The sequence below is a fragment of the Polyangium sorediatum genome, assembly GCF_029946465.1.
Classification (GTDB): domain Bacteria; phylum Myxococcota_A; class Polyangia; order Polyangiales; family Polyangiaceae; genus Polyangium; species Polyangium fumosum.
Genome location: NZ_JARZHI010000009.1, coordinates 1 through 57,671, shown reverse-complemented (window position 1 = coordinate 57,671; position 57,671 = coordinate 1). Strand labels below are relative to the sequence as shown.

The window sequence follows — 57,671 nt, the reverse complement described above, 5'->3', positions numbered from 1 at the left end:
CGATGCGTTGTACGGCAAGACGCCCCGGGATCCGGGGCTGCGGACGCTCGCGGCGTCGCTCGGGCGTCAGGCGCTGCATGCGCGGGTGCTCGGCTTCGAGCACCCGGCGACGGGCAACCGTCTGCACTTCGAAAGCCCGATCCCCGCGGACATGGCCCGCGTGATCGAGGCGCTGCGCCAGCGCTGAGCGACGGCTACCAGATCTTCGACTTCACGTGCCCCTTCGACTTCACGAGGATGTCGACGATGGCGCGATCGTAAAAATTCTTGGCGTAGAGATCGGGGGAGACGCGGCTCTTGTAGAGGGCGCGCCCCTCCTCGATCTCCTCGGCGAGGACGGTGAAGAGATCGTCGTTCTGGATCCCCTGGACGATCTTCTCTTCGTTGTAGAGCGAGAGGTCGCTCGCGATGGCGCGCGCCAAACGGCGGGCGGCCTCCTCGGTCTCGATCAGCGGCATCGGGTCGTCTCCTCCGAACCTCGAACTGGGGGCGTCTCGGTAGAGCCCACGGGCGCAAGAATGCTCGGGTTTGCCGAGCGTGTCAAAGTCGCGGTGATCCGGCCGCCGGGGGCGAACCCCGAGAGGCGACGGCGCAGCGCAGAAGCGTAGGGCATCCCACGAGGATCGGGGTCTGCACGATGCAGAGGTGCATCGAGGGTTGACGGCGGGCACCTCGGCGAGGCGCGGAGGTCCCGCCGATCGAAACGGGCCCCGCGTCCGCGCGCCGCGGAGGAAGGTTCGCGCGCGCCTGGGAGGAGGTCTGCGCGGCGCAGGAGGGGATCCCGGCGCGGCGGCGAGGGGATCTGCGGGTCGCGGAGGTGCTTTCGTGCGTGGTCGCTCACATGTCTGCACAGGCCAGAGGCGTCTCCGATCGCGCGGGGGTCCTCACCTGCGTGCGCGGGGATGGTGTGGAGACCTTGTCAGACAGACCCCTCATGGTTAAGCCCTTCTGTCCTTGGAGGCGCGTATGGCGGATCGGCACATCGACGATGGTGAGGTCAGCGAATACGGCAGGCACTTCGTGACGGAGGCGAAGAAGCTCGTGGGGGCTTCGGATCTCGTCGACGTCGAGAAGGTGCTCGCGCGGGTGCTCGGCGCGGTGGAGGGGGTGGAGACCGAGCTCGCAAAGGCGAGGAGCCAGCGGAGCGAGGTGCGCACGGAGCGCGGAGGGACAGGCGAGGCGGAAGAGGCGGTGCGCGAGGTGGTGACGCGGTTTCACGCGTATCTGCGGTCGCTCCCGAAGGGGACGAGCTTCGACTTCGAGGCATTTTTCCCGGGGAAGAAGCTCGGCGAGGTCGCGGCGCTGAAGCCGGCGGATCTGGGGGCCAAGGCGGCGGACGTGATGCGCGGGTTCGATGTCGCGCGGAACGCGGGGCTCGATGCGTTCGCGCCGTGGAAGCAGGAGATCGCCGGGGCACGCGCGGCGCTCGACGGGGCGCTGTCGGGCAAGAGCGGCGCGGCGAATCGGTCGATGACGGCGACGGCAGGGCTCAGCGCGGCGCGGGCGCACTTTCTGAAGGTGTACAACCAGGTGGCGAAGCCGATCGTGCGCGGGGTTTTGAATGAGCTCGGCCGGGGAGACGAATACAAGCTGTTCTTCAAGGATTTGACGGTGCAGGAGGGGCGGGGGCGCGGAGGGAATGGAAGCGACGCGAACGCGGAGGAGGAACAAGCGCCATGAGCCACGTCCATGTGCACGAAATCATGCGCAGCGATGAGGACGGCAGGCGGCTCGGGCTCCAGGGGGGCACGCATGAGGGGGACGGCGGGGGACTCGCGCCGTGCTACCTTTTCGGCATGTCCACGCAAGAGATGCTCGCCTACATGCTGAAGCTCCCTCGCGAAGAGCGGGTGCAGGTCACTAAGGCGCTCCTTCTCAGCTTGGAAATCCTCGATGAAGAGGAGATCGCAGCGACGTGGGCACCCGAGCTGGAGCGCCGGTCGCGCGAGGTCACAGAGGGAACGGCCCAGACGATCGAATGGGGCGGCGTGCAGACGGAACTTCTGAACGAGCTCGCGGAGCGTCGTGCGCGTCGAGCTGCATTCTGAAGCGCGCAACGATCTTCGCGCAGCGGCCCTCTGGTACGACGAGATGAACCCCGGGCTCGGGGTCGAGTTCGTCGGCGCTATCTCGCGGGTGATCGAACGGATCGGAGCCGCCCCCGCGTCCTTTCCGGTTTGGCCCGGCACGGAAGGCGGGCCCTCGATCCTTCGCAGAGCCCTCGTCGATCGCTTTCCTTACGCGGTCGGGTTCGAGGTTCACCCCGAGCACGTGCTCGTGCTCGCCATCCCCCACACACGGCGTCGCCCCCTGGAGTGGCTCAGGCACGCGTTCTGAAGCCCGCAAACACGAGCCCCGCCATCCCCGCCAGCAGCGGAAACGTCACGAGCCCATAACGGCCCGCGCCGAAAAAGACGGCGTGCGTCAAGAGCGTCGCGCCGAGGACGGTCACCGCGGCCGCAGGCAGGACGGGGCCTCGAAGCAGGGTTCGGCCGCCGAAGAGCGCCGCGACGACGAGCGCGGCGTAGGCGACCCACGCGTGCACCAGGAACAGGAAGACGAGCCCGACGCCCACGACGGCGCGGGTGGCGAGGCGGCGGGCGCGGCTCTCCGCCGCCGCGCGCGCGAGGCCGAGGAGCGCGAGCCCGAGGACGCCGCGCTCATAAACGGTCTCGACCACGCCGAGGCCGAGCTTGCAGCGGTCGCCGCAAGCCGCGCCGTTCGATTCGTGCAGGTACCAGCCGGCGGCGCCGCAGTAGTCGAAGGTCGCGGCGAGTTTTCTCGGGACGAGCGAGAGCCACGCGCCCGGGTGCTCGGTGATGTAGAGCGTGGCCGCGCGGCCGAAACAGGCGTCCTTGCCGGCCTCGTCCCAGACCTCGCGGCACGCGTCCGGGACCTTGATCGGCGACCACGCGCCGGTGGACGCGGGATCCGCGCCGATGAGCAGGTTCCAGCCGCCGTTGACGCTGACGAGCGCGCACCGGTTCATGCGCTCGCAGTTGCGAATCGTCCACGGGGCGCACACGGCGAGGGCGCAGGCCGTCGCGAGCGCGGCGAAGCCGAGCGTGACCCGACGCGCGCGGGGGCCCGCGAGGGGCGCGAGCGCGAGGAGCGCGAAGAGCGGCGCGAAGACGAGGCTCTGCGGACGAACGAGCGTGGCGAGGCCAACGACGAGGCCGAGGAGGGCCGTACGTGCCGCGATCGTACGTCGCGCGCCGAGCGGCACGGCGTCGCGCACCCACGCGGCCGCCCACGCGGCGCACGCGACGAGCGAGGCCGTGACGCCTTCGCTCATGAGCGCAGGCGTGTACGCGACGAGGCCAGGATGCAGCGCGACGAGCAGGCCCGCGGCGAGCGCCGCGCCAGGGGGAGCCGCGCGCGCGGCCAGGCGATGGACGGCGACGGCCGCGAGCGCGCCGAGCAGGGCGTTGAGCGTCATGGCGACGCCCGGATGCGCGCCGAAGATCGCGTACGCCCCGCCGAGGAGCGCGGGGTATCCGACGGGGTAATGCGCGGCGTACGTGACGACGCCGTCGGGCCAGAGCCACGTGTAGCCGAGGCCCGCAGCGACACGCTCGGCGATGCGGTGATAGAAGGTGCCGTCCGCGGTCGGCGGGAACCGCGACGCGGCCCAGGCGACGACGGCGAGGCGCGCGAGCAGCGCGGCCGCGAGCACGATCCAGGTGTCCCGGCGGCGGGGCGAGGCGCGCTCGGACGTCACGCGATCGGGGGGCGCGGGAAACGCCCGAGCAGGCCCGCGGCGCGCAAGGCGACGATCACCTCGCACGCAGGCAGTCCCACGACGTTGGAGTACGAACCTTCGATGCGCTCCACGGCAAAACTCCCGATGCCCTGGATCGCGTACGCGCCCGCCTTGTCGAGGCCCTCGCCGGTCGCGGCGTAGGCCTTGATCTCGTCCGCGTCGAGCGCGCGAAAAAAGACACGCGTGCGCACGGTCTCCGCGTGGACGGCCCGCGTGGGATCCGCGCCGGAGGCGATGGCGAAGCGGGTCCAGACCTCGTGCTCGCGCCCCGATAGGGCCGTGAGCATGGCCCGTGCTTCCGCGTCGTCCGCAGGCTTGCCGAGCGCGGTCTCGCCGAGGATCACCGACGTGTCGGCCACGAGCACCGCGCCCACGGCGACCGCGTGCGGCGTCGCGGCGGCGAGCTTGTCCGCCACGATCCGCTCGAGGTAGGGCCGCGGCCCCTCCCCCGGCCGCAGGCGCTCGTCGACGTCGAGGGAGACGACCCGCAAGGGCAGGCCAAACGTCGCCAGGATCTCGCGGCGCCGCGGCGACGCCGAGCCCAGCAGCAAGGGGTGCGTTTCGTCGATCATGGCGAGGTTCGGGGCCTTCGTTGCGTGCCTGTCCTACCACGGCTTTCTCGCCGTGACAGGCCCGCCGCGTTTGCCGTTTTGACTCCGGACGGGAAAGGAGTAGACGTGCTGCGCGCGCCGTACGCCGGACGCGTCCGCTTTTGCGGGCACGGTAGGCGCTGGGACCGGGCCCGGATTCGACTTGCCATGACATTCCTTCCTGCCCAGAAGCCCCACCGCCTTCGCTTGTTCGGCTCGCTGCTCGCGGCCGCCTCCACGCTCTCGCTCGCGCCGGCAGATGCCCACGCGCAGTGTGATCCGAAGGCCGAGCGGAGCGGCTGCATCAACGCGGACAACCTCTGGGTGCACGCCGGCGCAGGGCCCTTCCTCTCGCTCGGCGCGCCCCTGCTCGCGCCCTCTGGAAAAGCCTCGTTCGGGCTCGCGCTGAGCTACCTGTCGCGGCCGATCGGGCTGCGCGTCGCGTCAGCGGATCCCGAGGGGACCGTCGTCCCCGTCATCGACAACGCCGTGAACGCGACCTTCCTGTGGTCGCTCGGCGTGCACGATCGGCTCGAGATCACGGCCGCGCTCCCGATCACGTTCTACCAAGACGGCACCGGCCTCGGCGTGGCGACGGCGAGCGACGAGGTGCTGCCGCGAAGCTCGATGCGCGACGTGCGCTTCGGCTTCGCCGCGTCGATCCTGCCGCGGCCGCGCGCAGGCAGCGCCGACGGCGCGAGCGTCATCGGCCGCTTCGAGCTCGCCGTGCCCGCAGGCGACGCGCAGGCGTTCGCGAGTGGCCGGACGATCACGTGGTTCCCCTCGATCCTCGCGTCCTACCGCCGCGGCCGCTTCGAGGCCGGCGTCGAGGCGAGCGCGCGCGTGCGCGGCGATGCGCGCCTGGCGAACGCGCGCATCGGCTCGCAGCTCGGCGGCTCGCTCGGCGCGTCGTTCGATGTCCTGCAAGACGGCTGGCTCACGGCGGCTGGCGAGGCGTTCGTCTTGTACAACTTCGCCGCGCAGAATCCGCCCGCGCGCACGGTCGACGAGCCGCAGAGCCCCGCGTTCGTGCCCGCCGAGTGGATCCTCTCGGCGACGACGGCGCCGCTCCTCGGCGGCGACATGTCCTTCACGATCTCCGGCGGCGGGCCGATCCCGTTCTCGTCCGAGGCCGCGGTGACGACGCCGCGCTTCCGCTTCGGGCTCGCCGCGCGGTACGCGCCCACGGGCCGCGACATGGACAGCGACGGCGTGCTCGACCGCGACGACAAGTGCGTGAAGGTCGCCGAGGACCGCGACGGCTTCGAGGACGGCGACGGCTGCCCCGATCTCGACAACGACAACGATCGCATCCCCGACACGCAGGATCGCTGCCGCGACGCAGCCGAGACCGTGGACGGCTTCAAGGACGACGACGGCTGCCCCGATCCCGACGACGACGAGGACGGCGTGCTCGACGAGGCCGACGCGTGCCGCAACGAGGCCGAGGACAAGGACGGCTTCGAGGACGATGACGGCTGCCCCGATCCCGACAACGACGGGGATGGGCTGCTCGACAAGGTCGATCGTTGCCCGAACGGCGCCGAGGACAAAGACGGCTTCAAGGACGACGACGGCTGCCCCGATCCCGACAACGATCTCGATCAGGTCCTCGACGCGGCCGATCAGTGCCCCGACGCGCGCGAGGATCTCGACGGCTTCCAGGACGACGACGGTTGCCCCGAGATCGACAACGACGAGGACGGCATCGCCGACAAGGCGGACAAGTGCCCGCTCCAGGCCGAGACGATCGACGGCAAGGACGACGCGGACGGCTGCCCCGAGGCGGGCGCGAAGTCGCTCGTGCGCTGGTCGGGAGATCGCATCGTCGCGGAGGCGCCGGCGCGGTTCGCCCCGGGCAAGGCGGACGTGGCCAAGCCGATGGAGGAGATGCTGCGGCAGATGGCGCAGCTCGCCGCGGGCCGCGCTCCGATCGCCACGATCGTCATCGAGGGGTATGCCGACCGAGCCGGCGACGAGTCACCGAGGGCCATGGAGCTCGCCGAGAAGCGCGCGATCGCGGTGAAGGACGCGCTCGTGGCCGCCGGTCTGCCGGCGGATCGCATCACGGCGGCGACGGGGGATGCGGGGGAAAAGCGCGCTGCGAACGTGACGCAGTTCGAGATCACGGTGCAGCGGGACAAACGAGGAAAGCGTAGATGAACGTCGTCGAATCGAGGGGGATTCGCCATCTGGTCGTCAGGGCCGAGAATGGCGAGGAAGTACCGCGCGGGCTGGCCCGCGCGCTCGAAGAGGCGTCTGCCAAGGCTGGCCGACTGTCGGGAACGGGCGTGCTCGACAGCGTCGAGCTCGCGAGCGTCGGCGCGGAAGGCGCGCGCGTGACGCGGCGGATCGAAGCGCCCGTGATGGCCGTCTCGATCACGGGCAACATCGCGCAGGAGGGCGCGGCCGTGAGCGTGCGGCTTTATGCCACGCTCGTGCAGGAGAGCCCGTTCGGCCTCCAGACGGTCGCCGGCGAGATCGTCTCGGCGCGCGCGCTCTCGCTGGAGATCTTCGCGACCGCGCTCGACGACGTCGCGCTCGTGCGGCAGGGCGACGATCGCTCCTTCACCGCTTCCGCCTCGGCGCAGCCGCAGGTGCAAGCGCAACCGCAAGCGCAAGCGCAGGCCCCTGCCCCTGCTCCGGCTCCGGCCCCCGCGCCTGCTCCGGCGCGCACCGCGGCGCCCGCACCGCGCATCACGCACCCGGAGTCGCCGCGCGCGCCCTCCCCATTCCCTGCGGCCGCGCCGGCCGCGCCGGCCGATCTCCCGACGGCACCGACGCCGCTCACGCGGCCGACGCAGCAGCGCGACGATGTCGAGATCTACCCGGACACGGGGGACCTCGTGAACCACTTCCACTTCGGCGAGTGCGAGATCATCAGCTCCGACGGCGAGCGCATCCGGCTGCGGCAGGAGAAGGACAGTCGCGTGCGCGAGGTCGCGCTCGGCATGCTCAAGATCGAAGCGCCGACGACCGATCCCGCCACGGGCAAGCGCCACTTCCGCCTGTCCCGCAAGCACTGACCCGCCACGAAAAACAGCAGCCCCCACGCCGGATAGGCCCGAACGCAGCGAAGCGGCGTGAGGGCCTTAGGGTGCGCCCCGTCGAGGGCGCACCCTCTCCAAACATCACCACACACGCTGCGGAATGTTGATCGAGTCGCCCGCCTGGAGGGGGACGTTGGGGATCGTGTTGTCGATGATGTCCTCGACGCTCACGGTGACGACACGTGTCTTCTCCCCGATCTGACGGCGGATCGTGACCCTGTCGCGGGCAGCCATCTGGTTGAAGCCGCCCGCGAGCGAGATCGCGCGGAGCAACGTCATGCCGGGCTCGAAGCGCAACGAGCCCGCGCGCTGCACCTCGCCGAGCACCTCGACGCGCTTGGAGTTGTACTCCTTCACGCTCACGCTCACGATCGGGTCGGTCAGGATCTCGCCCTCGATGAGCCGCTTGCGCACGGCCTCGGCGATCTGCTGCGGCTCGAGCCCCCCGACCTTGAGGCGCTTGATGTAGGGCAGATCGACGGTGCCGTCGGGCGCGACCGTGAACGCCGTGGGTAGGTTGTCTTCGCGCACGATGCGCATCTCGAACACGTCGCCCGCGCCCACGGTCTCGTTGCTCACGGGGGCTGGCAGATCTGCGGGGCGCGGACGCCCGCCGCAGGCGACGAACGCGGCGCCGAGCGCGAGCGTCGCGAGGAGGTCGCGCCTCCGCATCACATGAGCCAGCGGGCGCCCAGGTAGGCCTCGAACTGCTGCCACTGGAGCTTGTCCTCGCCGATGCCGGGGATGGTGAGAGAGTTGTCGCTGATGCGCGAGTTGTAGCGCAGCGTCGTGTTGATGCCGAACGCGTCCTTGAAGCGATACTCGGCGAAGCCCGAGGCGTCGATGCGGACGTCGGTCCAGGGGTTCTCCTGGATGCTCGGCGTGTTGATCGTCGGGTTGACGAGCGCGCCCACGCCGACGTCGACGATCACGACGAAACGGCCGCCGAAGAAATACGTGAGCTTCAGGTAGCCGCGATCGCGCTCGAAGTACGAGCCGATGTACGAGTCGTAGAAGTCGCGCGTGAAGCCGAGCGAGACGGACGAGAGCGTCGTGCTCGCGGCTTGCGGATCGACGCTCGGGTTCGGCGTGAGGAAGTAACGGAGCTCGGCCTGGCCGATGAGGCTGTCGAAGTCCTGCACGGTCTCGGCTGTCTCGGTGGAGCTCGGGTCGTAGAAGCTCGCGCCCCAGCCGGCCATGATCAGCGCGCCGAAGTTTTTCGTGATGAGGCCGTTGTAGCCGAGCTGCACGCGGAGCGGCGTCGAGCCCGTCTTCTCGCCTGCATCGAGGTACTGAACGATGCCGATGCGGGCGTCGTAGAGGAGCGCGGAGCGCGGCAGGAAGCGCCAGCGACCTCGCGTCTGGAAGGTGTGGTGGATGTTCGTCAGGCCGGAGAAACGGCTCGATTCGAAGACCGTGCCGGCGAAGTTGTAGCCGAGGCGCCAGTCGAGCAGGCCGCTGCCCGGGTTCCAGACGAGCTCAGCCCCCGCGGTCGGCGTGAAGCGGTTGTAGCTCTCGGAAAAATCGTCGCGGATTACGCCTTCCTGCGTGGGCTGGATGAGGCGCCCGACGCTCGCGTAGAGCGAGCCCGACCAGGGGCGCGTGGGCAGGATGTTGAGGCGCATGTCGAACAGGCCGCTGAAGTTGCGCTGCTGCCACATGCGCTCCTTGCCCTCGGCGGGGCCGGAGACCGGGAAAAACTCGTTGTAGGTGACCGAGAGACCGCCGGAGAACTCGGCCGTGGGCGGGGCCTGCGAGGCGCCGCCGGCCTTGCGTTGCGGTCCGAGGGTCGAGAACGAGAAGGACGGCGTCACGCGCAGGCGCATCGCGCCCACGGGCTCGCCCGCCGCGTCGCCCTCGCTCGCACGCAGGAAGAAGTTCGAGTCGTAGCCGAACTCGAGGGCGACGCCCGGGTGCAGCTCGTAGTCGCCGACGCGGTAGCCCGGGCCCACGGTGAAGCGGCGATCGGCGAGCCAGGGTTGGTCCTGCCCTGCCGCCGTGGCGGGCGCGAGGGTCGCGAGGGCGAGTGCTGCAGCCAGGGGCTTGGGGCGTAGGACGCCGGAGGCGATCCGTAGCCCCAAACGTTGAACGAGGCCGCGCTTCTTCATGGGATCCGGTGAAGCTCCGTTGGTCCGGACCAACGCGTCACTTGATCACGCTCGCAGAGGGCGGCGGCTCCACGATGACGACGACAGGCGGGTAAAAGGCCGGATCGTCGGGGATGCCGGGATCGATCTGCGTGACGGTCGACGTCTCGCCGAGGATGTCGGCGTCTTTCCCGATGCACTGGTTCGCCTCGGCCGTGAGCTGCTCGACGCGCTGCCGGAGGACGCCGAGGATCGTGAACTCGTGGGACGACAGATCCGCGTCGTCGCGCTTCACCGCGAGATCGAGCGCCTGCCTGCGCTCGCGCGCGCTGCGCAAGGTCACGTCGATCTGGTTGAGTTTGTCGTTCAGGCAGAGCGTCTTCACGACGTCGCGCTGCGCCCGCGCCTCTTCGAGCAGGCGCCGCACAACGCTGCGCGCGCTTTCCATGCGCCCGATGTACGTATCCGTCTCCTGGAGCTGCTGCGCAGGCGTCAGCGTGACCTGACGCTGAAGGCCCGCGTTCGTGTCAGGCGGCGCGGGCGGCGCGCCTTGCGCCTGCGCAGACGCGATGCCGGCCCCGACGAGCAGCGAAAGCGCGCAAAGCGCGCCGAAGCCGAGCATCCGTTCTCGCTGCATGGAAGTCCTCCAAGGGGGCCAGACGGGGTCACTATAGAAGCGGCCGAGCGCACCTGTCAACGCGGGCAGGTGAAGAAACCCCGGGAAATCCAGCCGTTTGCGCGGCCAGGGCGGGACGGTCTCTCGGGGGGTTCTGTTGCGGCGCGCGGGAGGAACATTCACGCGCCCCGGACGCGAGCAGGATCAAAACGCGGACGTCACTGGCTGACGAAGGAGACGGGGATGACGACGGTCGCGCCGCCGCCCTCGGGGGGCGAGAACTGCGCGCTCTGCACGCGCGCGACGACGCACGAGACGACCTCGCCCGAGAGGCCACCGCCGCCCGAGGGCGACGCGGAGAGGACCTCGCCGTTCGGGCCGATCTTCGCGGTGATGCGCACCGAGCCCTTCATCGTCGGGTCGGCCTGCAGGCCTCGGTTGTAACAACGCCGGAAGCCCGCAGCCATGCCGGCCACGACGGACGATGCGTTCGCGACGTTGCCGCCGGAGACCGCTGCGCCGCCGACGTTCGCGCTGCCCGTCGGCCCCTTGACCGTCTTCGCCGCGCCTTGCGCGCTCGACGCGGCCGCTGCCTGCGTGTCGCCGATGTTCGCGAGCCCGCCGCCGCCGGCCGCGCCGGGGCGCACGGTGCCGCCGCCGGCCGCGCCGAGGTTCAAGCCCGCGATGCCGCCGAGGCCCGCGCCCGCGCCCGAGGCCGCCGCGTTGTCGAGCAGGCCGAGCGGGACGTCGCCGCGATCGAGGACGCCGGCCGTCGCGTTGCCCGCGGCGTTCAGGGCGCCGAGCATCTGCATGTCGAGCTGGTTCAGCTCGTTGGCGATCGCCGAGGCGCGCGTGTCGCTGATCTTGCCGCCCGCGCCCTTCGCCGCGGACGCGCCCGCCGAGGGCTTGGGCGCTTCGGCTGCCGCGGTCGAAGCCTGCGTCGGCTGATCGTTCGTCTCCTTCGGCTGCTCGACAGGCGGCGGCGGGGGCAAGCTCCGCACGGTCTCGAGGATCTGCGCGACGTCGACCTCGTCGTTGACGAGCGGATCCATCCAGTCCGAGTAGATGGTGCCGACCGCGCCGAAGTGCAGGAGGAACGAGAACGCCGCGATGATCGTGGTGGTCCAGTCGATCGACTGGACGAAGCCGCCACGCACCGACGCGGGGAGCTGCGGCTTCGGCTGAGGCGGCGGCGCGGCGACGAACTGGAAGAGGAACGTCGTGTCGCCGACGACGATCTTGCCGCGGGCGTCGTCGCTGAGCGGCACCTGGAAGGCCTGCACCTGGCCGAGGCTGACCTTCTTGGCCTGCGATTTCAGCGACGCGAGGTCACTCACGCCGGTCTTCAGCGCGATGCGGCCGGCCATGCCATCGAGGAAGTTCAGCGCGTATTCGTTGCCGACGAGCTCGAAGAGCCGGAAGCTCGACGGCACGTTCTTGTTCGGCGTGACGAACATGCTCTTTTCGCTGGGGCCGATGGTGACGTGGGTGCGCTGCTTGATGATGCGCTCCTCGATCACCTTGCCGCCCTGGACGACCCCGACGCGCAGGACCTTCGGGCCCGTCGCCTGGTTCATGGCCCGCATGACTGCGGTCATCTGACCGGGCTTCGTCCCGGACCCCGTCTGCGTCGTCGTCTGCGTCATGAAAAGGGCCTCCGCCTGGGGCGATGAAGACGCCCAGCCGACACGGAAGTTTCATCGGAAGGGTACACAACGGCAGGAGATCGGTAAAGCGCGCGGCTCACGCGCCGCGTCTTCGGCCTGGACGAGGCGCTCGCGGAGGGGCGCCCGGGGCGAGCCGGTCGCGGAGGCCGAGGGTGTCGACGAGGGCGTCGATGGCCTTGCGCTGGTCGTCGGCGAGCTCGCGGGCGCGGCGACCGAGGGCGGCGCACGTGGCCGCGGCGCCGAGCCCGAGGACGAGGAGCGCGGGCGCAACGAAGGAGATCGAGCCGGGGCGGAGGAGGACGGTGATCACCGCGAGGAAGAGGCCTCCGTAGGCCGCGATGCGCGTGGCAGCGCCGGGCCAGGATGCGGTCGCGTCGAGGGCGAGCTCGATCTCGGCGAGGAGCTCGTCGACAGCGGCGCCGCGGGCGTCTTCGGAGGCGTCTTCGGAGGCCTCGATCAACGCGGCGAGGCGGCGCTCGGCGCTGCCCTCCGGCGCACGCGCGGCGAGGGCCGCAGCGCGTTCGTTCACGGGGACGCGCTTCAACGCGACGAGGAGCTCTGCGGCTTTGCCGGAGGTCGCGCGGCGGACGCGCGCGAGGTGCGCCCACGCGAGGAGCACGGAGGCGAACGTGATGAGGACGCCGAGCGCGAGAATCAAGCGTCGAGGCGAGATCGTTGGATCAGAAAGGATCCTTGAAGATGGCCTCCTCGATGCGATCGAGGAAAGGCTGCCGGAGCTCCGCGAGCGTCAGCTTCGGCTGGATGCGGCTCACGTCGACGGCGGCGATCGGCTTCTCGATGCGGCCGGTGATCGTGACCTCCGACAGCGTGATCGCGCCGCGAGGTTTTTTGTCCTTTTCCTGCGCCTCGGCGGTTCGTACCGACGAACCGAGGACCACGAGCCCGGCGAGGATCAGCATCGCTCTCCGCATGCGCGACCTCCGTTCCACAAGATGCCTCGTCTGAAGCGCGCCGTCCATGTGCCTAGATGCCCGGGGGCGGCGTGGAGAACGGGGCGACGATGGTGCTGGTCGGCGTGGGCGCAGGCGCAGGCGCGGCGGGCGGCGGCGCAGGCGTGGGCGCGGGCGCGGGCGCGTCGGGCGGCGGCGTAGGCGCCGCGGAGCTGCCCGAAGGCGAAGGCGCTGGCGCAGGCGGCGGAGCCGCGGAAGTCGCGGGCGGCGGGCCTGCGGGCGGCGGGCCCGGCGGGGGCGCAGCGGCGTCCGCGGCGCCCGCATCCTCGGCGCTCGGCGTGCTCGGGAGCGGTGCGACGGGCGCGGGCGCCTCGGCGGCGGCCGCAGCGGCGAGCTCGCTTTCCTTGAGCTTTGCGCGCTGCAAGAGCTCCTCGGAGTCGTCGCGCTCTCCCTTGCGACGGAGCTCCTGGTACTTCTTCAGCTCGACGATCGCCTCGGCGACCTGCTGCTTGGCCGACATGCCGGGGACGCTCGGCGCGAAGAGGTACAAAAGGCCGAGGTCGTAGTGGACCTGCGGCATCGATGCGTCCCGCGCGAGCACCCACTCGAACTCGCGCTTCGCGTCACCGTACCGGCCGAGCAAGCGGTACGTGTCGCCGAGCGCGAGGTGCGCGGGGAGGTTGTCGCCGTCGTAGCGGACCGCGCCTTCGAGAAGCGGGAGCGCCTCCTGGCCGTTGCCGGCTTCGAGCAGCATCGCGGCGAGCTGCACGCGCGCCTCGACGAGATCGGGCCTGCGTTGCACGGCGCGACGGAAGTTGTCCATGGCGCCCGCGCGCTGGGATTGCTCGCGCAGGATGAGGCCTCGCAGGAGGAGCGCCTCGGGGTTCTCCTTGTCGCGCGGCGGGTTGTCCGCGCCGAACCCGTCGAGGATCGCCTGCAGCGCGTAGAGCGCGAGATCGAGCCTGCGGTTGCGGTAATGATCGCGGGCGATCACGACCATCGCGGGCCGGTAATCCGGGTTGATCTTGAGCGCCTCCTGGGCGAGGCGTTGCGCCGATCCGGTGTCCTTCTGCAGGCTCTTCACCTCGGCGAGCGTGGCCGTGACGGCGGCCGATCGCGGCATGATCGCGCGTTTCTCCGTGAGGAGACGTTCGGCCTCGCCGAGGTTGCCCTTCCGCGCGAGCAGCATCGCGTAGGCGATGATCGCGGGCTCGTAGTCGGGCGTGATGGAGAGGGCCTTCTGGTAGCTCGCCGCGGCCTCGGGCTCGCGCAAGCGCTCCTGCACGGCGCCGAGCGAGTAGTGCGCGTGGGGGGCGCGCGCGTCGGCCTGGATCACCTGCTGGAAGAGGCCCTTCGCCGCCGTGAGATCCCCCGCGGCAAACGCGGCCATGCCTTGCTGGTAAGGCCCTGCCGCGGCGGGCGGGAGCGGCGCGGGCGGAGGCGTCGGCGGCGGGGTCGTGAGCGTCGGCGGCGCGCTCGGCGTGAGGCTCGGCGTGGGGCTCATGCCCACGATCGGCGCGGGCTGGCCCCACGGGTTCATCCCGTTCGGGCCATTCGGATACATGGCCGAAGGTTGCGGCGGCGTCTGCGGCTTCTGCTGCGAGGTCGTCTCCTCGCAGGAGGCCGCGAGGAGCGGCACGAGCGCGCACGCAAGAGCCGCGAAAACCAGACGAGGCGAACGCTTCATGGCAACGTCACCGGGAGCGGCGCGGGCAGGCCGTCGGGCTGCAGCGCGGGCGCCATGCCGGGCCGCGTGCGCAGGAACATGCCGTCCTGGTACTGGAACGGCTGTCCCGTCTCGGGATCGATGATCCCCTGGCTCATGTCGCGAATCTTCGCGTCGCCGAGGATGTCGGTGAAGAAGGCGAGCCTTTGAATCGCGTGGTCGACCTCGGGGTTTCGCACGTTCCACGCGCGCGCATACACCACGGCCTGCACGTAGAACTTGATCATGGCGCGGTCGGCGTCGTTGAGGAGCCGCTCACGCGCCTCGCGCCACTGCTCGCGGCGCTTCTGGCGGATGGCGTCCGCGGTCTCCTGCAGGTCCTCGCGATCGCTCGTCTCTGCGAGCTTGAGGAGCTTCTCCTCGCGGTCGGTGTAGAGCTTCAAGCCCGGCGGGCGCGTGTTGTAGAGGCCCGTGCGGCACGAGTCGTAGAGCGAGCCTTGCCGCGCGAACGACGCGACGGACAAGGCGCGTGACTCGTACGTCTTGATCACCGACTGCAGGTCGTTGAAGTACGTGTCGCCCGCCTTCTTGAGGTCGTCGGAGTACGTCTTGATGACCTTGTCGATGACGCCTGCGTAGCGGTGGTGGCCGGCGTCGTAGTCCCAGGACTGCCGGAGCTTGTCGTCGATCACGCCGTACGCGCACTCGGCGGCCATGTCGGCCTGCATCGTGCCGAGCGCCTTCTTGTTGTCCATCGCGGCGAACGCCTTGAACTTGTCGAAGGCGCTGATGGTGTTGCGGCACCACTCGAACGCCTTCGGATCCGAGGCCGCCTTGCGCATCTTCGCCGCGTGGAAGGCCGCCTGGACGAGGAACGGCGTGGCCGCCGGCGTGAGGCGGTTCATCTCGTAGTAGTTCTCCATCGCGTCCATGGCCTTGACGCGCGCGGCCCTGTTCGCGCCCTCGTCGAGGCCCTTCTCGTCCCACGCCTTGAGGTCGGCCGACGCGACGATGTAGTCGATCTCGGCCTTCTGCTCGACCGGGGCCTCGAGGTTCAGGAACGCATTGCGCGAGGCGATCATGCGATCACGCTCGCCCACGTTCGCGTAAAGGAGGACCGCGCCCCGGGCCGCCTCGCGCCGCGCGGGCTTTTCGAAGCGGCCGTTGCGCGAGATCGTGTCGTACGTCTCGGCGGCGGCGCGGTAGTTGAAGAAGAGCACGTACGCCGCGCTGAGCGCGTCGTAGGCCTGCTTCAGGTACCCCACGCGCTCGGCGTAGCGCTTCGGATCCGCGGGCTTCGGGGGCTTGCTGGCCTCGTCGCCCTTCTCCAGCTTCGAGAGGTTCGCCTCGCTCCCGTACTCCTTGATGAAGAGCGCGTACATCTCGATGGCCTGGTCGTAGTCGCCGACCTGCTTGTAGCAGTACGCGCCGTTCATCGCGGCCTCGGGCGCCTCGTCCCGCGCCGGGGCTTTCTCCAGCGCCACGCGGTAGAGCGCCGCCGCCTCGCGCCACGCCTGCACGCGCTCCGGCCCGTCGGGCATCTTCTCGGCCTTCTCGAACTTCGCCGCGGCGTCGACGTAATAGCCGCGCGAGATCGTGGGCTGGGCGATGCCCGTCTCCTTGAGCTTCTGCTCCTCGCTGATGGCGCAGCTCTTCGTCATCGAGGCCTCGGCGAGCGCGCGCGAGCGCGGCACGTCGTTCTCGAGGTTCGCCATCGTCGTGAGCTTCTCCCACGCGAGGTAGCCGAACGGCGTCTTGCCGCACTGCTCGGCGTAGATCGGCTCGAGCCTGCGGCGCGCCTCGGCGAAGTTGCCGTACAGGAAGAAGAACTCCGCGGACTGGTAGGCGTAGAGATCGCTGTTCTTCTGATCCTGGTTCGTCTGCGGATCCCGCGTCGAGAGATCACTCGCCGGAGGCACGCGCTGGATGTACTCGTCGCGCGCCGCGACCGCGTCCTTGAGGACCTTCGGCAGCTCTTCGACGGCGACCTTCTGCTTGTCGTTCTCCGTGACGATCTTGAGCCCCGTGCGCTGCTCGATCCCCTCTTGCCCGCCCGTGCGCTTGTAGAGCTTGTACTGGTCGAGCAGCGCTTGGTACGCGGTGTCGACGACCATGAACGCGGCGGGCTGCAGGTGCTTGTCGTCCTCGTTCGAGTCGCGGACGTCGACGGCGGTGCGCCGCGCGGTCTCGATCTCGTCGGCCGTCGGTGAGCGATCCATCGCCACCTGGATCACGAGCACCATGTGGTTCGCGTCCGCGAGCCAGTAGCGGCTGTCGTACGCGTCGGGCGCGTTTTCGTCTTCCTGCAGCACGCCCTGCCAGCCAAGCGCGGCCATGCGGTACTCGGAGAGCGCGCGTTCGAAGAGCTTGGTGCGCGTCTCCTGCTCCCCGCTCTGGATCGCCGCGTTCACGAGCGCGCTGCCCGCGTTCGTGTGATCGGCCGCGGCGCGACGCAGGCCGCCACGCACGAGGCGCTCGGCGGTCTGGATGGCCTCCGGATCGTCCTTGTTTGCCTCGACCCACGGCGTCTTGCCGACGTAGTTCGCGAGCTTCGTGCGCGCGTCGAGGGCCTTCGCCGCGTTCTCCGCGCGCTCGGCCGTCCCCTCGCGCGACTGCCCGGTGAGCGTGTCGTAGATGTCCGCGATCTGCGCCTGCATGACCGGCGCGTCGCGGTGCATCGGCCACTTCTTGAGGATGAGCTCCGAGACCTCGATCGTGTTCCGGTACTGGTTCAGCTCCTTGAACTCGGCCGCGAGCGCTTTGTAGACCTCGACGGTCCACTTGCGATCCTGCGGGATGAGCGCCGCGTTCTGCACGCGATCGATCGCGATGCGCATCTTCTGCTCGCGGATCCGCGGGTCCTGCTCGAGGTCGAGGATGTCGCTGCGCGGGACGAAGGGCTCATCCGCGGCGGGCCCCGTGAAGTCGAGGAACGTGAGCGCGCCGGCGATGTACGTGTACGACTCGCCGCGGAAATCCGTGCCCGGATCCCCCGTGAGTTTCTCCTGTTCGTCGGTGTACTTGAGCAGCTCGACGAACTGCCGGACGCTCGTCTCGTAGCGGAGCTGCTTGAAGTACGTCCACGCGAGCTTGTACATCGCGACGCCGTAGACGGGCGGCTTCTTGTACTGGAGCGATCGCGTGTACGCGACCTCGGCGCGGTTCAGGCTGAAGGGCCCGCCGCCCGGATCGATCTCGTTGAAGTGGTAGTCGCCGATGAGCCACCAGACCTCGGCGAGGTACCGCGGCTCCGCGCCCTCCGCGACCTTCTGCGGGATCGGCTTGCAGGCGTCGGGGTACGGATTGACGAAGACGAGCTCGTCCTCGATCGCCGGCGCTTCCGGCTCGGGCTCCGGCTCCTTCCCCTTGCCCTTGGCGTTTGTCTTCTTCTTGGGCGGCGGCTGCGCGGCCTTGCGTTTCGCGGCCTCGCCGATGGGGATCGGGTGCCGCGACTCCCAGCCGAGCCAGTAGTCGCGATCGTGATCCTGCGGGAGCTTGCCGACCGTGTCCCGCGTCGGATCCTTCGGATCCGTAGGAACGGGGTACGGGTAGCGGTCGTGGCAGACGAAGGACCGGAAGACCTGCTGCGCCTCGAAGATCCGCGCCGAGTCGTTCAACGCGTGGCCGAGGTAGTAGTAGACGCCCGCGAGCTCCTTGTACTGCGGGAACTCGCGGATGATGCGCTTGTAGAGGGCGATCGCGGGCCGGAGGCCGATCGCGAGATCGTCGGCGAGGTCGGTGTCCTCGCGGGCGCGCTCCTCGTAGAGCGCGGCGAGGCGGAACATCGCCGTGGGCGTGCTCTCGGGGTGCGCGTTCCTGCCGCTGTACGTCTCGACGAACTTTTCGAGGCGGCGGATCGCCTCCTCGCGCGCCGACTTCAGGTCCTTCTGCTCGACGTCGATCTCGCGGTCGAGGGCGGCGATGACACGACGCCTGCGCTCTTCATAGTGCTGCTGGATGATCCGCGTGATCGACGAGCGGTAGTCGCGCGCGGCCTGCTCGTACGCCGCGGCCTCTTTCTCGAGCTCCGCGAGCACCGCGACCTGCTCGGGCGTGGGAGGCGGCGGCGGAGGCGCCTGCACGCGCGGCTTGAACGCAGGCGTGGGCGGCGGGATGGGCGGCGCGCTCGCGGAGGGCGCTGGAGCCGTGGTCGGGGGCGCTGCGGTCGGGGGCGCTGCACTCGGAGGCGCCGTGGGGATCGCGCCGGGAGGCGCCGTGGGCGTTGCCGTCGGTGGTGCGGTCGGCGGCGCCGTGGGCGCTGCCGTCGGCGGAAAGGGCTGCGGTTGCGACGCGGCGCTGCCGGCGACACACGTCGCGACGAGCAGCGCGAGGATCGACGACGCGCCGCGTCCCGACCGCGACGAGGAACGACGAAGCACGCTCATTTGCCCTCCGCCCCGGGCGCGGCGCTGTCGTCGAGGACCTCGTCGAGCTCCTCCCGCAAGAGCTTCTCCTCGCGCGCCCGCTCGACGCGCAGGCTGCGCACGCGGGTCATTTGCTCCTCGCGCACCTCCCACGCCTCCTCGGTGATGCCCACGTCCGCGCGCAGGACGATGTTCCGCAGCCGGTCGCGCACGAGGCCGAAGTTCCGCATCGCCACCTCGCCCACGACGCCGCGCGCCTCCTTGTCGAGCCGCTCGAGCTCCACCTCGTACCCCACCACCGCGGCCGTCTCGCGCGCCAGGATCGCCCGCACGTCCGTCGTCCTCCGCGCGACTTCGCGCTCGAGATCGGAGAGCGCGGCGAAGACCTTCGTGTCCGTCTCGTCGCCCTTCTGCAGGAGCGGGGCGACGCGCTTCGCGTACGCGGCGAGCGACGCGCCCCCCTGCCCCGCCATCGCGAGCTGGACCTCCCGCACGATCGCCTCGCGGTACGCCTGCCGCACCTGCGCGTCCTCGATGAAGCGCTGATCGCCGAAGCCGACCTGCATCTTGCCGGCGCCCACGAGCTTGCGCAGATCTGTGATCTGCTTGCGGTAGATCACGAGATCACGCTCGTGCGCGGCGAGCTCCTGCTCGAACCGCGCGACCGCCGCCGGATCCCGCACGACGCCCGCCTGCGGCGCCTCGCGCAGCATGCGCCGGAGACCGTTCACCTGCGCCTGCAGCGAGTCCACTTCGAGCGTCATGCGCTGGACCGACTGCGACGTGCCGTTCCACTGCTTCAGCGCCTGCCCCTCGCGCTCCTGAAAATCCGAGTCGTTGACGGGGACCATCCCGAGCCGCTTCTCCAGCGAGCGGCGACGCGCGCGCACCTGCCCGATCTCGCCGGAGAGCGACGAGGACTCGACCTCGTCCATGCCCTGCCCGATCGAGAGCCGCGCGATGCCCACGCGGTTGATGAGCCCGAGCGCCTTCTCCTCGCCCGCCTTGAGCTCGGGAAATGCGCGGACGCGGTTCGTCGAGGCCACGACCGCGTTCAGCTTCTCGATGAGATCGTTCGATTGCTGGATGAGCTCGCGGCACTGCGCGATGCCCTCGATCACGGCGAACGCGGCCGGGCCGTCCTCCGCGTCGCGCGCCCACTGGATCGCCAGCGTGGGCAGGCCGGAGCTCGAGTCGAGGACGTCGAGCTGCTCCTGGCTCAGCTTGTCGTAGTAGACGGCCGGATCGCTGGTCGCGCCGAGGAACGCGTCGACACGCGCGCGCATCGGATCGTAGTTCGCGCGGACGCCCTCGTAGACCTTGAGCGATTTTTCGAACTGGCCCGCGCGCAGCATGAGGTCCGCGCGGAGCAACGAGCCGTCCGCGATGTTCTGGCTGTTCGGATCCGCGACGGAGAGGACCTCGAGGGCCCGTTGCGCGCGCTCGACGTCGCCGAGGCGTACGTACACCCAGCCGAGCTCGTAGAGCATCGTCCCGAACTCCGGCGACGATCGATCGATGTGGTTGTACGCATCCACGGCCTGCGCCCACTGATCCGACTCGTAGAAGAGCCTTCCTATCGCGAGCCACGCCATGTCGATCACCCGCTCGTGCTCCTTCGAGTCGGGCGCGAGCTGCGTGACCTTGCGGAACTGATCGATCGCCACGACGTAACGGCTGCGCGGCGCGCGCGGCGGCACCTCGCCCTCGGCGAGCGGGACCGGCGGCGGCGTCGCCTCCTTCATGGCCACGACGCCGAGCAGGTAGCCGGCCTGATGCGCGTACTCGCTCTTCGGATCGACCGACGCGAGCGCCGCCTTCGCGCCCGCCCAGTCCTTCTTCACGACGAGGCCTTTGCCGCGTGCGTACGAAATTCCGCTCGTCACGGCCGCGGGCGGGAGGCGGTTCATCGCGGAGAAGACGTCGTCGAGGTGCCGGTAGTCCTTCGTCCGCAGCGCGATGTCGACGAGCCGTTCGAGCGCCTTGCCCTGGTAGGTCAAGAAGCGCGGCTCCTGCACGCGATCGGTGATCTTGAAGTAGACGCGCCGCGCCGAGAGGTACTGCCGCGACTGGAAGTACGTCTCGCCGAGGAGCGAGAGCGCGTCGGGGTACGCGGTCGGGTGGTCGGGGTACTTCTCGAGGATCTCGTTCAGCAGCGTCGCCGCGCGATCCCAGTCCCTCGAACCCACGAGCAGCACGGCGTCGGCGATGCGCTGCGCCGGCGTGCGCTCGCGGCCCTTCGACTTCTGGATCGCGTCCTCGATCGCGCGCAGGCCGTTGCCGGCGATCGTGATCTGCTGCGTGGCGGTCGAGAGCGCCTGCTCGGCGTCGATCGCGTGCGCGAAGCTCGGCACGAGGGTGGCGCAGGCCGCGAGGAGGCCCGCGAGGAGCGCCTTCCGCGTGCGGGAACCGCGTGTGCTCTTCATGCGTGTTCCTTCGGGAGATCGCTCACTTGGCGACGCCCTGCGGCGCCGGCGCGCCCGCAGGGGCGTTCGGATCCGAGAGCCCTTGCGTGACCTTCTCGATGAACCGCACCGCCGGGCGCTCCTCGATCGGCGTGGTCACGCCGCCCTTCTCGAACGAGACGATCTGCAGCGTCATCGTCTTGCCTTCCTGCGCGCTGAACGAGTGGTTCGAGCGGACCTCGAGTCGATAGCCGCGCATGTACGAGAAGACGCCGTAGCCGTTGCCCTGCAGGTTCACGAGGACCTGCACGGTGTGATCACCGGGCGGGATCGAGCCGTTGAAGATCGGGATCTCGCCGGCCTCGGCGATCGCGCCCGTCTGATCGGTCTTGTTGTACTGGACGGCGCCGTCGAGGACGACGAGCAGGCGCGTGATCTTGAACGCGCCCGAGAGCTCGTTCGTGTACTTGAGGTTCGCGCGGGAGCCGGCGCCGCCGCTCGACAGGATCGTGTCGCTGAGCAGCGAGAGCCGCGTGTGGCTGCGACGGATCTGCTCTTTCAGCTCGTCGATGCGCTGCTCGAGATCACGCAGGCGCACGGCGTACGTCTGTCCGTCCATGCCCGGCGGCGCCGCGGGCTGCGCTCCGGGGGCCGGCTGCGCGCCGGGCATGCCCGTGGGAGGCGCGGGTTGCATGCCGGGCTGCATCGGCGGCTGCGGCTGCATGCCGGGTTGCATCGGCTGCGGCTGCATGCCGGGCTGCGTCGTGGGCGGCTGCATGCCGGGCTGCGTCGGCGCGGCGGCGGGCGGGGTTTGGCCGGGCGGAACGGCCAGCAAGCCGGGTGCGGCCGCAGGCGGAGGCGCCGTGGGGGCCTGGGCAAACGCCGGCGCCACGGTCAGCCAGGTTGCCGCAAAGGTCACGGCGAGCGTCTTCGGGAGCAATCGCATGAAGACCAACCCCATCATCAAAGGAAGGCGGAAGGACGCGCTGTCGCCCGGCCATGCTTGCCGGCCTTCACCAAGTGTACGTTCCGGGAGCGCGCTGATGCAACCGAGGACCCCGCGCGACACGGGAACGTGACGTGCCGTGAATTTGCTGGCGCTTCGTGTCCGCCCCGGCGCGAGGTCTTTCCGAGCGCCCTCGCCACCCAAACTTCGCGGCTCCGCCCGTGCCCCGATCCGGTAAGGTGGCGTCGTGCAGCGACGCCCCCATCCGATCAGAACTTCGGGCCCCGTCGCGCGTCCCATGGACCCGTTCAACGGTCGCCACGGCCCCCTTTCGCCTGCATCCGCCCCCGCGGACGCGCAGGAAACGAGGAGGTGACGGTGGCGAGCATCTCTCGCGAGGAGGTGACCGACGAGGTCCTGATGATGCGGTTCCAGGGTGGTGACCGAGCGGCGTTCGCCGGTCTCGTCCGCAGGCACAAGACGAACGTCTACAACTTCATCCTTCGCCAGGTCCGCGCGCCTCAAATCGCCGAGGATCTCGTGCAGGACGTGTTCGTCAAAATCGTGCAGAACGCGGCCGACTTCAAGCACGAGGCCCGCTTCTCCACGTGGGCCTACGCCATCGCCCGGAACGTGTGCATCGACCACCTGCGGAAGGCCGCGCTCCGGCGGCATCCGTCGCTGGATCAGGCCACCAGCACGAGCAGCGGCGAGGAAGGACCGACGCTCGCCGAGCGCACGGCCGACGCGCACCCCACGGCCTCGGTCGAGCGGGTCGCGATCGGCGCCGAGCTCGGACATCGGATCACCCACGCCGTCGAGCGGCTGCCCGCCGAACAACGCGAGGTCTTTCTCCTGCGGGAGATCGGCCACGTGCCGTTCAAGGACATCGCCGAGATCACCGGGGTACCGGAAAATACCGTCAAGAGCCGGATGCGTTACGCCCTCGAGCGCTTGCAGGAAGCGCTCGCCGAGTACGAGGACTACGCTCGAGCCCTGCGATAACGCCGGGCAAGGTGCTGCATGGATTGCCAGAAGTTCGACCAGGTCGTGATGGACGCGCTGTACGAGGAGCTCGACGAGCTCACGTACGCAGCGCTCCGCCGGCACGTGGAGTCCTGCGCGCGCTGCGGTGAAGCCTGGAACGGGCTCCGCGCGACACGCGAGGTCGCGATGCTGCCGCTCGAAGAGCCAAGCCCCGGCCTCGAAGACCGCATCCTCGCCGCCGTCACGGACGCGCAACGCACGACGCCCTGGCATCGCAAAGCGCTGCGCGCCCTGGCCTGGGCGGGCAGCCACGCGATGCGGCCGCAGCTCGCGATGGCCGCGTTGTTCTTCCTGGTGATCGGGTCGAGCCTGCTCCTGCTCCGCGCCAAACCCGGCACGGTCGGGATCACGCCGGTGCGCGTGACCGAGCGTGGCGTGCCCGCGCCGGACGAGGGCGATCTCCAGGCCCCCGCGCAGGCCCCTCCCCCGCCGATCGCCGCAGCGCCCATGGCCGCGGCCGCAGCCGACGTCGCCGAGGGCGCGAAGAAGAGCAAGGACGACGCAGCGGACAAGGGCGCGGCGAAGGAGACGGAAGGCGCGGGCAAAGCGCTCGCCGAGGCACGCGCCACGCGCGACGGCTCGGGCTGCGACGCGTCGCTCCGCCTGTACGACGACATCGGCGCCCGTTACCCGGGCACGCCACAAGCCGCCGACGCGATGTGGGAAGCGGCGCAGTGCCAGCGGAGCCTCGGCAACACGGATCGCGCGCGGGAGCTCTACTCGGCGCTCAAGCAGAGCGACGGGTACAAGGCGCGCGCCGAGGAAGCGCTGCAGGAGAGCGAAACGGCGAACCAGACGAACAACGTAGGTGGTGGCCTCGTGGCCAACCGCGCCGCGGCGCCGGCCCCTGCGCCGCCTCCAGCCGCGACGTCGACGGTCGCAGCCGCAGGCAAGCCCGCAGGCAAGCCCGCCCCCGCGACGCCGACGGCAGAGGAAGAAGCGCAAAGGGCGAAGGCCGCGCCGGGGGGTGGTTCAGGCCGGAACGTGAACGCCGCGCCGAAGCGCGCAGCAGAGCACCCCGCCCCGGCCAGCGCCGGGTACTGACGGGCCCATCAACGGCCTGCGAAACCGGGCCGTGACCCGCTAGACTCGGCCCATGCGCCGATCACGCCTTTTCTTGGGCCTCGTCCCTGCCCTGCCCGTGGCCATCGTCGTGGGCGCCTGCACCGAGGCGCCCATCAACGTAGGCCTCGTCATGCAGGCGCCCCTCGGGCTGCTCGACACGGCGACGCGCGTCACGCTGCGCGTCTTCGACAAGGGCAACGCGACCTGCACGCCCGCGACGGGCCGCGTGGAGAACGCCCCCACGGGCGACGCCGTGCAGACGTTCGATCTGCACAAGGACGGCTGCGGCGAGGGCGTCACCTGGTGCAGGGACATCGAGCTCGATCGCGACGGCGCCGAGAAGGTCTTCGCGATCATGGCCGAAGGCGGCGCGGGCGTCCTCGCCGAAGGTTGCGCCGTGGAGAAGGTCGATCAGGACCCACTCGAGGTGACGATCAAGGTGCAGCGGTACACGCCGCCCGCATGCTGCAACGACGGCGCCGTCGGCACCGGCGAGCAGTGCGATCTCGGGCCCGAGGCAGCACGCGCGTGCGACGGGAGCCCCGCCGAGACGTGCGGCGGCATCGCGCCGGACGCAGTTTGTCGGTGCGACTGCACCGCGCAGGAGATCCTGCTCTCCGTGAAGAACAACGTGCCCCCGGCGCTCGACAACGACGGCCCCGGCACGAAGACGCACCTCGCGATGGAGTTCTGCCCGGGCGTCGACGCGACGAAAAACGCGCTGCGCACCGCCTACACGAGCACCACGGGCGGCGGCGGCGGCGACATCCTGATGCGCTTCCTCGGCGCGGATCTCTACCCGATCGAGAAGCCCTACCCGCTCTCGCAGCAGATCCAGCTCCCCGCGCGCTGCACCAGTTTGCCCGGGTCAGGCCCCGCGCTCGTGCAACGTGATCCGTCCCTCGCCCCCGTCGGCCTGAACCACGTCGCGATCGTCTACGCGAGTGATCAAGAGGCGACGAACAACTACCACATCTACCTGAACGCCCAGAACGAGTGGGGCTGCGCAGACGCGCCGCCGCTGAAGGTCAGCACGCAGGTCGGCGACGTGCAGATCCGGCCCGACGTCGCAGGCGGGCCGGAGGACGCCGCACTCGTCGTATGGAACCGCGGCACCGGCGTGTTCGGTCGCATCTGGACAAAGACGGGCGCACTCGAGCCAGCGATGGGCGAGATCCCGATCGCCACGAACGGCTCCGCGCCGCGCGTCGCAGGCAACAAGGACGGCTGGGTGGTCGTCTACCAAGGCGCCGGCGACGGCGACGGCAACGGGATCGTCATGGTGACGGTCAAACCCAACGGCGAAGTCGGCACGCCCAAGCTCGTGAACGACGCGACGACAGGCCTGCAAGACGCCCCCGACGTCGCGATGCTCCCCGACGGTCGCTACATCATCGTGTGGCACGCGAGCGGCGACATCTTCTTCCAGCGCTACGACAAGGACTTCGCACGTGTCCCCGGCACCGAGGACCAGAAGACCGTAAACACGCAGACCGCCGGCCTGCAGCAGAAGCCGAAGGTGGCCGCAGGGCTCGGCTTCTTCACGGTCGTCTGGCAAGACGAGCGCGGGACGATCGGCGCGCGCTTCATCGGAGGCACCTCAGGCTTCGGCTACAACAGCGTCACCGGCCAGAACGACGCCTTCCTCGCAAACATCCCCGACCCCGAAGGCACAAACGGCTCCCGCAGCGGGCCCGCCGTAGCCATCGGCGGCGCAGGCTTCGTCGCCATCGGCTGGCAAGACGACAGCACGAACCACTTCGGCGTCTACGTACGTCGCTTCCCGCTGCCGGTCGGGCTGTAGGCGTCGTCCACCTCCACGGAGCTGGGGCGTTGCCCCAGGCCCCACCCGGGGCTGTCCGCCCCGGGACCCGGACCAGCGAGGCGCTGGACCCAGGGTCGATGAACTGCGCGATGCGCAGTTCATCGAACGGGCGAAGACAAGGCCGGCGACGCGTCTGCCCATCAAGGCAGCTGCGCTGAAGGTTCCACGGGGTACGTGCACGTCGTCGGTTTGAAAGAGGAACAGGTAGGCTCGTTCGTTCAGGCGAGGTGACGCAGGGCGTGATCACCACCCCCGCCGTCCTCGTGTTGCCCGATCACATCCTCGACAGGCGACCTCGATCCTCGTCCTCGTCGGTTCCGCGCCGCGACAAGCGACGTCCCAGCAGCAGGACATCAGGCACGAAGCGGGACAAGGTGCATCGCCGCGACAGGGAACGTGTCCTGCCGCCAGACACGCGGCGACGCGCGTTCCCCTGGGGAAGGTCGAGCCTCACACCACAGCCGGAGGCCGCCGAGGCTCCGTGTCGAGCTGCCAAACATCACGCGTCCGCCGTCGAGGGTCCATGTCGCGGAGGACGACCGGTCAGCGCCGAAGCCAAACGCACGTGGCGGGCAGCGTGCCTCGCGCCGTCGCTCAGCGAAGGGATCCGTCGCGCCGCCGAACACGCACCGTCGAGGGACGACACCACGTGTTCGGTCGGATGTCAGGCATCCTCTGCCCTCTGCACCACGTGGTCGCGCAAGCGTCTCCGCGTGGGGCGTCGCGCCGGGGCGCTGCCCCGGACCCCGCGGGGGCTGTCCGCCCCTCGACCCGGACCAGGCACGGCCTGGACCGAGGGGGGAAGAACTGCGCAACGCGCAGTTCTTCCCACGGGCCCGTGGCAAGACCATGGAGGTGGGTCTCTACCTGGCGACGGACACGCTGCCCATGGAACCCGCAGCGCCGCTGTCTTGGTTGGCAGGATCGTGGAGGGTCTTGACCCTGGCTGTTCGAGGAACTGCGCACCGCGCAGTTCCTCGACCCCGGTCCAGGCCGTGCCTGGTCCGGGTCCAGGGGTGGACAACCCCTGGTGGGGCCTGGGGCAACGCCCCAGCTCCGCGCTTCAGTTGGAAACGGGTCCTGCGTTCTCGCGCAGGTACGCGATCGTGCGGATTGTGTCGACGAGCCGTTCGCGCTCGGCGGCTGTGATCCGCACGAAGCGTACGCCCATGCCGGGGTTTGGGTTGTCGTGGAGGGGGCGGACCACGTTGACCCACTGCACCGTGCCTTCGAGCACGAAGGAATCGTTGCTGTTCGGCGGGGCGAATCGGAGCGTGAGGCTCGTGCCGATGGGCAACGGGTCTGTTGTCCGTACGAAGATGCCGAGCTCTGAGATGTTCGTGATCGCGGCGTAGAGGAACGTCTCCTCGGTCTCGCAATCGACCGACCAGGTCACGTCGTATCGCTCCGAGGAACGGCGCTCGAGCCAGCTTGGACGGCTTGCAGGTGCTGCTTCGTTCTCGCGCGTCGACGGCGGCGGTTTGTCTGCCGTCGTGGCCTCGTCGACCGTTTTGCGCTCCGGATCGCTCCCGCGACGCTCACCCATTGAACCTTCCGCGTAGCCGCTTTCCACACGGGCGCCAAGGGATCCGACAGGTGCGCATTGCTCAACGCACGTGGAGTGCTCCGCCGATGACACGGTTCTCGTGGTTCGGGCCACGCGTTACCCGGAAACGCGTGTCTCCGGAGAAGAAGCCGAAATAGACCGTGTAGTCGCCTGGCGTGAAGTTCGGCTCGAGCTCGAACACGTAATCGTCCACCACGATGTCGTTCGGCTGCCACAGGTTCATCGCATATTTGCCATCGAGGACGGCGTGATCGCCGTTGTATCGGCGCTGGTAGCCGTCGATGTGCAGGAACGCCTTCCAGGTGCCGGTGATGGGATTCACGACCCGGTAGTAGAAACGCATGTGGTACTTGCGCTGCGGGACCACGCTGTCCACGACTTGGCCGGTGCCGTCGCGGACCTCCCAGCCGAGCACCTCGATCTGATCCTCGAATGCGGCGTCGACCTCGTGGAGGCGGGGCAGCGGCGCGTCGAGCACCTGCGCGCCGAGGGGATTTTCGTTGGGCTGGCCTCCGAGATCACTCGACACGAGCAGGATCTGGCTTGAACGCGCGTCGAGCACGGGCAGGTTCGAGCCCTTGTTCTTGCGGTGGAGCGAGTTGAGGCGCGGGAGCTCTTCGGCGCGGACGATGAGCCAGCGACGATCTGTGCCCTCGGTGAGCCACTTGAACGCTTCGGCGGGATCGTTGAACTGCGCGACTTCGCCGCCGTGGTGGTAGTAGGCGATCGAGCGGGCGCGCACGCCGAGCAGGCCGAGGGGCTCGCCGGGCTTCTGGAGCCGCGCGTAGGCGTCGAAGACCTCCTTCGGTGAGAGCTGCGCGGCGAGCGCTGGGTAGTAGCCGAACGAGAGCACCGCGCCGGCGGCGAGCGCGGCGAGGAGCACGCCGGCGCCGCGGGGCAGGCGCGTGAGGCCGAGCGCTGCGCGGAAGCCGTCGCGCACGGCGGCGAAGGAGATCGGCAGGGTTGCGAGGAGGAGCGGCAACGCCCACCAGAGGTTCAGGCCGGCGTCGATGAAGTTGCGCGGCAGCCTCAGCACGGAGGCCCAGCCGAGCCGCGTGCCGAGGAAGAGCATTGCGCCGAGGCCGACGAGCGCGGCCTCGACGACGACTGCGGCGAAGAACAGGTTGCCGTTCCAGATCGTGGCGAGCTCGCGGCTCACCTTGCGGTAGTCCTCGACGAGACCGTCGGCCCACGCGGCGATCGAGCCCGGTTTGTCGGTGCGCCCTTCGAACCACGCGATCGCCACGAGCGCCGCGAATGCCGCGGCGGAGAGACGCATCAGCGTCGCCGCGTCTTGCTCGAAGCTCTTCGGGAACGAGGGCTTGTCCACCTCGAACACGCTGAACATGCGCCCTGGCTCCAGCACCATGTCGCGGTAGAGCACGAACGCGAGCAACGCGACGCCGAGCGCGAGGGCCCGTGATGGAGGCGCGCCGCGATCGAAGTCGGCCACCGCGAGCCCTGCGACGCCTGCGAGCAGCGCGACGCCGCTCCATGGGAGAAACGTGACGTGTGGCGTGAGCGCGGCGTAGACGGCGTATGCGACGGCTGCGCCGACGAGCAGCGCGACGCGCAGGCCCACCTCGCGCCTGCGGGCGGGCACGTCGAGCTCCACGGGCGCGCGGAACAACCTTCCGATCGCGAACGGCAGGAACGCGCTCCACGGGAAGAGCGCGTGGCCAAGGTGCCGGATCGTCCGATCGAACGTCGCATCCACGCTCGCCTTCTTGGTGAGTGCGACGCCGAGCGCGCGCGGCAGCGCCGCGTCGGGCGAGGTGCGGGCCAGGAGCGAGATCCCGACGCCCAGGGCCATGAGCCCGAAGAGGAGCGCGAGCGCGCCGATCGCGTGCTCGCCGAGGGTTCGCCCCGCGGAGAACCCTCCGAGCTCGAGGACGAGCCAGGCGAGACCTGCGGCGAGCGCAGGCACCGCGACGCCGATCAGGAGCCCGCGCGACATGTATCCGGCCACGAGGCCGAGGGCCCCGACGAGCAGCCAGACGCCCTTCACGAGCCACGTGCGCGCGCCCGGGACGTCGACCTCGGCGCCCTCTTTCGTGCCGCGCGCGCGATCAAAAAGCGCGCCGACGAGGCCTGCGAACGCGAGCGAGAGCGAGGACATCGTGACGATGTCGCCGAGCATCGTCCTCGCCTGCATGAAGTAGAGCGGCGTCGTGGCGAGCGCGACGGCGCCGTAGAGCGCGGCTCGTTTTCCCGAGAGACGCGCGAGGATCTCGTGCAGCGCGACGACGCCGACGAACGCCCAGATTGCGAGCGGCAGGCGTCCCGTCCAGTCCGCGAGCCCGAAGAGCCGGAAGCCGAGGGCCATCGAGGTGAACGGCAGCTCGCCCATGCGCAGATCGCTCAGCGTGGGCATCTGGTTCACGGCGTCGGGGAGCGCGAGCTTGTCCGCGTGGAAGACGTGGATCGCGATGCGGCGCGAGAGATCGGCTGCGTCGAGCTCGTACGGATCCCAGATCCCGCTCTTGCCGAGGGTCGAGAAGAGCACGAGGGCCGCGACCGCGAGCGAAAGCGGTCGGGACCACGCGGCGAAGGAAGGCGCGCGGGCGCTCGCAGGGGTTCGAGCATCCTCACGGGTCGTACCGCCTTGGGCGCTCTCGGGGACGGCTTCCATGGGGGGCTTCTACCGCTGCTCGGGCCGGCAGCCAAAGGCGTTTGGAGAGGCGGTCAGCTTGGAGAACGTTGAGAAGCCGTTTGAGGCCTCCCCCTCTGTCTGCTATCGCGCCGCGCTGTGAAGAGCCGTAGAGCCGAACCCCGCGCCGAGCGACCCGGCCGGGAGCCCGAAGCCGCGCGTGAACGACCGTCCCATGACGAACGAGCCGGCGCGTCCCCGCAAAGGGAGTCGCGCGGGCCGAGGCCCGAGCGGGGTCGCGGCGGAGGTCGGCCGGGCGAGGCGACGCGCGGCGCGAAGGGAAAACCGCGTGGGGAGGAAGGGCGAGGGCAAGGGCCCGGCCCGCGCGGGAAGGGCCCTGCGACGAAGGGGGCGCCTCCCGGGCGTGGCGAAAGGGGCGCACGACCCGACACGCGCGGCGAGAGGGGCGCACGACCCGACACACGCGGCGAGAGGGGCGCACGACCCGACACGCGCGGCGAGAGGGGCGCACGACCCGACACACGCGGCGAGAGGGGCGCACGACCGGACGCTCGCGGCGAGAGGGGTGCACGACCGGACGCTCGCGGCGAGAGGGGCGCACGACCGGACGCTCGCGGCGAGAGGGGCGCACGACCGGACACCCGCGGCGCGGCGGCGCGACCGGGAGCGCCCGCGCGTGGCGGGAGGCCCGCGACGACGGACGATCTCACGCGCGGGCCGCGGGGTGGAACGGGCGCCGGGCGCCGCACAGATGCCCCACGCCCGAGGCCCGTGCCGCGCCCCGCGCCGGAGGCCATCGGCCCCTCGCGGAGCGGCACCGTCGCGCTCATCGGCAGGCCAAACGTCGGCAAATCCACGCTGCTCAACGCGGCGCTCCAGCAGCCGCTCTCCATCGTGTCGAAGACGCCGCAGACCACGCGCGACGCGCTGCTCGGCGTGGTGCACCACGGCTCCGCGGAGCTCGCGCTGCTCGACACGCCGGGCCTGCACCGGCCACGCACGCAGCTCGGCCGCGTGATGAACGAAGCCGCGCGGGACGCCGCGCGCCGCGCCGACGTCGTCGTCTTCGTGACGGACGTCTCGCCGCGCCCCGTGAAGCACAAGGAAGACGGGACGCCCATCGCGCCACGCCCGCTCCTGCCGCACCCCGGGGATCTCGTCCTGCTCTCGGATCTCGCGCCGGATCGGCCCGTGCTCCTCGTCGTGAACAAGGTCGATGTGCTCCGGGACAAACGGCACCTTTTGCCGCTGCTCGAAGCGTACGGGAAGGTGCGGAACTTCGACGCGGTCGTGCCCGTGTCGGCGCAACGCGAGGACGGCATCACGCTCGTGCTCGACGAGATCGCGCGCTTCTTGCCCGAGGGCCCGTTCCGGTACGGCGTCGACGACGTGACCGACAAACCCGCGCGTTACTTCGCAGCGGAGTACGTGCGCGAGCAGATCCTCCGCGCCACGCAGGACGAGGTGCCGCACGCCGCGGCCGTGAGCATCGACCGGTACGCCGAGCCACGAGCGCCGGGGCAGGCGGTCCAGATCGACGCGACGATCCACGTCGAGCGGCAAGGCCAGAAGCGGATCCTGATCGGCACGGCCGGGGCGATGATGAAGCGCATCGGCATCGCCGCGCGCGAGCGCATCGAGGAGCTCGTCGGCGGCAAGGTGGTCCTGCGCCTCTGGGTGGCCGTGACGCCGGACTGGCGCGAGTCTGTGCCGCGCCTGGAGGAGCTTGGCTACGGCAGGGCGCGCGGCGGCGCGACGGACGCGGCCGAGTACATGATCGTCGCCGAGCGCGACGCCGAAGCGGACGAGGCCAACGATACGGCCGACGACGAAGGCGACGAAGGCGACGAAGACCTCGACGCCGAGGGCGAAGAGGACGAAGACCTGGACGAGGAGGACCTCGACGACGACGACGAGGGCACGCTCGACGAGGACGAGGAGGAATGACGATGCAAGAAGACCAAATCGAGCAGCCGGACGGGGGCGTAACGCCCGCGCGGGTGATGAGCGCTCCGCTGCCGATCGTCGCGATCGTCGGCCGCCCCAACGTCGGCAAGAGCACCCTGTTCAACCGCCTCGTCGGCAAGAAGACCGCGATCGTGCACGACGAGCCCGGCGTCACGCGCGACCGTCACTACAGCGACGTCACGTCCCGCGGCCGCAGGTACACGCTCGTCGATACGGGCGGCTTCGATCCGGAGAGCGACGATCCCATGCGGCAAGGGATCAAGCGCCAGATCGACGTCGCGATCACCGAGGCCGACGTCATCGTGTGCGTGCTCGACGCGAGCCTGCCGCCGACGCCGGCCGATCACGCCGAGCTCGATCTGCTCCGCCGCGCGGGCAAACCCGTCATCTACTGCGCGAACAAGGCCGACTCGCAGCGCGCCGAGCTCGAGCTCACCGAGCTCTACCGCCTCGGCGCGCGTGACCTCATCCCCTTCTCCGCCCTCCACGGCCGCCGCATCGACGAGCTCGAGGGGGCGATCGTGGCCGCGCTGCCGCCGCCTCCGCCCGAGCCGGAGGAAGGCGCGGCGCCGGACGAGGCCATCCGCGTCGCGATCGTGGGCCGCCCGAACGCGGGCAAGTCCTCGCTCATCAACCGCCTGCTCGGCGAGGAGCGCCTGCTCGTCGATTCGCGTCCCGGCACCACGCGGGACGCCATCGACACGCGCATCACCAAGGGCAAGCACTCGTTCCTGTTCATCGACACGGCCGGCATCCGGCGCAAGGCGAAGGTCACGAAGGAGGACAGCGTCGTCGAGGCGGTGAGCGTGCTCCACGCGATCCGCGCGATGGAGCGCGCCGAGGTCGTGGTCCTCCTGAGCGACGCGTTCGAAGGCGTGGCCGAGCAGGACGCGAAGATCCTGGGCCTCGCCGTCGATCGCGCCCGCGCCGTCGTCATCGGCCTCAACAAGGCCGACCTGCTCGACAAGAAGGCCTTCGGGAAGGCCGAGGAGAACGCGCGGGACAAGCTCTCGTTCGTGCCGTGGGCGCCCATCGTGCCCATGAGCGCGAAGACGGGCCGCGGCGTGGGCAACCTGCTCTCCACGATCACGCGTATCGCCAAGGCCTTCCGCACGCGTGTGCCCACCGGCGAGCTCAACCGCTTCTTCGAGCAGGTCCTCGAGCATCGCCCGCCGCCCACGTCCGGCGGCCGCGCGCCGCGCCTCTACTACATCACGCAGGCCGAGACCTCACCGCCGCTCTTCGTGGTCATGGCGAGCGCGCCCGAGCAGATCCACTTCAGCTACCAGCGCTACGTCCAGAACCAGCTCCGCAAGAACTTCGGCTTCGAGGGCGTGCCGGTCCGCGTGAAGTACAAGCCGAGGCGTCGCCGCGGCGATTGACGCGACTCACTCCCCGCGGGGGGACGGCCGCCCCACCGGGGGGCGGCCCTCGTTCACGGGGAGCTCGACGCGCGGCACCTCGTCGCGCACGTGCTCGGTCCCCGCGTCTTTCCACACCGGCACCGAGCGGCTGAACACTTCGAGCCGCTCGATCTCCTCGTCGTCGACGAGGCACCGCAAGCCGAGCACCGCCTGGTTGATCCCCGTGAAGCCGAGCGCCTTCGCCAGCGCGCGGAGCCTGTCCCGCTCGTCCTCCTGCGGCTCCGAGGGGACCGAGATCGGCTCGCCCGACCACGACTCCGTGGGCCCTCGCAACGCCGAGCTCGCGCTCCGCGACGGGCCCACGATCTCACGCGCGAGCTGCCGCGCCGCGATCGCGCCCCGCACGAGGTACTGCTCGCGCAGGAGCTGCGCGTTCGTCCGGCCGACCCGCGCGATGAGCAGCGCTTGATCCTGCCAGTCGCAGATCCGCTGCAGGCTGTAGGTCGTGTTGAAGAAGATGCGCGGCGTCGGCATGAACGCGAGCGCGTGCGCCGAGTCGATCCGCTCCTCCGCGAGGCGCGCCACGTCCTCGTCGTTCAGCCCGTCGATGAGGCCGAGATCGCTGCCCCGGATCGGCGCCGCGGTCCCCACGCCGAGCATCGTCGCGGCCCGATCCGTCACGGCGCGCAGCACCCGCTCGCCGAGCAGCGCGACGGCCACGCCCACGATCAGCGCGCCCTTGTAGCCCTGGAACAGGTAGCCCTTGTCCGTGTTGGTCGCTTCCTCCGGGCCGGAGAGCAGCGCCACGCCGAGGAACACCGTCGCCACGCTCACGATGAGCAGCGTGCGCGCCGCGAACGCCATCATGCGCGCGGTCGAATCGTTGCTGGCCGAACGAAACAGGATTTGCCCGAGGTTCAGGGTGAAGGACACCGTGCACGCCGCGCCCACGGAGAGCGCGACGAGGTGCCGCAGCTCGTTCTCGGTCCGCGCGTACCGGAGCAGGATCACGCCGCAGGCGATGAGGATCGCCGACGCGATGAACCCGAGGATCGTCGCGTGCCGCGCCATGCGTTGCACCGACTCGCGCATGAGCTCGTTCTCGTAGGCCCACATGCGCTCGACCTTTTCGCGCAGCTCGATCCGATCCCGCATGGCCGTGCCCGCCCCGTACCCCACCTTCAGCCGGAAATCGCCGCGCGCAAAACGCCGCTCGACCAGCATCGCCGAGCACACCGCGAGGATCACCGGCATCACGCACGCGCCGAGCACCCGGAGCCGCGCGATCGACGACGGGCTCCACTCCCCGAGGTCCTGGTAGGCGACGACGATCATCCCGCCGAGGCAGGCGAAGAGGATCCACCGCACGAACGACGGCGCGATGAGCGCGAGGAACCCGAGCAGCGCGCGGAAACGCTCCTCGCCGATCTGCATCGACTCCGCGACGGATCCGCCGACGAGCGTGTGCAGGAAGAACACCACGATCCCGATCGCGAGCCCGGCCCCGATCTCCGCCACGTATTGCGGCCGGTTCGGCGCGACATACCGGAAGAACAACAAGGCGCCGGCGTAGGCCACGATCACGAGGACCGCGACGAGGAGCGCGCCGCGGACCGCCGAGCGGGCCTCGGTCGGGCGGGCCGGGGTGGATCCCTCGACGATGCGGGGCGGCGGCGCGGCGAGGGATCGGGCCGTGTCGGCGCTCTTGCCGGGCACGTGCCGCAGGGTCGGCGGCGACACCGACGGTTCGGCGGGGGGCGCGGGATCGGGCAAGGCAGAACCTCCGCCTGCATGGTACCTGCCCGCGCTCTCCCTCCCGCCTCGAAATTGCGTCAGCGCCGCATCGACGCCATCGTCCGGCGCGAGCCGCGGTGGGCCTGCGTGCGGTCGCTTGGCTCGTCGATCTCGTAGATCTCGGCGTCCGGCGGCGGGCGAACGGCCTTGCCGTGCAGGCCGCCCGGATGCTCACCGCTCTCGTAGCGAGCGTCGCTCTCCTGGCTGCTGATGCCACCCGCCTGCGCCTCGGCGATGCGCCGTATCGTGCGCTCGTCGGCTTGCTTCGGCCTCGTGCGGACCACGCGCCTGCCGGAGGCGCCGAGGCGCCCCTTTTGAACGAGCCACACCGCCGCGGCCACGGCGGAGAGGAGCCCGGCCGCGCGCTGGATGCCGCGCCAGGCTCCCCGGACGCGGCGCTGCCACCTGCGAGGAATGTTCATGCGTGAAAGGGTGGGGAGACGGGCCGCGATCGTAAAGCGTCCGCGACGCTCGTGGCCCGCGGCTCGAAACGACGCGCGGCGGGAACGAGCTACCCGTTCCCGCCGCAATGCCCTCTCGGGCGCTCGGTCATTTCTGCGTCGCCTTCCGCATCTGGCACATGAGATCACAAACCTCGAGCGGCAAGGTCTCGCGCTTCGGCGGATCCTTCACGACCGGATCCGTCTTCTTGGGATCGGTCGATTTCGCGTTCGTGTTCCCGCTCGTCCGCGGTGAGGGCTTCGTCTTCTCGGGCGTGGTCGCCTCCTTCGCGGGCGGCGTTGTCGTCTTCACCTCGGCGGGCGGCGAAGGCGGCATCACGACGCGCTTCAGGGCCACCTCGAAATGGGGCGACACGCGACCGCCCAGCGTCATCGGCTCGGCCTTCGGGCGCGCGCTCGCCGCGCCGATCGCCATGGCCGAGACCAGGATGGCGCCCACGGCGGCGACCAGCCATGGCCCTCGGCGGGCCTGCGTCGCGATCACCTCGGCGCTCGGCTCGGGGGCCGGGAGCGGCGCCGGCTCCGGCGCGCCGAAGGGGAAGATCGGCGCATGCGGGAGCACGGGCTCGACCGGCTTTTGCGCCTCGGCGGCGAGGGCCTTCAGATCGATGAGGCCGGAGTCGTCCCCGCGTGCGCTCGGCTCCTTCGTCGTGGGTGCGTCGTTCGAGGCCTGGGCCACGAGGGAGCTCAGCGAAAACATCACCGAGCCGTCCTCACGCGTTCCCGGGGCTCCCCTCGAGGACATCGTTGCATTGGATCGAGGAATGCTCTTCATGGCTCGTTTTCTCGCTTTCTCCACGTTCACGGGTCCGGCGGCACTTCCTCCGGCCCGAAGGGCGACGGTCACTGCATTCGACGCACGGCCGCGATGGAAGTTTTGGGGACCAGGCAAAAGTGAACGAAGGCTGAAATCGATCCGCGGGGGACGGGGGCCGAGCGCCCGGCTTGGTCCGGGGCGGGGCTCGTGGTAGCTGTGCCGGCTCGCGTGGACGGCCGGTGTTCCCGGGCGGACGCGGCATGTTTCGCCTTCGATGCGCTCTCGGCTCCTCCTCCCGCTCGTGCTCGCCGGCCTCGCCGGGCCCTCGGCCTGCCGCCCGCCGGCCGAACATGGCGTCGAGCAGCGCCCGCCTCCGCGCGCCGAGCCCTCCGCGCAGGCCCCCGCGATCCCTACCGACGCCGCGCCGGGCGCCGTCTGCACGCCCGGCGAGGGTCGATGCACCTCCGACGAGGTCGCGCTCGTTTGCCAGGGCGGCGAACGCTGGGTGGAGGAGCGCTGCGGCGAGGGGTCGACCTGCCTCGGCGCCGGCTGCGTCTTGCTCCGCGCCGAGGGACATCCGCCGGTCGGGCTCGCGCGGGAGGCGCTCCTCGCGCCTCAGGGGGAAGGCTGGCTCGACGCGTGGAGCGCCGTCGGTCCGCTCCCGGGTCCCTTGCCCGAGGGCGACGCGACGACGCCCCCCGACGCCGGCGCCCCGCCCGCCCCGCGCCCGCTCTGCGCGAAGGACGGCTACGTCGAGGTCCACGAGAAGGCCGATTCGAAAAAAGGCCCGAAGCCGCCCACCCATTTCGTCCTTTCGGGCCAGCTCGTCTCCGGCCGCGCCCAGCGCGTCCTCCTCGCCGCGGGTGTGTCTGGCCACGTGCGGATCTCCGTGGCCGGAAAACGAGTCCTCGACGCCACGCGCGAGGCCGATCCTGCACCCTTCCGCGACGAGACGCGGGTCCCGCTCGACCTCGATCGTGGCGTCCATCGAATCGTCGTCCAGGTCGAACAGCCGACCCCTGCGCCCACGGGCTTCTGGCTCCGCGCCCGCTCCCCTTCCGGCGGCCCAGCGCCCGACCTGCTCTTCGCCACGGCCCCCGAGGCCACGTGCACGCCGGCCGAGCTCCTGCGCGCCGAGATCCAGAAAAAGCCCACCGCCACGGGGTTCGACGTCTCCGTGCGGCCGGGCTGGATCGGCCTCGGCCCGCGCAACCTCGTGGATCTCCCCTACCGCGCGGAGCTCGCGTCCGAAAAAGGCCCGGCCCGCCCGCTGGTCGAGGGCGCCTTGCCCGCCGCCTCGCTCGGCGGCCCCGAAGGCGCGATTTCCCTCTCGATTCCCTTCGAAAAAACCGGGACGACCGACCTCCGGCTCCGCCTCGGCGTGGCGCCCGGGACCGAACAGAAGATCCCGCTCGTCTACCGCGGGGCTCTCCAAAAACGTGTCCTCGCGCTCGTGGACAAACGCGCGTCCATCGAAGGCTCCTCGGCCACCCGCGGCGAAAAAGACAGCTTGATGGCGCACATCGACGGCCTCGTCGAGAACCTCGCGCAAAACGATCCCGACATCTCCTGGATCAAGCGCCAGACCGAAGAAGCCGAGGCCCTCCTCGCCTCGCTCGAAAAAGGCGAGAGCCCGTATGCCGGCCGGTTCGGCATCCAGCGCCGCGCGTATCGCAGCCCGCTCGACGGCCGCCTCCAGCCCTACGTCCTTTTCGTCCCGCGGGCCTATCGCCCCGGGGGAAAACCGCTCCCGCTCGTCGTCGCTTCCCATGGGCTCGGCAATCGCCCCGAGATCGCGCTGCGGGTCGTCGCCGGCGAGGCGCCCGAGGCAGGCTTCAATGGGCTGCTCGAAGCGCGCCACTTCTCGGGCCTGCCCGATTTCGGCGCCTTCCTCGTCGCGCCTTGGCAATTCGGCAATGCGGGCCAGCGCCACCTCGGCGAGGACGACGTCCTCCGGGTCGTCGCCGAGCTGCGCGCCCATTTCCCCATCGACGAGCGCCGCATCTCCATCACCGGGTACTCCCTCGGCGGCACCGTCGCGTTTTACCTTCCCTTGCATTACCCGGACCTCTTCTCCGCCGCGGCCCCGCTCTGCGGATACCCGAACCTGCTCGGCTGGGAGAGCATCCGAAAAGCCCCGCACACGCCCTGGGAAAACGTCCTGCTCGCCAAACGGTACATCGTGAACTGGGCCGAGAATGGCCAGCACGTGCCGCTCTTCATCGTCCACGGCGGGAAGGACGATCCCACGCGCTCGCAGCTCGTCGCCGATCGGTATCGATCCCTTGGCTATCCCTACAAATTCGACGTCCAGGAGGACCTCGATCACAACGTATGGGATTACGGCTACGAGGACGGCGACATGATCGGATGGCTCAAATCGCACCGGCGGCCGAAGGCGCCCGAGCGCGTCCGGTTCGTCACGGGCGAGTGGCGGTACGATCGGGCGCATTGGGTGCGACTGCTCGGCATGGAGGCCGAGGACAAATTCGCCGAGATCGACGCGCGCCATTCAAAGGCGGACGGCGTCACGGTGAAGACCCGCAACGTGGAGTCGTTTGCCCTGGATCTATCGCAGCTCGCGCTGCGCGAAGGGGCGGGCGTGGCCGTGGACGGCGCGGCCATCGAGGGGCCTTTTGCGGCCGGGATGCTCTGGCTCGTCAAGAAGGACGGCGCGTTCGTCCGCGTGCCCGAGGAGCCTTCGCGCAAGGGGCGCAAGCGCGCGGGCGTCTCGGGCCCGCTCGACGACATCGATCGCCACGGCCGCCTCGTCGTCTACGGCACCCAGGATCCCGCGCAGATCGAGACGAACCGCCTCGTCGCCGAGCATTTCGCCTCCTTCGACACCTTCGCGGCCCGCTTCCCGGTGAAATCCGACGTCGAGATCACCGACGCCGAGATCGACGCGCGCAGCCTCGTCCTCATCGGAAACCCTCGTTCGAACCGCGTCACCGCGCTCTTCGAAAGCACGCTCCCCGTGCGCTTCGAGCCCTCCGCGCTCACGCTCCGCGGCAAGCGGCACGAGGGCGAGGACGTCGGCGTCTCCTTCCTTCATCCGCACCCGCGAAACCCGGACGAATACGTCGTCGTGCACGCGGGCGTGGGCTCCGCGGGCACGCTCGCGAGCCGCCACCTCCCGCGCTTCGCCCCCGATTTCGTCGTCTATGACGGCCGCATCACGGTGCAGCGGGGGGGCCACGTGCTCGACCGGCGCGTCGCGCTCGACGGCGGCTTCTTCGGCATCGACTGGAATTGAGATCGCTCCGCGTCGTTCAGGACGGGGCGATGAAAAAAAGAACGAGGGACCGGTTGGAGGCCCGGCCCCTCGTTGCAAGGTGTTTGTCGTGGCCGCTCGGATTACCGCTGCGCGACCCGCCGCGGGCGGAGCGTGTCCGTCGCGATGCGGAGCGGCTCGAGCGTCCCCTCGCCGAGGGCCGTGACGAAGTCGCCGTTCGCCGTGAGCACGGCTTCACCCGCGATCACGAAGCGCTCGCCGCCCTCGCCTTCCGCGACGAGCTGATCTTGCGGCACGATCCGGCCTTCGCGCAGCGACGCGTCGAGGACGCGCACGTCGGGCGAAGCGTTCGTCGCGCGCAACGTGACCCACGCGCTCACGGGCGTCGGCAGGGGCGCAAAGGACGTGTCGCCCGCGAGGCCCGCGTACACCCAGGGGGTGTCCTTGGCCATTCGCTTCCAGCCGGCGCCGTGCTCGTCTTGCACGTAAAACGCGCCGTGCGCCGCGTCCGCGATGAGCCGTCGCGTCTCGCCGTTCGCGCCCGTCGTCGTCACGTCGGCATACACGAGGCGGCCATCCGCGCCGAGCTCGGCGTATTCCATCACCTTCCTCGCAGCGACGTACGAAACGCCCGAGAGCGTCTCCGAGCCATCGGTGCGGACCGTGCGCTCGACACGAGCGCGAGGCACCGAGCCCGCGGAGAACACGTAGACATGGTCTCCTGCCAGGCCGGGCGCCTCCACGCACGCCTCCTCACGCGAGGAGGCGGCGTTCCCGCAGCCCGCCGAAAGCGAAGCCACGAGCGCCGAGAGAACCAGAGCGGAGAGGTGTTGCGTCTTCATGGCTCCCCTTATCGAGCGACGGGGGGCCGTTATTTCAAGACGTCGCGAATTTTTCTTTTTGCGCACGCGGCAAGGGGCCATGACGAACCCTTCCGCGATCCCGGTCACAGGCACTTGACGCGCGGCGTCGTCAGGCAGGCGGCGACGGAGGAGGGGCGGCGGGCGGCGGGGGCGCGGCGGCGGCGGGCTTGAGCAGGACGTTCGAGAAGAGGCCGTGCAGGCCCACGGCGAGCGCGTAGAGCGCCTCGCCCGCGATGAGGCCGCCGCCGACGAGCGACGTCGTGCTCATGTCCTCGGGCAGCTCGTCGCCCTTCGTTTGCTTCGCGGCCACGCTCTTCTGCCAGGTGTTGTACGCGGACGAACCCACGCCGCCGACCGCGAACCAGACGCAGACCATGAGCTCGACGAAGCCGCCGAACGACGAGGCGTACGGGCTCGGCAAGACGACCGCGTCCATCACGAAGCCCGCGGCAAACCCTTCCTTCGAGCCCTTCACGAAGTTCTTGTAGCGCTCGCTCGCGTGGAGGACCTTGCGGAGGACCTCGGTGCCGATGCCGATCGCGAGTCCGATCGCGAGCGCCTTCACCTTGTAGTCCGGCAGGTAGCCGATGTCCTGCAGCGCGCCGACGAACTTGAACGTCATCGCGCTCTGCCACTGCCCGACGTCGGCCTTCGGGTTCGCGAACGAGTTGATCGTCAGCACCGGGTAGGCCTTCATGAACGTCTGCGCGAGCACGACGCAGAGGACCGAGCCCATCAAGATGCCGATGCTCTGGTAGCGGAACTGCACCGTGCGGTTCGTGCCGAGGCGATACCCCGTCGAGCGATCCTGCTGCATGTCGCCCCCGACCGAGCACGCGACGAGCAGGATGCTCGCGCTCATGAGCCCGACGCGCGGATCCTTCAGGCCGAGGCCGCTCATGAGCAGCACCGCGATCACGAACGCGCTCGAGATCGGGTTCGAATCGCTGATGCCGAGCGAGATGCCGTTGATCAGCACGAACACGCTCGTCAGCAGGATGGCGAAGATCGTGAAGCCGAGTGGCTGCCCCATCACGAGCGTCGCCACGGCCACGAGCGCCGTCGCCCAGAAGACGATCCACGCGACGAGCCGCTTCGGGTTCACCTGCTTCCACGCGTCCTTCGCGTCGGTCTCCACGGGCTTGCCCGCTTGCGCGCGCACGCGCCGGACCGCCTCCACCGCGAGCAGCGCCATGTCGACGAGCGCCGCGCCGAGGATCATCGCGAGACCGATCAGGAAGCCGATCTTGCGGAAGCTCTCGCCCTCCTTGAGCCAGCCGATCGAGACGAGGTACGGCGTGAGCCCGTGGCCGAGGAGCCCCATCAAGATCGCGGGGATCGTGATGCGCGCGCCGACGACCATGCCCGCGCCGATCGTCGACGCCGAGATCGACGTGAGCCACGGGATCTTCGCCATGACCCACGCGCTCGCCGGCAGCTTCTCCGCGAGCGCCGCGAACACCACGCCCGCGCCCGTGCCGCCGCCGAGCTGCCCGATCGAGCGCTTGAGCAGGCGTTTGTCCGTGAGCGCGCGCAGGATGTTCGCGACCGCGTAGCCGCTCGGGAAATCGAGCTTCAAGCGGTCGACGAGGATCGGCGTGTACACCATGCCGAGGCCCACGCCGAACATGCCGATGCACATGAAGAAGAGCGCCAGGTGGTGCCACGGCGGCATCGGGATCCCGAGCCACGTCATCGCCTGGATGAGCACGCCCATGCCGGCCATGCCCGCGACGCTCGCGGCCATCGTCTGCATGTAGTTCGCGCCGTGTTTGCCCTCGGGCCCGTAGCCGTACGTGACCGCGCTGCCGAGGATCCCCGCGAGCACCTGCCCGCCGACGAAGAACCCGAGGCTGAAGTTCATGTACGCAGCGGCGATGCCGCCGAGCGGGCCGAGGATCAAGATCGCCACGGCCGAGAGAAGCGCGTGGTAGGCCGGCGTGTCGATCTTCGGGAGGAACGCGAACTTGGGGCGCGACGCCTCCTCGGCGGCGGCGGACGTCGGGGTTGTCATCGGGAACGGGATGCTAGCAGCACGGACGGGCGCGCCTAGCGCTGGATCGCGGCCCCCGTATGTCCGGGAAGACGCCGAGGCTCGGGGAGGCGGAGGAGAATCTGGACGAACCCCAACAGCCCGCTCGCCAGCGGGCGCGACCGACCCTATGGTCTCCGGGCCCGATGATCCCGACGCGATACCAGAACCTCGAGGAAGCCCGCGCGCGTTTCGGTGACCGCGTGGACCGTCTTGCGCCCTTCCTGCTCCGCGGCGATCCGCTGGCCGACGCCGTCATCGAGGAGATGGAAGGCGCGCCGGCCGGGCGAGGTTTTTCCCTCCTGGACAAGGCCCTCCGCGCCCCCGAACCACGTGGCCTCGACCTGCCCCCGGCCATGCGCGCCTACCTCGAATGGGCGTCCTACGTGCCGGCGTGGGTCGACTGGGACGCCGTCCGGCGCGGCGGCGAGCTGCTCTTGCGCTCGGGGGCCCTCGGGGGCGCGGTGCTCGGCACGTATTCGCTCGTGCTCGGGTATGCCTCACCCGGGGGCAACAAGCCGCTCGTCTTCTCGGGCCAGCTCGTCGAGCGCGCGCCGCGCCGCCTCGGCGAGACCTCGCGCTTCGTGCAAGCAACGGCGCAGCCGGGCGGGCTCCTTCGCACGGGCGAGGGATTCGCGATCACGCTGAAGGTGCGCCTCATGCACGCGAAGGTGCGGCAGATGCTCTCGCGATCGCCGAAATGGGACACGGCGACGTGGGGCCTGCCCGTGAACCAGCACGACATGGCCGGCACGTCGCTCCTCTTCTCGCTCGTGTTTCTCGAAGGGATCCGCGCGTTCGGCCTCGACATCGATCGCGACGAGTCCGAATGCTTCATGCACCTCTGGCGATATTCGGGGCACCTCATCGGCGTGGATCCCGAGCTCTTGCCGGCGAGCGAATTCGATGCGTGGAGCCTCGCGCACCTCATCCGGGCGACCGAGGGCCGGCCCGACGACGATTCACGCGCGCTCACGCACGCCCTCTTCGAATCCCCGCTCCGGCAGGCGAAGACCGCGGAGGAGCGGCGGCTCGGCGCGCTCCGGCGAAACGTCGGGATGGGTTTTTCGCGGGGGCTCCTGGGGGATGAGCTCGCCGATGCGCTCGGGATCGACCGCACGCCGTTCGTCGCGGCCTTTCACGCGCTCCGCGCGGTCACGCGGGTGGCCGAGCAGGCGCGCAAGCGCTCTCCCGCGGCGCATCAAAAGGCCATCGGCACGGGCGCGCGGTACTGGGAGATGGTGGTGAAGGAGGGGCTCGGGGGCGCCCCGGCGCATTTCGCGCCGCCAACGCGCCTCTCGCGCGCGGCCTGAGACAAACCGATTACTTGCGGCGGCGGCGCACCACGGACAGACCGAGCGCGGCCCCGAGCAGGCCGAGCACGGCCGTCGCTTCGCTGCCGCTCGACACGGCGCAGCTCGCGCTCGAGCTCCCGTTGCCTTTGCCGTCGCCGAGGTTGCCCCACCAGGAGCCGCCGTTCTCGCCGGGGATCTCCGAGCCCGGCTCGCAGGGCGGGTACTCGGGGCACTTGGGCGGCGTGCCGATCGCCTTCGTGGCCTGGAAGAAGTTCGAGACCGGATCCTGCAACGTCGCCGCGCCGAGCGCGAGATCCTTGTTGAGCGACGCCCGCGCGAGCTCCGTGTTGAGGCGCGTCACCCAGAGCTCGCTCTCGTTGATCCCACCGAACATCTTCTCCAGATCGGCCTGAAGCTCGTCATTCGCGGTCACGTAGCCGTCCTTCGGATCGCCATAACCGCTCTGATCCGGCAGGAAGCTCACGAGCTGCTCGAGCCGGCCGCGGATCTCCCACGGCGACGTGGGCTGCGCGTACTGGTTCAGCCAGTTCGCGTTGTTCGCGGCCTTGAACGCGTCGTCCTTCAGCGTGGTGTAATTCGAGGTGCCGAGGTCCCAGTTCCACACGATGTCGGCCGGCTTGATGTCGAACGACGCGAAGTTCTTCGTCTCGTAACGGCCCTCGGCGAAGACCCACAACGTCATCGGCGCGAAGGCGCCCGTGCCCGCGCCGACCATGCGCAGCGGCAGCGTGGTGCTCGCGCCGAGCGCGGTGATGCGGACGGGGCGCATCGAGCTCACGCCCTGGCCGGGGACGAGCTTCAGCGCGAGGAAGTCGAAACCCTCGCCCACGTAGGCGTCGATGATGGGCCCGATGTCGGCGTCGATGTTGTAGCCGTTCGTCGTGAGCCAGGTCTTGAGCGCGCCGGGATCCGACGAGGAGAGTTGTACGGTCTCGTAAGGCCCGACGACCTCCTGCGTGATGATGTCGACGCCGCCGCCGGCCGCGTCACCCCCCGAGCCGCCCGCGCCGCCCGCGCCGGAGCCGCTCCCCCAGCCCCAGCAGGAGGGCGGCGGTGGGCAGTTGAGAGGAGGCGCCGCGACCGACGTCGCCGTGCGCTCGCTGAGGACCGCAAAAACCGCGTCCGAGGACAAACCGACCTCGACCTGCCCCTTGATGGGCAGAATCCAGGCGAACGAGGTGGGATCACCCGAGTATTCGATCTGATCCCACAGGGTGGTCGACGTCTGCGAGACCGAAAAGATCATCCGGTGGCCGGTGACTTGCGTCGACTCGTCCTGCGGCGGGAAGCAGCCGCCACAGGCGGCAGCGTCGTGAGCGTCGGTCACGACGGCGGTGACGAGCGGGATCGAAAGGAAGAGGGCGTGGAGAAGCTTCATGCGTGGGACCTCCGGGCAGCCCTCGCGGGAAAGCACGCGCCATGCCTCTCCGATTCTTCGGCGTTTTGCATGATCCCGGCATCCGACCCGCGGCCCCCTCGGGCACATCCGGGCACACGTTGACACGATTGCGTGGAGGTTCTCCGCGACGCGCCTTCGTGGTAGTCAGGGCCCGAACGAGGAGCGAGATTGTCATGCGCGAACCTTTGGATCCCGTGCTCCGACCGATCGACATTTTTGCAGGCGCCCGTGACGCGTCGCGCCCCGAGGATCGCCTGCGCGAGGTGCGAAAACGCGCCGCGAGGCTCCACGAGGAGCTGCTCTCGGCGCCCCCGGTGCCCTGTTATCGATCCCGCTCGCTCGTGCGTGTCCCCTATCCGACGCGGTATGCCCTGCGCGACGCCTTCCGCGGCCCGACGCCGTTCGTGCACATCCTGAACCGCGTCTTCCTCGTGCAATTCCAGGCCGAAGGCCGGCTCCGCACCCTGCTCGCCTCGCCCTCCGACGTCCGCGCCAATGCCGAGACGCCGTTCTTCAAGCGCCTGAGCGGCACGTTCGGCCCCTTCAAGGAGCTCGGCCAGCGCATCATCGCGCCCGAGCTCGGCACCGTGGAGGCTTGCCTCGCCGAGGCGGGGCTTCTCCCGGAGGACATCGATTACATCACCTACGATCACATGCACACGCAGGACGTGCGCCGCTGGCTCGGCGCCCACGGGCGCTCCGGCTATTTTCCGCGCGCAAAGCTGCTCGTCATGCGAAAGGAATGGGAGAGCACGCTCGCGCTCCTTCCGCCGCAACGCGACTGGTATTGCCCGGGCGGGATCGACGGCGTCGATCCCTCGCGGATCGTCCTGCTCGACGGCGACACGAAGCTCGGCGAGAGCGTCGTGCTCATGGCGACGCCCGGCCATACCGAAGGGAACCATTCGATCGTGGTGCGTACGTCCGAGGGGATCTTCGTGACGAGCGAAAACGGCGTCGGCCCCGATGCGTACGCCCCGCGCGCCTCGCGGATCCCAGGGCTCCGCCGGTATGCCGAGGACACCGGGATGGAGGTCATCCTCAACGGCAACACGCTCGAACGCGGGCTCGACCAGTACATCTCGATGGTGCAGGAGAAAGAGGTCGCCGGACCGTCCCGGCAACATCCGGATTTCCCGGGCATGGTCAGCTCCTCGGAGCTCACCGCCTACGCCCTGTTCCCCGGCGTCACGCCCACGTTCTCGTTCGGCGATCTCACGCTGGGCAAACCCGCGCGGCCCCTCCGCGACGAACCCCAAACCCGCGCCGCCGGCGCGGCCGTCCTGGTCTAGGAGAATGACGATGAGCGTCCTGGTATTGACCGGCTCTGCAAGTGGGATCGGCGCGCACATGACGGGGGTCTTTGCGCGCCGCGGTGACACCGTCGTTGCGACCGACGTGGACCTCGCCGCCCTGGAGAAACGCGCCGCAGAAGGCGCGTGGGGGACGAACGTGCGTCTCGCCCGGCTCGACGTGCGCGAGGCCGCGGACTGGGAAGCGGCGCTCGATCTCGCCGAGCGGGAGGGCGGCGGGCTCGACGTCGTGATGAACATCGCGGGCGTGCTGAAGCCCGGCTGGGTCCCGGACCTCGGGCCCGCGGACGTCGATTTCCACCTCGACGTGAACGTAAAAGGCACGGTGCTCGGCACGCGCGCGGCCGCGGCGCGGATGATCGCGCGGGGACGCGGCGGGCACATCGTGAACATCGGCTCGCTCGCATCGCTCGCGCCCGTGCCGGGGCTCTCGCTTTATGCCGCGTCGAAATTCGCCGTGCGCGGATTCACGCTGGCCGCCGCCATGGAGCTTGGCCGCCACGACATCGCCGTGACGCTCGTCATGCCCGACGCCGTGCAGACGCCCATGCTCGATTTGCAGGTCGACCACGAGGAAGCCGCGATGACCTTCTCCGGCCCGCGCGCGCTCACCGTCGAGGACGTCGAGCGCGCGCTCCTCACCGAGGTGTTGCCGAAGCGCCCGCTCGAAATCACCTTGCCGCTCGGCCGAGGGATGCTGGCGCGCGCGGCGAACACGGCGCCGGCCGCTTCGCGCTGGCTCGAACCGATGCTCACCAAAAAAGGCCGCGAAGCCCAGGAGCGAATCAAGCAGGGGCGCTAGTCCATCCGGGCCTCTTCGCCCGCGGCGCAGGCGAAGCGCGCCAAAGGTCCCGGGCGAGCCAGGCGAGGACACGCGGATTCTGCCGCGCCTCCGTGAAATGGTACGGCACGCGGGCCTCGCCGAAGGGCACGTACACGCGCACCGGGACGCCGAACGTGCGCGCCTCCCGCAAGACCGGCCCGAACGGCCATCCGAGGAGCAATTCGAGCTCGCACGGCGTCCCGTTCGAGACGAGCCGCTGGAGCGCCTTCCGCACGAGCGGCGCGTCGTGCGAGGCCACCCCCACGTGCCGCGCTTTGCCCGCGAGCGCGTCGATCACGGAAAGAAAACCCGCCCGCGGATCGAGATCGGGCGCCGCCGGATCCGCCACCTGCCCCTTCACGACGCGCACGGGCACATTTCGCCGCGCCGCCCAGGCCGCGTCCCGTACGCTCCGCGCGAAGCGCCCGGGCAACGTGAATCCGATGGGCGTGCCCCCGCCCATGACGCTCTCCGCGAGCGCCCGCGTCTTCTCGACGGCCTCCGGCCGCTGCGCGTCGAAATGCACCCGCGCGGACGAGAGCGCCGCGCGCGCCACGATCTCCCCGACGAGATCCCGGGAGAACCCGAGCGCCGGAGCCTTGATCGCGAGGTAATGGTCTCCGTCCGCCTCCGCGAACGCCTCCAGCGTGGCGAGCGAGCGGTTCGCCACGATCCGCGGGGACGTCTTCTCCGCGTTCCAGTAACAAACGACGACGCCCATGCCCGCGTCCCAGAATCCGCGGCTCAACGAGAGGGCGTCCGTGATCCGCGGCCCCGCGATGTACGACCGCCCGGCGCGCCGCGCGATCGGCTCCCACGCCGCGAACGCGGCCTGTTTCAGACGTCGGACCGTGTCATCCATTGCCATTGCCTCCTCAATGTCCGGAGCACGCGCGCGGCCGCCTGGCGCGAGAGCGCCGACACGCTCGCGAGGCTCATCGGATACGCGCTGAGCGAAACCGTGGCGCGCTCCTCGCTCGTCCAGGGCTTGATCCACGGCGCGACGCCGCCGAGAAATTCGTACGTCGAGAGGTTCTCCGCCGCCGCGCGGCGCAAGCTCTCGCAGAGGAGCAAGATGCCCGGCGAGGCCTGCCGGAACGACTCGTCATAGCCGATCTTGAGCAGCCAATGACGTCCCGCGTGCTCGACCGCGAGCTGCATGGCCGCGCCCCGCCCGCCGATGCGGAGGAGCGCGACGCGCAGGATGCCACGCTGCGCGGCGGCGAGCGCGTACGTCCTGAAAAACGTGCCGACGACCGGGTCGAGCGACATCGCGGTGCCCTCGCGGCCCTTCCAGCCGGCGGCCTCGACCCGAAAGGCCTCGTCGAGGACCGCCGCCGCGGCCTCGGGCGAAGGCGAATGAAACGAATACACGACCTTGCCGAGGCGCTCGGCGTGCCGCTCGGCGCGGCGCAGATCCTGGCGCCTGCGAGGCGAGAGGTGGCGCTCGGGCTCGGCCCAGGAGGCGTCGAGCGAGAGGAACGGACACGGCTTCGCGGGGCCGACGCGGACGAGGCCGCGCCGGCGGTAGGCCTGATGGAAGGCCGCGATCGTGGGCGACGTGGCGAGCACGCGCGGCAGGTGCACCGGCCAAGGTCCGCGGGCGAGCGCCTGGCAAAGCGCCCCGAGCACCCGTGGCCCGCCGCGGGACAGATCCACGGGCTCGCCGAGCTCGATCGCCCCGGCGGGCATGAGCGAGGGCGAACGACCGCCATGATGGACGAGCGCCGCAATCCCGGTCGATTCGCGCGGCGACGTCGTCACGAGGACACGCAATCGATCAGATGCACCGCTCGCCGCGAGCCAGCTCTCCGTCCAGAGGCTTTGCTGCATCGGGGTGTCCTGGAGCGCGTCGAGCGCGGCCCACGTCTCCTGGATCTGCGAGAGCGCCCGTGCCCCCGCGAGGCGCTGCGTGGAAATCGCGGCGTGGCCGATTTCGTCCGCGCTCGCGGAAGGCTTCTGCCGTGGCTCGACCTCTCGCATTCCGTTTCCCTCGCGCTCTCGGGCCCCGTTGCCGGAGCTTGGACCGCCCCCCAGGGCCCCGCCACCTCACACGACCCGTGAAAACCCATGCAAATCCGCGCCCGGAGGGGCGGGTATCTGCGTCGAGCGCTCCCCTCGGATCCCGAGGTGTTTCCCTGCGCCGGCGGCGCGCCCGGGGCATTCACGCGCGGCGCGCGCTCTTCCAGGTTCTTCGGCCAATCCTTTGCATACGGGTTCCGGCGCGGCGCTCGCCGGGCATTTCTTTCTCGCCCGGCCCCGCGCCCCCGACCTACCGCCGCGACCTTACGCGTACGGCCTTACTCTTCGAAAAGGAGTCTCCCCCGTGAAAAGGATCCTCCAGCGCACGCTGCTGCTGCTCCTCGCCTCGCTCTCGCTCGTCACGACGGACGCCATGGCCGAACCGGAGGCGAGCGTCGAGGTCACCTCCGAGCCCGTCGCCCGGTGTGCGGGCGAAAATGCCGTCGTCTCGCTCCGCCTGCGCAACAAGAGCGGGCAGACCGTCGCGGTCCGCGCGAGCGCCGCGGTGATGGTCGCGTGCAGGGCCGAGGACGGCGAGGGGAAGGCGGACGAGAAGCGCGGCGATACCCTCGAAGTCGAGGAGCGGATCCCCGACAACGGCGGCCGCTCCGTCGCCTACACGCTCGTGCTGGAGGGGCGGATGGGCTGCAATGCGGAAGAGCGCGTGGCCGCGATCGATTTCGAGTCGGTGAAGCTCGAAATCGATGGGGAGGCCAGAGCCTTGCGCATGGAAGGGTGCAAAGGCTCCCGTTAATCGGTCGGTTCCGTGGGCGGCCCGCTGATCTGCTCGGTCGGGGGCACCCATGCCTCGGGGTTCGGGCCCTCCTCCAGCGCCGTCCCCTCGGAGAACGTCGGGCCGCCGGGGTACGAGCCCGCGCCGCCCTCCTCCCCCACGGACCCGCCCCGCACGCCGGGCACGCCCTCCTGCGTCCGCGGCTGCACGGTCCCGGCGTCGCCCCGATCAAAAGGCCAAGCTTGCTCCTTCCCCATGATGCCCTCCAGAGCGTCCTCATGGGGCCGGCGTGGACGAACCGCTAGCCGTCCGCCCTCGAGGAACGTCGAGCCCCGTCAAGCCCGCGAAGCCGACGGGGCCCGCGGGCCTGCGCCGGCGGGCGCGAGCGCCCCGAGCACGGCCCGCAGCCCTTCGATGACCTCGACCGAAGGCTCCCCCTCCCCGACCCGATACCCGCCCACGGGTTTTCCGTTCGTTTCACCCAGCCAAACCCAGGCGCGCTCGCCCGACGGCGCCTCGAACCCGAGCTCGGCGCGCCGCCCCTCCGGAAGGACGCGCACGTCCTTCCACGCGAGGGCGCCGAACGGCGCGCGCCGCCGCAAGAGCTGGATCCGCGCCCCCACGGACCGCAAAAGCGGCAGCGCCGCGTCCTCCCCGATCGGATGCACGAACGTGACGTGCCGGGACAACCGCTCCCCGATCGCGAGGATCCCCGCGCATGCCACCGCGTGATCCGCCGGCGCGCCCGTGATCCCCACGGCAAACCAATCCGTCGCCGCGATCCCCTCGCCTTCGGCCCGGGGCCTGAGCGTGACCACGAGGCTCTCGTCGCCTTCGAGCCGCACCTCGACCGCGCGCTCGCCGAGCTCCGTGAGCAGGGCACGCGAAAACGGCTTGGGCGGGACGAACCCGGCGAACGCCCGCGCGACGAGCGCCCGCGCGTGCACCGAAAAGAGTTTTCGGCCGGGATCGGCCTCGGCGAGGCGCTCGGGCGTCACGGGGACGAACTCCTCGTCGCCGTACATCTCCCGATAGGTCTCGAAGATGCCATTGCAGCGCGCGTCGAAGACACACGCCGCGCAGCCCGCGGGCTTCGATTTGTCCCGGCGTTTGACGAGGTACTTGTCCCAGGGCTTGCTGAGCGTCTTGTCCCCGTCGACGGCGATCGTCATCGTCTTTTCGCCGTCGTGGTGGATGAAGGGCGAAAGCTCGGGGGCGACGCAATACGGGAGGTTTCCGATGTTGACGTCGTACCCCTCGGGGAAGCCACGGACCATGCGCGTGAAGGGGCCGACGAGGCTCCGGTACCGCGGGATCATCGCCGCGAACTCCTCCTCCGTGCGCACGCCCGCGTCGAGCGGCCGCACCATGTCGAGGTGGAGCTGCGAGGCCCCGAGCGGCAAGAGGAGCTCCGGGAACACGTCCACCGATTCGTAGTTCGACTGGACGACACACATGTTCACGGTGAGCCGCTCGCCCCGCGCCTGCACGTGCCGCATCGACTGCACGATGCGGGCGAACGATCCGTCTTTGCGCGTCGTGCGCTCGTGGGCCTCCTCGGTCGCGCCCTGGATCGAGAAACGGAACGTGAAATTCCCGCCGGTCGCGAGGATCTCGTCCACGAACGCGGCGCGGGCGGTCTTCACGCCGTTCGTGAAGATCACGATCTCCTCGAAGCCGAGCGCGACGCTCTCGCGCACCACGTCGAGGAACGCAGGCTGGAGCGTGGGCTCGCCGCCGAGCAGCGTGATCTTCGCGTGCCCGGCGGCGCGCGCGGCCCGGATCTGCTCCAGGATCGGCGCGAGCGGCAGGGGCCTCGCGCGGCCGAGCGCCGTCTCCTGGCCGCTGACGCAGAAGACGCAACGGTTGTTGCACATGTGGCCGAGCTGAATTTCGACCTGCGCCTTCGGCTCCATCGGCTGAGGATTCTACAACAAAACGAAACCCCGCCACACACGACGTGCAGGCGGGGTCTGGTTCGCTCGCGCGGAGCCGTCCTCTACGCCGCCTTCCTCTCCCACACGCGCATGTTGAGCTGATCCTTGATCCACGCGAGGTGACGTTGCTCGTCGGAGAAGTTTCTCTCGAGCAGCGAGCGCACCTCCGTCGGCAGGTCGGCCACGTTGAGCGCCGTCTCGTACGTGCGGTTCGTCAGCTCCTCGTTCCCCCGCATCGCGAGCAGCGCGCTGTGATCGCCCTGCGCCGTGATGGCCGTGAAGCCCTCGATCAGGAACCCGGCCCAGGACGTCTCCACCTCCGGCTCGCCGCCGCAGGCCCGCACCTGCTGCGAGAGATCCCGGATGTGCCGCTGATGGTCCTCCTGGAACCGCACGAGGTTGCTCCGAAGGTCCTCCATCGTGCAGGCGTCGATCGCCTGCTTGTATGCGTGCACCGCGTCCACGTCGAGCTTGATCAGTTTGTTCAGCTTTTCGCACACTTCGCGGTTATCCATGGAAAACTGCCTCCTCAAGGCCCTTCCAGGCTCGGCCTATCCATGGGGGACGAATGTGCGCGACGTCGAGCCCCCGCGGCGGGAAGCTTTCGCCCGCGGCGTGCAGCGTCTGCTCGCCCGACAAACGCATTCGGTCGAGGACGCAATGAACGCCACGCTTCTTGCAAGCGCTGCAGGACGGACGGCGACCACTTCTCGATCCATCCATCACGGAGGAACCGAACGGGGAGGAGTATCGTGGCACTCGACCTCACGAAGGAAAAAGGCGTCGCCCTCGACGCCCAGGAAGACTTCACCTGGCGCGACATGGTGCGCGAGCCGATCAGCAAGCTGAACGACGACGCGTTCACGCGCCTGCGTATCATCCTCATGAACGGCTTGGAGATGGAGGCGAACCGCTTCCAGCACGCCTTCGCCCGCATGAACGCGCCGATGCGCGCCGATCTCGCGCGCGTCCGGCGCATCGAGACGCACCAGCAGGTGCTCGTGAACTGGCTCCTGCCGGCGGATCAATCGCCGCTCGAGACCACGATCGCCTACGAGCAGGTCGCCATCGAGGTGACCGCGAGCCTCGCGCGCCTCGAGCCCGATCCGTACATCGCGCAGGTCCTGCGCTTCGGGCTCCTCGAAGACTTCGACCACCTCTATCGTTATTCGGCGCTGCTCGATCGGCTCGAAGGCAAGGACGCGAACGCCATCCTGCAATCGTACACCGACGTCTTGCCAGGCCGGCCCACGGTGGTCGAGCACCGCCACCCGCTGGACGATCTGCGCGAGCCCTACGATCGCACGACGGCCGCGCCGATCACGAAGCTCGTGTCGCTGACGATCCTGGCGGGCGAGCAGCAGACGCTGAACTATTACCAGAACATCGGCCCGCTCTTCTCCGACCCGGTGGCGCGCCTGCTCTACGCGGAGATCGCGCACATCGAGGAGCAACACGTCACGCAATACGAGGCGATCATCGACCCGAACGAGACGTGGATGGAGAAATGGCTGCTGCACGAGTGCACGGAGGTCTGGAACTACCTCGCCTGCATGGAGCAAGAGTCGAACGCGCGGCTCAAGGCGATCTGGGAGCGCATGGTGGCCTATGAGCTCGGCCACCTGAACCACGTGATGGACCTCTTCCGGCGCGTCGAGAACCGCGATCCCTTCGAGATCATCCCGACGAGCCTGCCGGAGCGCATCAAGTACATGAGCCACCGCGACGATGTGCGGCAGGTGCTGAAAAACGAGGTCCACCTGCGCAGCGTGGGGACGCAGTTCGTCCCGGTGGGCCAGGTGCCCCCGGATTCCCCCTCGATCGCCTACAACCGGCAGATCAATTCCGCGGGTTCGCCCAGCCAAACTGTCGCGGCGGGTTACGTGTACACGCCCGGGACCGAGCTCGTGAAGAAGGCGGCCTGAAGGGAGCTTGGAGGAGAGACCATGAAAGAGCCGACCGAACTCGGAATGAACCGGACGGGGATCGGGACGAGCCCCCTCGATTCGAAGGAGCTCATCGAGGCCGCCGAGGCCACGGTGCCGAGCGCGGAGGGCGACGAATCGGGCATCACGAGCCTCCGGATGTCGTACATCAGCGAATCCGGCATCCTCGGCACGATGCCGCCGCCCTCGACCGTGAAGGGCGCGGTGAAATCGGTGCTCGAAGGCCTCAGCGCCAAGAACCCGGCCGTGTTCCTGGACAAGCTTGCCGAGCGCCTGCAATTCGAGCGGACCGGGACGCGGATGTACGAGAGCGTGCTCGCGAAGTTCGACGCGCTCGGGGGCTTCGACGGCGGGCCGTCCCGCGAGACGCTCCTCGAGTTCCACGACGAGGAGCTCAGGCATTTCCACGTGCTGCGGAGCGCGCTCGAGAGCATGGGCGCCGATCCGACGGCGCTCACGCCCTCGGCCGACATCGCCGCGGTGGAGGCGTCGGGCCTCGTGCAGGTGCTGAACGATCCGCGCACGACGCTGCCGCAGTCGCTCCACGCGCTCCTCGTCGCGGAGCTCGCCGATACCGAGGGCTGGGACATGCTGATCGAGCTGGCGACGAGCCTGGGGCACGAGGCGATGGCGGACGATTTCCGCGACGCGATGCGCGCCGAGGAAAAACACCTCGCGCACGTGCGTCAATGGGTCGCGAACCACGTCATGCAGGACGCGGAAGGGACAATGGAACAGGCGGCCTGACGGAGAGGCCGATCAGAACGGGAGCGGGGGCGACGTCACGAAAAAGGCCGGCGAGAGCTGGCCCGGCGGGATGTCCCCCTGCCCCGGATCTTTTTCGGTCGTGAGGGCATACGCGGCCCCGCCGGCGGCGCCGCCCACGACGACCACGCCGATCGTGGTCCAGAACCACCAACGCGCATAAATCGGCGGCGGACGCTGGAGGACGAGCGCGACCGTGCGTTCGCCGCCGGCGGTCACGATGACGCTGGTCTCGTAATCGAGGTAGTCCGGGTGCCGCGCGGCGACCTTGTGTGTCCCCGGCTCGACGAGCGTCTCGAGCGGCGCCTGCCCCGCGCCCTTGCCGTCGACGAGCACGTTGACGCCTGTCTTCGGCGCCGTCACGAGGAGCTTGCCGACCTTGGCCTTGCTCTGGAGCTGCGCGTCGATGACGTAGGCGCCGCCGCCGGGCAGCTCGACGTGGGTCCGATACGGAAAATACCCTTCCGCCTCGACGAGCACGTCGGCCGGGCCGGCCTTGAGCGCGAGCGGTTTGTCGAGAGGCGACATGCCGGCGACGACGTCACGCACGAGGATACGCGCGCCTTCGACGTTCACCTTCACCGTGAGGCGCGAGAGACGTTTTTCGAGGTTCGTGATCCGGTCGTTCAGGCCCGGGACCTTGGCGAGCAGCTCGGCGGGCGCCTGCGCGCGGAACGCCGTGAGCTTTTCGAGCGCCTCGGGCAAACGATCGAGCGCTTCGAGGGCCCGGCCCATGTTGTAAAGCAGCGCCGGCTCGGGGTTCAGCGCGTAGGCCTCGGTATAGGCCGCGAGCGCGTCGAGGGGGCGGAGCTTGTCCATCGCCTTGTCGCCCTCGGCCTTGCGCTCCTTGGCGCGCGCCACGAGCGCGGGATCCTGAGCCGCGGGCGCAGGCGGGGCCGCTTGGGGCTCGGCGGCGAGGGCGGCCTCGGCGAACGTCGTGGCGAGCACGACGAGGAGGACGTGGGAAAGGCCAGCGCGGAGGCGATTTCGGCTCATGGCGCGATCCTAGAGGTGGGTCGGATCCTCCGCCGGGGGCGGAGGTGGCTTGGGAGGCGTGGGCGTGGGCGTGGGCGGAGGCGCGGCCGTGGCCGTCGCGGGCACCGGCGGCGCGGACGTCGGCTCTTTTTTCGGCCCCGTTCCCACAGCGGCGGGCGCCGTGGGAACGGGCGTGGGAACGGGCGCGGCCACGGGCACGATCGTCGGCTCGGCCGCGGCCGCCGGCGTCGCGGCGGGCGGAGGCGTGAGGGCAGGCTCTGCCGTCGGATTCGTCGCGGCCGTTTCCCCGGCCGGATCCGCCGGTTTTTTCGTCTGCGAGGCGAGCACGACCAGGAACACCGCCACCACCACCGCCGCAAGGCCCGCCGAGACGAACATCAATCGCCGGTTCGACATCGGCGCGCGGGGCGCGACGGCCAGCGCCTTCGTATTGAGCAACGTCCGCGGCGCGGCGCCGCCCGGGCCAAACGGCAGGAGCGCGGCCATGAAGGTATCGACGTCGGGCCACCGATCGTCGGTGCGCTTCGCGAGCGCCTTCATCACCACGTCCGCGAGCTTCTGCGGCAGATCCGGCCGGAGCTCGCGCAGAGGTTTGGGCTCGTCCGCGATGATCGCCGCGAGCGAAGCCGTCGCGCTCCCCTCGTCGAAGGGCCCCCGTCCGCCGAGCAGCTCGTACAGCACCACGCCGAGCGACCAGATGTCCGCCCGCCCGTCGACGTTTTTCGTGGACCGCACCTGCTCGGGGGACATGTATTGCGGCGTGCCGAAGGCGGCCGTCGTGGCCGTCTGCGCGGCGTCGTCCCGTTTGTCGAGGACCTTCGAAATGCCGAAATCGAGCACCTTGACGATACGCCGCGGGCCCTCCTGACACAGGTACAGGTTCCCCGGCTTGATGTCGCGATGCACGACGCCCATGCGATGCGCCTGCGAGAGCGCTTCACACGCGGCGAGGATGTGGCCGACGGCCTCCGGATACGGCAAGGGGCCACGAATCGCGAGCTCCTGGCCGAGATCCCAGCCCTGGAGCATCTCCATCACCATCATGGGGCTGCCGTCCGGGAGGTTGTCGACGTCGTAGACACGCACCACGTGGGGCCCCTGGATCAGGGCCGCCGCGCGCGCCTCGCGCTCGAAGCGCGCCTTCACGTCGGGCAGCGCGCGCGCGTCGGGGCGCAGGAGCTTGATGGCCACCGGCTGCTCGGTGCGCTGGTGCCGCGCCTGCAGGACGATCCCCATGCCGCCCTGACCGAGGACGGACTCGACGACGTACTTGCCGGCGAGCACCGTGCCCGGCGCGGGCGCGCCCTCGGGCGAGGCCGGATCCCGGGAGACGGGTTCGGTCACGGGCGCAGCTTACGCGTGAGCGCGTCCAGTGTGAAGAGGCGAACGCGGTGCAGGGTCGTCGTCTTCCGCCTCGGCGGCGGCAGGGCCCCGTTGTCCCGGATGGTGCTGCCCGAGCAGGTCGGCACAGGGACAGGCATGCCGCCGCCCTGACCGCCCGCTCCCCCGGAGCCGGGAGGGCATTCGTTGCCTCCCATACCGCCGGTTCCGCCGCCCATGCCGCCGGTTCCACTGGCGCCGCCCGTGCCGCCGGTTCCGCCCGTTCCCGTCGCGCCGGCTCCGCCGCCGGTTCCGCCGCCCGTGCCGCCGGTTCCGCCCGTTCCCGTCGCGCCGGCTCCGCCGCCGGTTCCGCCGCTCATGCCGCCCATGCCGCCGGCTCCGCCGCCGCTGCCGCCAGCTCCGCCGCCGCTGCCGCCAGCTCCGCCG

At 70.0% G+C, this 57,671-nt stretch carries 46 protein-coding genes and 1 pseudogene (1 of these 47 running past the window's edge); 18 read left to right on the top strand and 29 right to left on the bottom strand.

The genetic code is table 11. The features are described from left to right. A protein-coding gene (locus QHF89_RS13325; protein WP_136969630.1) for an RluA family pseudouridine synthase crosses the window boundary here: on the top strand, nt 1-187 show its final stretch. Its footprint begins 800 nt before the window's first position; only the last 187 of its 987 coding nucleotides appear in the window; its start codon lies off the left edge, out of view; it ends in the stop codon at nt 185-187. Nucleotides 188-194: 7 nt separating this feature from the next. On the opposite strand, the gene QHF89_RS13320 is transcribed toward QHF89_RS13325, so the two are convergent. After that, the gene (locus QHF89_RS13320) at nt 195-458 is read right to left on the bottom strand and encodes a hypothetical protein (RefSeq protein WP_136931342.1); all 264 of its coding nucleotides are present in this window, start codon (nt 456-458) and stop codon (nt 195-197) included. Nucleotides 459-966: 508 nt separating this feature from the next. Here QHF89_RS13320 and QHF89_RS13315 point away from each other — a divergent pair. Genes QHF89_RS13315 through QHF89_RS50175 form a run of 3 tightly spaced genes read left to right on the top strand, consistent with a single transcriptional unit; the run spans nt 967 to nt 2,337 of the window. Then, nucleotides 967-1,680, top strand: a complete 714-nt coding sequence (locus tag QHF89_RS13315; protein ID WP_136969629.1) for a hypothetical protein — start codon at nt 967-969, stop codon at nt 1,678-1,680. Then, nucleotides 1,677-2,048: an addiction module protein gene (locus tag QHF89_RS13310; RefSeq protein ID WP_284720441.1), complete on the top strand. Its 372-nt coding sequence runs from the start codon at nt 1,677-1,679 to the stop codon at nt 2,046-2,048. Before QHF89_RS13315 ends, QHF89_RS13310 begins: the two co-directional genes overlap by 4 nt. A gap of 43 nt (nt 2,049-2,091) precedes the next feature. After that, nucleotides 2,092-2,337: a hypothetical protein gene (locus QHF89_RS50175; protein WP_425440841.1), complete on the top strand. Its 246-nt coding sequence runs from the start codon at nt 2,092-2,094 to the stop codon at nt 2,335-2,337. Here the strand turns inward: QHF89_RS50175 and QHF89_RS13305 are convergent. Beyond that, on the bottom strand, nt 2,321-3,721 hold the full coding sequence (locus QHF89_RS13305) for a glycosyltransferase family 39 protein (RefSeq protein WP_136969627.1): 1,401 nt from the start codon (nt 3,719-3,721) through the stop codon (nt 2,321-2,323). The genes QHF89_RS50175 and QHF89_RS13305 overlap by 17 nt on opposite strands. Beyond that, complete coding sequence (locus QHF89_RS13300; RefSeq protein WP_136969626.1) at nt 3,718-4,335, bottom strand: Maf family protein; 618 nt, start codon at nt 4,333-4,335, stop codon at nt 3,718-3,720. Before QHF89_RS13300 ends, QHF89_RS13305 begins: the two co-directional genes overlap by 4 nt. A gap of 186 nt (nt 4,336-4,521) precedes the next feature. Between QHF89_RS13300 and QHF89_RS13295 the strand changes: the two genes are divergently transcribed. Continuing rightward, on the top strand, nt 4,522-6,516 hold the full coding sequence (locus QHF89_RS13295; RefSeq protein ID WP_136969625.1) for an OmpA family protein: 1,995 nt from the start codon (nt 4,522-4,524) through the stop codon (nt 6,514-6,516). Further along, a complete protein-coding gene (locus tag QHF89_RS13290; protein ID WP_136969624.1) occupies nt 6,513-7,379 on the top strand; it encodes a PPC domain-containing DNA-binding protein in 867 nt (288 codons plus the stop codon). The genes QHF89_RS13295 and QHF89_RS13290 overlap by 4 nt, the downstream gene beginning before the upstream one ends. Nucleotides 7,380-7,484: 105 nt before the next feature. Here the strand turns inward: QHF89_RS13290 and QHF89_RS13285 are convergent, their stop codons facing one another. From QHF89_RS13285 to QHF89_RS13240, 10 genes are all read right to left on the bottom strand, one after another. Continuing rightward, nucleotides 7,485-8,075: a polysaccharide biosynthesis/export family protein gene (locus tag QHF89_RS13285; RefSeq protein ID WP_136969623.1), complete on the bottom strand. Its 591-nt coding sequence runs from the start codon at nt 8,073-8,075 to the stop codon at nt 7,485-7,487. Continuing rightward, a complete protein-coding gene (locus QHF89_RS13280; protein WP_136969622.1) occupies nt 8,075-9,511 on the bottom strand; it encodes a hypothetical protein in 1,437 nt (478 codons plus the stop codon). The genes QHF89_RS13285 and QHF89_RS13280 overlap by 1 nt, the downstream gene beginning before the upstream one ends. Before the next feature lie 37 nt (nt 9,512-9,548). Next, nucleotides 9,549-10,127: a hypothetical protein gene (locus QHF89_RS13275; protein ID WP_136969621.1), complete on the bottom strand. Its 579-nt coding sequence runs from the start codon at nt 10,125-10,127 to the stop codon at nt 9,549-9,551. 197 nt (nt 10,128-10,324) lie between these two features. Beyond that, entirely contained in the window at nt 10,325-11,752 is a 1,428-nt protein-coding gene (locus QHF89_RS13270) for an AgmX/PglI C-terminal domain-containing protein (protein ID WP_136969620.1), read from the bottom strand. A gap of 97 nt (nt 11,753-11,849) precedes the next feature. Beyond that, a complete protein-coding gene (locus QHF89_RS13265) occupies nt 11,850-12,431 on the bottom strand; it encodes a hypothetical protein (RefSeq protein WP_136969619.1) in 582 nt (193 codons plus the stop codon). 22 nt (nt 12,432-12,453) lie between these two features. Next, complete coding sequence (locus QHF89_RS13260) at nt 12,454-12,705, bottom strand: hypothetical protein (RefSeq protein WP_136931354.1); 252 nt, start codon at nt 12,703-12,705, stop codon at nt 12,454-12,456. 52 nt (nt 12,706-12,757) lie between these two features. Continuing rightward, nucleotides 12,758-14,371: a tetratricopeptide repeat protein gene (locus QHF89_RS13255; protein ID WP_284720440.1), complete on the bottom strand. Its 1,614-nt coding sequence runs from the start codon at nt 14,369-14,371 to the stop codon at nt 12,758-12,760. Continuing rightward, on the bottom strand, nt 14,368-18,735 hold the full coding sequence (locus QHF89_RS13250) for a tetratricopeptide repeat protein (RefSeq protein ID WP_136972620.1): 4,368 nt from the start codon (nt 18,733-18,735) through the stop codon (nt 14,368-14,370). Before QHF89_RS13250 ends, QHF89_RS13255 begins: the two co-directional genes overlap by 4 nt. Then, nucleotides 18,732-21,140 (bottom strand): tetratricopeptide repeat protein, encoded by a 2,409-nt coding sequence (locus QHF89_RS13245; RefSeq protein WP_136972621.1) that lies wholly within the window; start codon nt 21,138-21,140, stop codon nt 18,732-18,734. The genes QHF89_RS13250 and QHF89_RS13245 overlap by 4 nt, the downstream gene beginning before the upstream one ends. Before the next feature lie 22 nt (nt 21,141-21,162). Continuing rightward, on the bottom strand, nt 21,163-22,065 hold the full coding sequence (locus QHF89_RS13240) for a hypothetical protein (protein ID WP_136972622.1): 903 nt from the start codon (nt 22,063-22,065) through the stop codon (nt 21,163-21,165). 378 nt (nt 22,066-22,443) lie between these two features. Between QHF89_RS13240 and QHF89_RS13235 the strand changes: the two genes are divergently transcribed. Genes QHF89_RS13235 through QHF89_RS13225 form a run of 3 tightly spaced genes read left to right on the top strand, consistent with a single transcriptional unit; the run spans nt 22,444 to nt 25,981 of the window. Continuing rightward, on the top strand, nt 22,444-23,070 hold the full coding sequence (locus QHF89_RS13235) for an RNA polymerase sigma factor (RefSeq protein ID WP_136931358.1): 627 nt from the start codon (nt 22,444-22,446) through the stop codon (nt 23,068-23,070). 18 nt (nt 23,071-23,088) lie between these two features. After that, a complete protein-coding gene (locus QHF89_RS13230) occupies nt 23,089-24,156 on the top strand; it encodes a zf-HC2 domain-containing protein (protein ID WP_284720439.1) in 1,068 nt (355 codons plus the stop codon). A 52-nt stretch (nt 24,157-24,208) separates the two neighbouring features. Beyond that, nucleotides 24,209-25,981 carry a hypothetical protein gene (locus tag QHF89_RS13225; protein WP_136972623.1) on the top strand — a complete coding sequence of 591 codons (1,773 nt, stop codon included), beginning with the start codon at nt 24,209-24,211 and terminating at the stop codon, nt 25,979-25,981. 1,084 nt (nt 25,982-27,065) lie between these two features. Here QHF89_RS13225 and QHF89_RS13220 read toward each other — a convergent pair. Together QHF89_RS13220 and QHF89_RS13215 are read right to left on the bottom strand one after the other, a co-directional pair. Next, a complete protein-coding gene (locus QHF89_RS13220; RefSeq protein WP_136972624.1) occupies nt 27,066-27,548 on the bottom strand; it encodes a TIGR02266 family protein in 483 nt (160 codons plus the stop codon). 61 nt (nt 27,549-27,609) lie between these two features. Continuing rightward, on the bottom strand, nt 27,610-30,201 hold the full coding sequence (locus QHF89_RS13215; RefSeq protein ID WP_136972625.1) for an ArnT family glycosyltransferase: 2,592 nt from the start codon (nt 30,199-30,201) through the stop codon (nt 27,610-27,612). A 750-nt stretch (nt 30,202-30,951) separates the two neighbouring features. On the opposite strand from QHF89_RS13215, the gene era reads away from it, so the two are divergent. Beyond that, on the top strand, nt 30,952-32,127 hold the full coding sequence (gene era / locus QHF89_RS13210; RefSeq protein WP_284720438.1) for a GTPase Era: 1,176 nt from the start codon (nt 30,952-30,954) through the stop codon (nt 32,125-32,127). Between the two features lie 2 nt (nt 32,128-32,129). Beyond that, on the top strand, nt 32,130-33,530 hold the full coding sequence (gene der, locus QHF89_RS13205) for a ribosome biogenesis GTPase Der (RefSeq protein WP_232379717.1): 1,401 nt from the start codon (nt 32,130-32,132) through the stop codon (nt 33,528-33,530). 6 nt (nt 33,531-33,536) lie between these two features. Here the strand turns inward: der and QHF89_RS13200 are convergent, their stop codons facing one another. The 3 genes from QHF89_RS13200 to QHF89_RS13190 form a co-directional block, all read right to left on the bottom strand. Beyond that, nucleotides 33,537-35,285 carry a hypothetical protein gene (locus tag QHF89_RS13200; protein ID WP_136972627.1) on the bottom strand — a complete coding sequence of 583 codons (1,749 nt, stop codon included), beginning with the start codon at nt 35,283-35,285 and terminating at the stop codon, nt 33,537-33,539. Nucleotides 35,286-35,344: 59 nt separating this feature from the next. After that, a complete protein-coding gene (locus QHF89_RS13195; protein ID WP_136972628.1) occupies nt 35,345-35,728 on the bottom strand; it encodes a hypothetical protein in 384 nt (127 codons plus the stop codon). 127 nt (nt 35,729-35,855) lie between these two features. Beyond that, nucleotides 35,856-36,470, bottom strand: coding sequence for a hypothetical protein (locus QHF89_RS13190; protein WP_136972629.1), 615 nt, complete (start codon nt 36,468-36,470; stop codon nt 35,856-35,858). A gap of 328 nt (nt 36,471-36,798) precedes the next feature. Here QHF89_RS13190 and QHF89_RS13185 point away from each other — a divergent pair, with 328 nt between their 5' ends. Next, nucleotides 36,799-39,780, top strand: a complete 2,982-nt coding sequence (locus QHF89_RS13185) for a carboxylesterase family protein (protein WP_136972630.1) — start codon at nt 36,799-36,801, stop codon at nt 39,778-39,780. Between the two features lie 101 nt (nt 39,781-39,881). Here QHF89_RS13185 and QHF89_RS13180 read toward each other — a convergent pair whose 3' ends face one another. Next, nucleotides 39,882-40,601 carry a hypothetical protein gene (locus QHF89_RS13180; RefSeq protein ID WP_136972631.1) on the bottom strand — a complete coding sequence of 240 codons (720 nt, stop codon included), beginning with the start codon at nt 40,599-40,601 and terminating at the stop codon, nt 39,882-39,884. A 130-nt stretch (nt 40,602-40,731) separates the two neighbouring features. Beyond that, a complete protein-coding gene (locus tag QHF89_RS13175) occupies nt 40,732-42,636 on the bottom strand; it encodes an OPT/YSL family transporter (protein ID WP_136972632.1) in 1,905 nt (634 codons plus the stop codon). Between the two features lie 164 nt (nt 42,637-42,800). On the opposite strand from QHF89_RS13175, the gene QHF89_RS13170 reads away from it, so the two are divergent. Beyond that, entirely contained in the window at nt 42,801-43,967 is a 1,167-nt protein-coding gene (locus QHF89_RS13170; protein WP_136931370.1) for an oxygenase MpaB family protein, read from the top strand. A gap of 10 nt (nt 43,968-43,977) precedes the next feature. On the opposite strand, the gene QHF89_RS13165 is transcribed toward QHF89_RS13170, so the two are convergent. After that, complete coding sequence (locus tag QHF89_RS13165) at nt 43,978-45,348, bottom strand: DUF2330 domain-containing protein (protein ID WP_284720437.1); 1,371 nt, start codon at nt 45,346-45,348, stop codon at nt 43,978-43,980. A gap of 194 nt (nt 45,349-45,542) precedes the next feature. On the opposite strand from QHF89_RS13165, the gene QHF89_RS13160 reads away from it, so the two are divergent. Together QHF89_RS13160 and QHF89_RS13155 are read left to right on the top strand one after the other, a co-directional pair. Continuing rightward, nucleotides 45,543-46,661: an MBL fold metallo-hydrolase gene (locus tag QHF89_RS13160; RefSeq protein WP_136972634.1), complete on the top strand. Its 1,119-nt coding sequence runs from the start codon at nt 45,543-45,545 to the stop codon at nt 46,659-46,661. Nucleotides 46,662-46,671: 10 nt separating this feature from the next. Further along, on the top strand, nt 46,672-47,484 hold the full coding sequence (locus QHF89_RS13155) for an SDR family oxidoreductase (RefSeq protein WP_284720436.1): 813 nt from the start codon (nt 46,672-46,674) through the stop codon (nt 47,482-47,484). On the opposite strand, the gene QHF89_RS13150 is transcribed toward QHF89_RS13155, so the two are convergent. Beyond that, a complete protein-coding gene (locus QHF89_RS13150) occupies nt 47,468-48,367 on the bottom strand; it encodes a hypothetical protein (protein WP_136972636.1) in 900 nt (299 codons plus the stop codon). The genes QHF89_RS13155 and QHF89_RS13150 overlap by 17 nt on opposite strands. After that, entirely contained in the window at nt 48,343-49,488 is a 1,146-nt protein-coding gene (locus QHF89_RS13145; protein ID WP_136972637.1) for a GNAT family N-acetyltransferase, read from the bottom strand. The genes QHF89_RS13150 and QHF89_RS13145 overlap by 25 nt, the downstream gene beginning before the upstream one ends. 343 nt (nt 49,489-49,831) lie before the next feature. On the opposite strand from QHF89_RS13145, the gene QHF89_RS13140 reads away from it, so the two are divergent. Continuing rightward, the gene (locus QHF89_RS13140; protein ID WP_136972638.1) at nt 49,832-50,281 is read left to right on the top strand and encodes a hypothetical protein; all 450 of its coding nucleotides are present in this window, start codon (nt 49,832-49,834) and stop codon (nt 50,279-50,281) included. Here the strand turns inward: QHF89_RS13140 and QHF89_RS13135 are convergent. The 3 genes from QHF89_RS13135 to QHF89_RS13125 all read right to left on the bottom strand — a co-directional run bounded on the left by QHF89_RS13135 (nt 50,278) and on the right by QHF89_RS13125 (nt 52,712). Then, the gene (locus QHF89_RS13135; RefSeq protein ID WP_136931377.1) at nt 50,278-50,517 is read right to left on the bottom strand and encodes a hypothetical protein; all 240 of its coding nucleotides are present in this window, start codon (nt 50,515-50,517) and stop codon (nt 50,278-50,280) included. The two genes, QHF89_RS13140 and QHF89_RS13135, sit on opposite strands and share 4 nt — an antisense overlap. Before the next feature lie 78 nt (nt 50,518-50,595). After that, nucleotides 50,596-52,176: a radical SAM protein gene (locus tag QHF89_RS13130; protein ID WP_136972639.1), complete on the bottom strand. Its 1,581-nt coding sequence runs from the start codon at nt 52,174-52,176 to the stop codon at nt 50,596-50,598. Between the two features lie 83 nt (nt 52,177-52,259). Further along, on the bottom strand, nt 52,260-52,712 hold the full coding sequence (locus tag QHF89_RS13125; RefSeq protein ID WP_136972640.1) for a PA2169 family four-helix-bundle protein: 453 nt from the start codon (nt 52,710-52,712) through the stop codon (nt 52,260-52,262). A gap of 237 nt (nt 52,713-52,949) precedes the next feature. Between QHF89_RS13125 and QHF89_RS13120 the strand changes: the two genes are divergently transcribed. Then, complete coding sequence (locus QHF89_RS13120; RefSeq protein ID WP_136972641.1) at nt 52,950-54,122, top strand: hypothetical protein; 1,173 nt, start codon at nt 52,950-52,952, stop codon at nt 54,120-54,122. Nucleotides 54,123-54,143: 21 nt separating this feature from the next. Further along, nucleotides 54,144-54,890: a ferritin-like domain-containing protein gene (locus tag QHF89_RS13115; protein ID WP_136972642.1), complete on the top strand. Its 747-nt coding sequence runs from the start codon at nt 54,144-54,146 to the stop codon at nt 54,888-54,890. 12 nt (nt 54,891-54,902) lie between these two features. Here QHF89_RS13115 and QHF89_RS13110 read toward each other — a convergent pair whose 3' ends face one another. From QHF89_RS13110 to QHF89_RS13100, 3 genes and pseudogenes are all read right to left on the bottom strand, one after another. Continuing rightward, complete coding sequence (locus QHF89_RS13110) at nt 54,903-55,904, bottom strand: PEGA domain-containing protein (RefSeq protein ID WP_136972643.1); 1,002 nt, start codon at nt 55,902-55,904, stop codon at nt 54,903-54,905. Nucleotides 55,905-55,913: 9 nt separating this feature from the next. After that, nucleotides 55,914-57,248 (bottom strand): serine/threonine-protein kinase, encoded by a 1,335-nt coding sequence (locus tag QHF89_RS13105; RefSeq protein ID WP_136972644.1) that lies wholly within the window; start codon nt 57,246-57,248, stop codon nt 55,914-55,916. Beyond that, nucleotides 57,245-57,671 (bottom strand): annotated as a pseudogene (locus tag QHF89_RS13100) (hypothetical protein); the annotation flags it as partial. The pseudogene QHF89_RS13100 and the gene QHF89_RS13105, both read right to left, overlap by 4 nt.

Bases quoted from the DNA above. Each gene is read 5' to 3' on its own strand.
- QHF89_RS13115 (WP_136972642.1), top strand. From the start codon at position 54,144: ATGAAAGAGCCGACCGAACTCGGAATGAACCGGACGGGGATCGGGACG.
- QHF89_RS13320 (WP_136931342.1), bottom strand. From the start codon at position 458: ATGCCGCTGATCGAGACCGAGGAGGCCGCCCGCCGTTTGGCGCGCGCC.
- QHF89_RS13290 (WP_136969624.1), top strand. From the start codon at position 6,513: ATGAACGTCGTCGAATCGAGGGGGATTCGCCATCTGGTCGTCAGGGCC.
- QHF89_RS13125 (WP_136972640.1), bottom strand. From the start codon at position 52,712: ATGGATAACCGCGAAGTGTGCGAAAAGCTGAACAAACTGATCAAGCTC.
- QHF89_RS13145 (WP_136972637.1), bottom strand. From the start codon at position 49,488: ATGCGAGAGGTCGAGCCACGGCAGAAGCCTTCCGCGAGCGCGGACGAA.
- QHF89_RS13280 (WP_136969622.1), bottom strand. From the start codon at position 9,511: ATGAAGAAGCGCGGCCTCGTTCAACGTTTGGGGCTACGGATCGCCTCC.
- QHF89_RS13195 (WP_136972628.1), bottom strand. From the start codon at position 35,728: ATGAACATTCCTCGCAGGTGGCAGCGCCGCGTCCGGGGAGCCTGGCGC.
- QHF89_RS13295 (WP_136969625.1), top strand. From the start codon at position 4,522: ATGACATTCCTTCCTGCCCAGAAGCCCCACCGCCTTCGCTTGTTCGGC.
- QHF89_RS13275 (WP_136969621.1), bottom strand. From the start codon at position 10,127: ATGCAGCGAGAACGGATGCTCGGCTTCGGCGCGCTTTGCGCGCTTTCG.
- QHF89_RS50175 (WP_425440841.1), top strand. From the start codon at position 2,092: ATGAACCCCGGGCTCGGGGTCGAGTTCGTCGGCGCTATCTCGCGGGTG.
- QHF89_RS13130 (WP_136972639.1), bottom strand. From the start codon at position 52,176: ATGGAGCCGAAGGCGCAGGTCGAAATTCAGCTCGGCCACATGTGCAAC.
- QHF89_RS13300 (WP_136969626.1), bottom strand. From the start codon at position 4,335: ATGATCGACGAAACGCACCCCTTGCTGCTGGGCTCGGCGTCGCCGCGG.
- QHF89_RS13175 (WP_136972632.1), bottom strand. From the start codon at position 42,636: ATGACAACCCCGACGTCCGCCGCCGCCGAGGAGGCGTCGCGCCCCAAG.
- QHF89_RS13165 (WP_284720437.1), bottom strand. From the start codon at position 45,348: ATGAAGCTTCTCCACGCCCTCTTCCTTTCGATCCCGCTCGTCACCGCC.
- QHF89_RS13160 (WP_136972634.1), top strand. From the start codon at position 45,543: ATGCGCGAACCTTTGGATCCCGTGCTCCGACCGATCGACATTTTTGCA.
- QHF89_RS13110 (WP_136972643.1), bottom strand. From the start codon at position 55,904: ATGAGCCGAAATCGCCTCCGCGCTGGCCTTTCCCACGTCCTCCTCGTC.
- QHF89_RS13230 (WP_284720439.1), top strand. From the start codon at position 23,089: ATGGATTGCCAGAAGTTCGACCAGGTCGTGATGGACGCGCTGTACGAG.
- QHF89_RS13270 (WP_136969620.1), bottom strand. From the start codon at position 11,752: ATGACGCAGACGACGACGCAGACGGGGTCCGGGACGAAGCCCGGTCAG.
- QHF89_RS13315 (WP_136969629.1), top strand. From the start codon at position 967: ATGGCGGATCGGCACATCGACGATGGTGAGGTCAGCGAATACGGCAGG.
- QHF89_RS13225 (WP_136972623.1), top strand. From the start codon at position 24,209: ATGCGCCGATCACGCCTTTTCTTGGGCCTCGTCCCTGCCCTGCCCGTG.
- QHF89_RS13180 (WP_136972631.1), bottom strand. From the start codon at position 40,601: ATGAAGACGCAACACCTCTCCGCTCTGGTTCTCTCGGCGCTCGTGGCT.
- der (WP_232379717.1), top strand. From the start codon at position 32,130: ATGCAAGAAGACCAAATCGAGCAGCCGGACGGGGGCGTAACGCCCGCG.
- QHF89_RS13255 (WP_284720440.1), bottom strand. From the start codon at position 14,371: ATGAAGCGTTCGCCTCGTCTGGTTTTCGCGGCTCTTGCGTGCGCGCTC.
- QHF89_RS13240 (WP_136972622.1), bottom strand. From the start codon at position 22,065: ATGCGATTGCTCCCGAAGACGCTCGCCGTGACCTTTGCGGCAACCTGG.
- QHF89_RS13150 (WP_136972636.1), bottom strand. From the start codon at position 48,367: ATGGATGACACGGTCCGACGTCTGAAACAGGCCGCGTTCGCGGCGTGG.
- QHF89_RS13215 (WP_136972625.1), bottom strand. From the start codon at position 30,201: ATGGAAGCCGTCCCCGAGAGCGCCCAAGGCGGTACGACCCGTGAGGAT.
- QHF89_RS13135 (WP_136931377.1), bottom strand. From the start codon at position 50,517: ATGGGGAAGGAGCAAGCTTGGCCTTTTGATCGGGGCGACGCCGGGACC.
- QHF89_RS13260 (WP_136931354.1), bottom strand. From the start codon at position 12,705: ATGCGGAGAGCGATGCTGATCCTCGCCGGGCTCGTGGTCCTCGGTTCG.
- QHF89_RS13285 (WP_136969623.1), bottom strand. From the start codon at position 8,075: ATGCGGAGGCGCGACCTCCTCGCGACGCTCGCGCTCGGCGCCGCGTTC.
- QHF89_RS13185 (WP_136972630.1), top strand. From the start codon at position 36,799: ATGCGCTCTCGGCTCCTCCTCCCGCTCGTGCTCGCCGGCCTCGCCGGG.
- QHF89_RS13310 (WP_284720441.1), top strand. From the start codon at position 1,677: ATGAGCCACGTCCATGTGCACGAAATCATGCGCAGCGATGAGGACGGC.
- QHF89_RS13245 (WP_136972621.1), bottom strand. From the start codon at position 21,140: ATGAAGAGCACACGCGGTTCCCGCACGCGGAAGGCGCTCCTCGCGGGC.
- QHF89_RS13220 (WP_136972624.1), bottom strand. From the start codon at position 27,548: ATGGGTGAGCGTCGCGGGAGCGATCCGGAGCGCAAAACGGTCGACGAG.
- QHF89_RS13250 (WP_136972620.1), bottom strand. From the start codon at position 18,735: ATGAGCGTGCTTCGTCGTTCCTCGTCGCGGTCGGGACGCGGCGCGTCG.
- QHF89_RS13155 (WP_284720436.1), top strand. From the start codon at position 46,672: ATGAGCGTCCTGGTATTGACCGGCTCTGCAAGTGGGATCGGCGCGCAC.
- QHF89_RS13170 (WP_136931370.1), top strand. From the start codon at position 42,801: ATGATCCCGACGCGATACCAGAACCTCGAGGAAGCCCGCGCGCGTTTC.